The sequence below is a fragment of the Chroococcidiopsis cubana SAG 39.79 genome, from assembly GCF_003991895.1.
Taxonomy (GTDB): domain Bacteria; phylum Cyanobacteriota; class Cyanobacteriia; order Cyanobacteriales; family Chroococcidiopsidaceae; genus Chroococcidiopsis; species Chroococcidiopsis thermalis.
Genome location: NZ_RSCK01000057.1, coordinates 1 through 41833, shown reverse-complemented (window position 1 = coordinate 41833; position 41833 = coordinate 1). Strand labels below are relative to the sequence as shown.

Below are 41833 nucleotides of genomic sequence, written 5' to 3'. Positions count from 1 at the left end.
GGGAGACAAGGGAGAGGGGGGAGACAAGGAAGCAGTATTGCAGAGGTGCAGCGGTGCAGAGAAGATTAAACAACTCTTAACTCCTGACTTCTGACTCCTGTACGGGCGGGTGCGCGCAATATAGATGGAAAGCCTTAGCCAAAAATTTTCGGTCAAAACCCGTCCGTACGACTCCTGATAACTGAAAATAGAATCTTAAATTTTGATGAGATGTAACGCTTGAATTCAAAATGATTTTGTAGTCGAGCTAGCATTGCTTTCAAGTTAGTATTTGGTCGTAACTCAATCGGTAGATGACTGCTAGACTGAATGGGATAATATTGAAGGTGTCTGACGACTGATAAGCCGCAATTTTTTCAAGCTACATTCACAAAATTTAACTATGGAAGCCCAAATGCAGCAAATCGAAAATTCAAATCCCACTTCCCCAGAGGAATCAACTGCATTAAGCACTGTGTCATCAGAATCTCAGTTTTCACCTACTACCCAATCTATTAAGAAAGGCGAGTGGATCGTATCCCAAGTCTTGACATTTTTATCCAACATGTTTGGGATCTTAAAAGATTTCTTTAATAGATACAGACAGGCAATTATCAGCATTCTGATCATTGTAGGTGCAATTGTCTCTCTGCGCGTTGTACTGGCTGTTATGGATGCGTTGAATGATGTTCCTCTGTTGGAGCCGACTTTTCAGCTGATTGGGATTGGCTACTCAGCTTGGTTTGTCAGCCGCTACTTGCTCAAACCTTCTACGCGGCAAGAATTAGCGCAAAAATGGCAAGGGTTTTTGGGTGAACTAGAGAAATAGCGCGATAACAACGTTTGCGCTAAACGCTGCGCTACACTACTCCTTCGGAGAAGCAAGCTACGCGAACGCTAACGCCTTTAGATCTAAGGCAATTGAGTTGTCTTTAGCTACATTAGCCTTAAAAATTACTGAATTCACTCGATTTAAGCCTGCAAGCACAGTATTTTGTTTGCAGGCTTTAGACTTTTGTAGCAGTTAAGACAGACTCTTTTGAAACGATGGTGGAAACATACATCTTACTTCTTACCCATGCTTCAGCAACCAAATCAATTTAGCTTTGTTTCCGAAATCGCTACTCTTTGGCTTGAAGTCTTCAATAGCAATTTATTAAGCTTAATTGAGTCATAAAATATACTCAATATCGGGCGGTCGTTTTTTTAGAATGCATTAGCAAACCCTTTTGTTGTATGAATTGTATGAAGCGATCGCTTTTCAGTTCGTGTCACCGTAGCACGAAATAATACACAGATTATCTTCCGAACGTAGTTTTGCAGGCAAAAAAAGTTGGAGGTGCTTCATGAAAGTTTGGAATCCGCGATCGCTACTGTCCAAATCCGCTGGCGATGGTACAACACCATCGATTCTAGAAGATGCGGTTGAGTTTGCCGAAAATCCAGAACCCCGTTGTCCGTGCATTTTGCTGCTCGATACTTCTGGTTCTATGAAAGGGGAACCACTGGATGCTTTAAATGAAGGCTTACGAACTTTTCAACAAGAACTCGATCGCGATAGCTTAGCAAAAAAGCGAGTCGAAGTGGCGATCGTCACGTTTAATAGCGATGTTGAAATTGTTCAAGATTTTGTCACGGCTGACGATTTTCAACCACCCGTACTGAAAGCGAAAGGCTTAACACACATGGGTGAAGCAATTTTGCGGGGATTGGATATGCTTCAGATTCGCAAAGCATTGTACCGCGAACATGGAGTTTCCTACTATCGTCCGTGGCTATTTTTGATCACCGATGGCGAACCTCAAGGAGAAGCCGAGGAATTGATCGAGCAAGCCACCCAAAGGATTAGAGATGATGAAGCAAACAAGCACGTAGCCTTCTTTGCTGTTGGTGTAGAAGCGGCGGATCTGAGTCGCCTCAGTCAAATTTCCGTGCGCGATCCCCTCAAACTTAAAGGGCTAAACTTTAAAGAGTTGTTTGTTTGGCTCTCGGCAAGTATGCAACAAGTTTCTCAGTCAGCTCAGATGGACGAACAATTACCTTTACCTCCAGTGACTTGGACTGGAGCATAGTGTTCCTAAAAGCTTACCGTATTAAGTAGAGGCATGTTTTGTGCCTCTACTCATAATATTGCCTGTAAACGTTGCAGTAGATGCGCTGCTGGCAGTAAATCTTCTATCCTCTCTTCTTCAATTCTTCCTATTAACTGCCCGTTTTTAAAAATTAATAGCGTAGGCAATGCATGAACTTGATATCGATCGGACAAAGCTGAATTTTGTTCGCTGTCAATTCTGACAATTTGTGGCTTTTGCGGCAAATGAGAGATTGCATCTGCTAAAACAGCATCTAGCAATCGAGAGGGACCGCAGCCAGGAGCAGAAAATACAGCTAAAACTGGTGATTCTGAGCTAGAAATCAGCTCTTCTAATTTTATGTGTTGTTCTAGTATCATAAATAGCTTCTGCTCCGCATTTCTAGCTAACAATTGGTGGCGTAAAATACAAGCTCGCGATCGCCGATCGCAAAACGTAACATTATTTTGCTCCGTCTACATGATAGCGATGGTCTCTAATAAATCATCGCCCATAAGATAGATTCGATGCTACCTACTACTGCACGGGCGCACGGCTGTGCGCCCCTACTCAATACTTACTAATTTAAGAATTATTCAAAGCACTTCTGAGCAAAACAGTAATCCCATTGGCAATATACTGTACGGCTAAAGCTGCTAGTAAGACTCCCAAAACCCGCGTGATGACATTCACTCCCGTTTGTCCCAAAATTCGTGCTAAACGGGGCGACAGACAGAGAAAAATATAGGCAGTTAACAGTACAACTGCGGCGATCGCTAATACAATCACTAAACCGAGAGTATAGGAGCTAGCCTCATTCACCAAAATCAGTACGCTAGCCAAAGTACCGGGACCAGCAATGAGCGGAATTGCTAGGGGAAAAACGCTGATATCTTGTCTGAGCTGTGCCTCTTTTTCTTCTGCTTCTGTTTCCCGTTCCCGTTGCGCAAATACCATGTCTACCGCAATTTTAAATAGTAATACCCCAGCTGCAACCTGAAAAGCTTCAATACTGATGTGTAAGTAACTCAGTAATAGAGAACCTACTAAAGCAAAAGCTAATACAATTCCGCCAGCGACTAAAACTGCTTTTCGGGCGATCTTAATTTGCTCGTGAGAAGCACGATTTCCGGCTAATGTGACGAAAATCGGTGCTAAGCCGATGGGGTCGATGACGACAAATAAAGTCAAAAATGTTCTAATAATGAGGGAAGACACGGTTGATTTAGGATAAAAATCGTTATTTTTTATTCTCTCTTATGAGGACTTTTCCCCATTTAACAACTCCAAAAAATGCGATCGCCCTCACACAGAAATTAAGAAAATCTATTGCCCTACGCTCATAGAATCATCATCAGTATCCTACCCTTACCTAGTTTGACTCGCCGAGCGTTACTACACAGATAATTTTATTGTGCTAACGTAATAAGTCGCTTTCCTTTGCATTTTCATGGTTTGCTCTCTCATCCATGCCGATATCTGCTAACATCCAAAGCATCTATACAGATGGAGCCTGTACGGGCAATCCCGGTCCCGGTGGCTGGGCTGCTGTTGTCTATTTTACTGATGGTTCACTGCACGAAATCGGTGGTAGTGCCGCTCAAACGACTAACAACCGGATGGAAATGCAAGCGGCGATCGCAGCCCTTCAGCTCATTGCAGAATCCAGCCATCCATCCGCCGTTACTATCCATACAGACAGCGAATACTTAATCAACGGTGTCACCAAGTGGGTCAAAGGATGGAAAAAGAAAGGCTGGAAAACTGCCCAAGGCAAACCCGTCCTCAACCAAGACCTGTGGGAAACGCTAGATCGACTCAATCATCCGTCTATAGAGTGGCGACACGTTCGCGGTCATGCTGGTATCATCGGCAACGAGCGCTGTGACGCGATCGCCCGTGCTTTCGCTAGTGGGAAACCACCTCATTTGCAGCAGCAATCCGCCTCCAACTCCAAAGCTACCGACGCTCCAAATTTTCTCGCCCCTGTATCAGAAGTAGCTGATTTTTCCAGCAACGATCTGATAATTGACAAGTCAAATACAAATAGCCACCTTGCCTCAAACACTTCTATGATCGATTCGTCTACTCCTTCCTCTATCAGCAACGAAGAATTACCCCGCGAAGTCAGGGTGGCTCAACTCCGCAATCTATTAGAAACACTGCGGAGTGCCGATGAAATTGCCACTAAAGGCTATCTTATTACCAGTTCCGAACTAGCAGATTTGATGGATGTCCACGCTAGCGCCGTCACCAGCCGAGGTGAAGAATGGCGTTGGCGCAACTGGATTGTCTCTCGCGTGCGACGAGAAGGCAACCAAATTCTTTGGGAATTAGAACGCGCCGATGCAATTAATCCTGATGATAACTCCGACCACGCCACTGAGTAGGAGTGCGAAACGCCGAGAGGAAAATTCTCAACACCGCTAGCGGATCGGCTAAGGGAGACAGCCAAAATAACCAACCTCCCTTAGCTTGGCTGCGATCGTAGGAAGGGGCGATCGCAAACAAGAGGGCGAAGCGGATCGCCAGTAGGAAAGCATTGAGTCCCAATAAGAGGGAGGGAGTCGGTAGGGGTGCATAGCTGTGCGCCCGTACTAGGGAGTCGGGAATCGGGAGTAGGAAATAGCTCGATAGAACTAGCAAAGGCAGGGCTTGCACTGAAAACAGCAGCCACAGATCGCACCAGAGTTGAGCGGCGGGGGAAGCATCTTTAAGATCGAGCGATCGCCCCCACTCTTGCCAAGTTTCCCTGGCTCCCTCATACATGCGGACTTTGAATACCTTGGCACCATCGAGAAACCCTACCTTGAAGCCGCTAGCAGCAATATTTCTGGCTAAGGTAACATCATCGCAAAAAGAATTTCTCGCACTCGTATAGCCGCCTACAGTTGCCAGCACAGAACGACGACATAAAAAACATTGCCCGTTCGCCATCACTCGTTCTGCTACCTGAGCATCCACACCAGCAGAATCGAAGCGATATAACAGCGTCATTAACAATGCTGGTTGCAACCAACTTTCGCCGGGATACTTCAGAATGAACTGAGGCGAGAGTGACACCAGATCGTAACCCTCAGTTTCCGCTGTTTGGACTAAACTCGCAACTAAACCTGGTTGCGGTTGAGTATCTGCATCTACGCCCAAAAACCACTTGCTCTGTTCTGAAGTCTGCAAAAAACCGTTGTGTAACGCCCAAGGTCTACCCACCCAGTTTGGAGGGAGGGGGTCATCGGTCATCAGCTGAAATCGAGGGTCTTGCTGTTGGGCGGCTTTAACTAATTCCCTCGTCCCATCCTGAGAGTTACTATCGACGATCGCAATTTCTCGGACTTCGTAACTTTGCCGACTTAATCCTGCCAAACAGGGATTAATCCGTTCCGCTTCATTCAGCGTCGGCACGACTACACTGACGCTACCGAGCATATCTGGTGTAGGAGTGCGGGGGATCAGGGGAGGATGGCGACTGGGACCTTTCAGCAGGCGTGATAGTAAAATTGCCGCTGCTGGCACTTGCAGCAGCAACAGACCGAGAAATATTCCGTTGATTAAGTTCGACCAGTCAGCCACAGGATAAATTGCTCTCCAGATTGTCCAGCGAATAGCTATTCACGATAAATATTTAGCTAGTAGCCAGTTGTTTCTACTTCAGTGCCACTTCTACAGGAGCGACACTCATACCGTGGGTCTCTTCCATTGCAGGTTTTGTTACATTTGGTTGCGCCATCCACCATAGTAGTAGGGCGGGTATGACTCCAAAAATGATGCTTAAGGACACAGGTAGCCAGTATCCCCCTGCTAAGCTAATCCCTGCTGCGAAGGCAACATTACTAAGGTATACCACCAAAGGAATGTTCAATTGCGATCGCTTGAGTTGCAGCGACACTTTGCCCCACAGAAAGGCAGCGACTGCCATAAATAGGGCGCTCGTACCGAACCAACCAGCATAGTTTTGATACGGCGTGCCAAAGAAAGCCCCTGGTTGATGCCAATACCAGAAAGGGAAGCTCGTCTGACTCATGGCTGGTTCGAGGGCAAAATCCCATGAGGTAAATAGCATTGCGCCTAACAGCACAGCTCCCACATGACGCAGCCACATCGGTTTTACTGTTTGTAGGGCTACCCGCGCGATCAGGTAAGCCGAAAGCCCCATATAGAACCAAGATAAGGGAATGGTAAATGGCACTAACCCAGCAATTTTATAACCCAAGCCACTCAAGTAGCTGTAGTCTCCAAAGGGAAAGCCCGTACCCGTTCCCAGTAATTCACTGCTTAAAGAAATACACACTGCTGGCAGCATAAACGTCAACCACAGTTTTATTCCTAGCGTTCGATAGGCATAAATGGAGACGGCAATTAATCCAAACAGGATATCGATCACTCCACCCCCTGCCATCGATCGCTCTACGCTCCACTGGAAAACGTTTTGTCCTGAAGCGGCGATCGCGCTTAAAATCGCTTCAGCATGAGGCACGACTAGCAATAATCCTGCTAGTCCAAAGACTTTTGATGCAATATGACCAATTAAGCAGATGCGTTCAGCTCTAACAAGTTGGTTCATGAGAATTCCTTAATTCAACGGGACGCTGGGAGAGGTTTTTCTGACACAGTTCGGCAAGTCACAATTTGGCAAGTCACAATTTGGTCAGTCATAATCGGGAGCAATCGTAGGTACTGTTGCCCATAGCTCTAACTGTACTTTTGGGCTACACTTCTGGACTAGGCTTCTATATAGGCGCGAGTGGTTTTGCCACTGCCAGGTGATGATGTAGAAACAACAGATTTTGTTCTTGCACTGTAATCTTTGCTATTTGTCAATCAAATCTTATTAATTTTTGTAAATCATACCAAAAATTTGCTCGCTTGCATCACAATACCAGTAAAGATCGATCGCCCATAGCAGGAAACTAGGTGAGAAAATATATATCTGAGTAATTTTCCCTAAAATGAGACGTAATGCGATCGCAATTAAAAAGTTTCCCTGGATTTCTCTAGCTTTGCTGCTAGCCACTTATGGTATTATCGGTTGGCAGCTATCTGCGCTCGAAAGTCACTGGATATTATGGATACTCGCTGCTGTAGCAACTGTGCTACTGGCTGTTGCCGTGTCCTCCCCGTGGTCGAAAGTCAGAGACGGCTTTGCGAGTTGTTTTAAATCTGATAGCAAGGCTTTTTTAGTTGCTGTTGCGATCGCTTTTTTTAGCGTTGTCATCATTACCTGGCTGCATATTTTCGTTCATATCCTTGTCGTTTTGTCTGCGAGTATGCTAGTTAGGTTAGACGTTCAAGCCACGCGCTGGAGCAGTCGTCAGAGTTTTTGGTTGATTGCGATCGCTTCTCTGGTTAGCTTAGCACTGGGAGCGTTCGTGCATATAGGGGTTGAGCCACATTTGACAGTTATCAGTTATCAGTTGTCAGATATCAGTTGATAGTTGACAGTTATTCAGTTATCAGTTTCTGTTGCAGCATTTTGAACGCGATCGCTTTGTTAATTACCTTGAGCAAAATAGAACAAATGCTATCCTAGCTTTGAAATGCTATCCTAGCTTTGATTGTATGTCCTCAAAAACTCTTCGCGGGAAATACCGATTTGAGTACAGATAGCTCTCAAAGTACCGCTTTTAATTTGTGGCTGGTTTGGCATCACAAGTGGCGTTTGAGTTCCATCTGAATTATTTCTCGTCATGACAATATGTTCTCGTTCGCGAACTATACGAAAACCCAGTAATTCAAAAGCTCTAATTACTCGTCTTTTAGGAGCATCTACTGGGAATTTTGCCATTAAACAGCAACCTCTGCCTCAGTAACAAAAATTTCTACAGGAGCATCGTCTAGCATTGTCTCGCCAAAAATTTCAATATAACAAGTAATAGCTGACTTCACATCTGCTAAAGCTTCTTCATAAGTCTCTCCTTGTCCAACAATTGCACCTACAATCCCGATAGGATAGGCAACATATCCGTCAGAATGTTTTTCAATGACGATTTTAAACTGTTTTGCTGTCATCTGTTTAGTGTTTCCCTACTGCTATAATTTTTCCCAAACTATTGAATAACGCCAAAATAAGTGTACTTTAACATTTGCTCCCGTTAGCGAATTTTTATAAATATATTGTACTTGCGATCGCGTCAAATATTTATCTGTACGAAGATGTTCTTTCCAGACTGTTCTAGCTTCTATTGTTGGTTTATTGTTTCTGTTTTTGAAGGCATGAAATATCCAGTTTAGCGGAATGGCGATTGAATCGTTTAAAATGCCTTGTATGCCTTCATTGTCTAATAAATCTATAACAACTAACTTTCCACCAGATGTCAACGCTATCTTCAGCTTGGGTAGTAATCTTTCTATAGGCAAATGATGAAAGGTTGCAATGGAAACAATTGCATCAAATTGCTTAGCTGGAAACTCCCATGTCAAAATATCAGCTACCTGAAAATCTATATTTGCGTAATCTTGAGATTGCTGTTTTGCAATTTCTATCATTTTAGGAGATAGATCGATAGCAGTAACTCTATCAGCACGTTGAGCTAAAAGGCGAGATAAATTACCAGTACCGCAGCCAATTTCAAGAATATTGTCACAATGCGATGCTAATTGTTTTAACAAAAATCGGTGATAGTGGCTATTGTGATTCCACATTGGCTGCTCAAGCAACGCAATTCGGTCAAAGTCTTTCTGAATCTTTTGATTCATGGCTTCACTCATACTTCTTACCTAGATTTGAGCAGTAAAATCCGAATTGCCAACTACCAATTACCCATTACCACAGGCATCAATCTTTCTAACTCCAAATCTGAGGCAATTTGAGCTAATTTATCTAAATCTTTCGGCTCTTCTAAATAAGGTAAACAACCCAATATAGGAATACTTGTCAGAGATTGAATTAAATCAGTTGGTGTCAATTCAGCAATTTCTGTCTCAGAACGCGGCTGGGTACAATTAAGCACGATGCCGCGCAAATCGATCCGAGATAACTTTGCTAGAGCAACATTTGCCACAGATTGAGCGATCGCCCCTAATTTTACCGGAACTACTAGCACCGTTGGCAAGCGCCAGGAAGCAGCTAAATCGGCAACAGTTAGCTCCTGGGTTACAGGCGTACCCAAACCGCCTAACGCCTCAACAATCACCCAATCTTTTCTTGCTTGCAGACTTTGTAAGGCTTGCCAAACAACACCTAAATCGATATCTCTCCCTTCTTTCGCAGCGGCTACAGGTGGGGCGAGGGGTGCGTCAAAATAGAGCGGGGCAATTTCTTGGGGAGATTGGTCGAGGGAGAATAGACTAGTATACAACTCGCGATCGCCCACTCCTGCTTGCATCAACTTCATCATACCCACAGCACGCTGAGGTTGATATTTCTGCCCGTAGGCGGTCAAAGCCGTAGTCAGAACTGTTTTGCCAACTTCCGTATCAGTTCCCGCGATCAGAATTACCATTTTAGATTTTAGATTTTAGATTTTGGATTGTAGAGACATTTCGTGTAACATCTTTACATTCCTACGTTACCAGGCTCAGAACTTTTAACTTTTAACTTTTGACTTTTGACTTTGCCTACTTATACACGCCCACATTCACCCCAAACTCAACCTCATTATTAGCCAGTGGCACGACATCTATCTGATATTGTCCGCTACGCTTGACTCGCCCTTGCCAATGGAATTCATTTCTTCCCTTCAATACATTGCCATCGGGATCGCGCACGTCCAAGGTTACTGCTCCTCGCGTCACAATGACCGATAACTGCTGTCCTTCTTCCAAATTGACCAAATAGCGCTGAATTTGCTGTCTGCTGGTACGCCCTGACACCTGCGTTCTACTCTGTCCCTCGGCAAAGTTAATTGTTTCTGTTTCAGCCGTAGGAACCTCTACTGTAGGACTAGCCGGAGATGCGGCAGGTAGCGATGGTGTGGGTGAGGGTGTAACTGCACTTGCCAAACTCAAATTGAGTTGGTATTGACTTTCATCAACACCAGGCGCGGGAGTCAGTTGAACCGTGTAGATTCCGGTTGATGGTAGCGTACCTTGATAGCTCGTCACCTGGCTGGCATCGGCGATCGCTTGTTTATCTGGACCTAATACTGTAAGTAACACCCCTTCTTGTGCCAATGCCGCACTCAGTTGTTGCCCTCGTTCGGCAACAAACGTGTAGTTAACCGTAACGTTAGCTCTCAGGCTACCTGTAACGTCGCTGCTGCTACCAGGGACTAAATTAAGCGCCTGACTGTATATAACTGGCGATTGGTCGAGTGAGGGTGTTGGCGTAGCAAAGGGAGTAGGAGAATCGGGTGTGGGTGTCGGTTGGGCGCTGGGAACGACTGGCGAAGGAAAATTCTGCGGTGTGGGGGGTTGCGATCGCTGAGTATTGCGACCGAGCATAGCAGACATAATCGCCCAACCGCCAATTCCAGCTAAAACAGCGACGAGCATTAAGACTGGCACGATTAACCAAGTTTGATTCCAGCGATTTTTAGAGGTGGTAATAACTGGATTGGATTTGGTAGAGGATGCAACGAGATCGGGATTGCTAGCAACAGCCACAGTTTGTACTGTTGAAATCGGTGCGGCAGGCGACTGAGCAATTTGGGGTTCGATCGCTTGCAGCGCTTTAGCGACTTCGGCTACATTTTGGTAGCGATCGTTTGGCTTGTAACTTAACATTCGGTTTAATATCTGAGCAAATCCAGGCATAACTGTCGCCCATCGCTGCCAGTGCCAGACTAAAGTGAGATCGTCAAACAATTCCTGTGGCTCTCGACCTGTCAGCAGTACGACTACGGTTACGGCTAAGGCATAAAGGTCGCTGCTGGGATAAGCTCTGCCAGTTTGAATTTGTTCGCTGGGAGCATAACCTAGTTTACCTACTGTGGTTGCTTGAGCTGGAGTACTATTGGAGGACTGAAAGCGGGTCGCTAGCTCCTTAACGACACCAAAATCAATTAAAACGGGTTTAGCATCGCTTTCCCGTAAAATAATATTATCTGGAGAAATATCGCGATGGATAATACCACGCGCGTGAATGTGGGCGAGAACGGGTAGTAGTTGTTTGAGTAGATGGAAAACCTCTGCTTCGGAAAAAGTTTGCCCGTTAGCCTGATATTCGTCTAATAAAGTTCTATAGGTTTTCCCAGCCACATAATCCTGTACCAAAAATAAACGCCGATCTTCTTCAAAAGTGGCGCGAAACTGTGGGACTTGCGGATGTTGAATTTGATAGAGAATTGCTGCTTCACGTTGAAAGAGTTGCTGGGACTTTTCTAAGGTATAATTGTCCGCCTGCGCTGGAATTAATTCTTTTAAAGCACACAACTCGTTAAACCGCCCGAGATCTTCTGCCAAATAGGTTCGTCCAAACCCCCCCTGACCTAGAACCCGATCGACACGATAGCGATTTTGCAGAACAGTACCAAGCTGAAGCGGAGGTTGTAGGGGAGGTTGATTCATAGTCTCAAGCAGGATGTCTAAAGGCAGGAATTTGATTTTGGGTTAGCAAGCGAAGGTTTTCTGCATCGATTTTGCCATTTCATTAACTATATCTGCTGCTTCCACGTTGAAGGATTGCCGATCTCTCTCCTGTTATAGCTACTACCATCTCATTTTTGACACATAACACATTGACGCATAGCACATACAAATAGGTTTCTCGGCTGGGCAGAGCTACGTGCAGGGAATTTCAGTAGTTCTACTTAAGGTTTAGCGGTAAGTTTAATCCGATCGCCATAACAGCGATCGCGGTCTTCCCAATGTTTCACTAAATTTGACTAAAAAATTGTTAAATTTTTAACTAATTTCATATATGCTTAATAATTAAATTTCTAGACATTTTTCTAGGAAACACCTGATTCTCAAATGATAAGATGGAAGCGATCGCGCTTCGAGGATTACCGTGCTACGATCGGCAACTTTGAAATTGCAACCTGCTCCGATCGCAGTTGCAGATAACAACCGACTGAGATTATTTTCTGGCTCTGCCAACGTACCTTTAGCCCAGGAAGTTGCTCGTTACCTGGGCATGGATTTGGGTCCGATGATTCGCAAGCGATTTGCTGACGGCGAATTGTATATCCAAATTCAAGAATCGATTCGCGGTTGCGATGTTTATTTATTGCAACCAACGTGCAATCCCGTCAACGATCACTTCATGGAATTAGCAATCATGATTGATGCCTGTCGGCGAGCATCGGCAAGGCAAATTACAGCGGTACTGCCTTATTATGGCTATGCTAGAGCAGACCGCAAAACGGCAGGACGGGAATCAATTACAGCGAAGTTAGTAGCTAACTTAATCACCGAATCGGGAGCTAGCCGGGTTCTGGCAATGGATTTACATTCAGCGCAGATCCAAGGATATTTTGATATTCCCTTCGATCACGTTTATGGCTCTCCAGTCATTATTGATTATTTAGCAAGTAAGCAGCTAACTGATATCGTGGTTGTTTCCCCAGATGTTGGGGGTGTGGCAAGGGCGCGGGCATTTGCCAAAAAACTCGACGATGCACCACTGGCGATTATTGACAAACGCCGTCAGGCTCATAATGTCGCTGAGGTATTGAATGTGATTGGTGATGTGGCTGGTAAGACAGCCGTGCTAGTCGATGACATGATCGATACTGGCGGGACGATCTCGGAAGGAGCGCGGTTACTGCGTCAAGAAGGGGCGCGTCAGGTGTATGCTTGTGCTACCCATGCAGTGTTTTCACCTCCGGCGGTTGAACGGTTGTCTAGCGGATTGTTTGAAGAGGTGATCGTCACGAATACGATTCCCATTCCTCAAGAAGCGCGTTTTCAACAATTAACTGTGCTTTGCGTAGCTAATTTGTTAGGAGAAACTATCTGGCGGATTCACGAAGATAGTTCTGTTAGCAGTATGTTTCGCTAAATTAAGTTTCTTTTTTGGCTTTATTTGTAAGCGGATTTTTATAGATAAAACCTGCCAGTGCGGGTTTTATTTTTTATGTCACGCAAAGACGCAAAGACGCGAAGTGGCTTCTCGTAGGGTGAAGATCTTCTCGAAGAGTAGAGTAGAGGCAAAGAAAGCTACTAGACAAAACGAAAGCAGAAAGAGAATTAAACTTAAAAGTTTATGACAGATACTTGAAAAATTGCTCTGGCACAAGTCTTAATTCTCCCGATCTAAACCGATCGCATTCTACCCAAAGAGCGCGTTTTTTGCGTTTTTTCTCCATAAAGGTTATTTCTTCAATTTGATAAAACTTTGGATCGACGAAATCGCATTCATAAACAAATAAAATCTCATGACCTGGTTGTCCGTTAAAAGTAAATAAATTTTCTTGACAATTGAGGTATTTTATGTTTTTAATTTCTGCTTGAAGTTCCTCTTGAAATTCTCGTTGTAGAGCTTCAAGACTTGTCTCTCCAAACTCTACGCCACCACCCAAGGCGCGATAAAAAGTTTGTTGTTTTACCGGATCGTAACCTTCAGAAATAAAAACGCGATCGCCCTGACGGACAATTCCCAAAGCTAAAACTCGGATTTCTCCTGGTTTATGCATATGAAATTTTAATTCCCATCGTAAATAAATCTAGAACGATCTTCGTCATTATCTTCTACAGTCCAATCCTCATTTTCACCACCAATATATAGCCGTTCGATACTAACGTATTCTTGACTCAATTGCCGGAGAGAATTAATCAGAATATCGATCGCGATCGCGTCGCTCGTACCTAGATCGAACCAGCAGCGCGCCCAAGTTCCCTGATACTCAAATTCACCCATATTGTGCATCAGCGCCATCATGCTATCATCAGCCTGCTGCGTGTCATATTCCATGTAGCTGAGATCTAATCCTTCTTCTTGAACTTGCAAATTTTCGGCATTGAACCCACCTAATTTTCCTAAATAAAACCAGGACTGAAACACCTCCTCAACATACTGCTTTTCCATTGGGGCAGGTACGCTACTAAACTCGATCCAAAACCAGACATCAAAGGGATTAAATTCGCGAAATTGAACTTGCATTTTGATTGGGTAATGGGTAATGGGTAATGGGTAATCGGAAAGTCGTAAGTCGTAAGTGAAAAGACAATAGCCAACAACTACCAACTACCAACTACCATTATCTATTTTTGCTGCGCTACTACACTTAGTCGTTGAGCTGCCTTGCGTCTCTCTCGTTCGATTTGTTTGACTAAGTCGGGTGGGAGTTGGTCTTTTTTGGCGATCGCTAAATCGAAATTCTTCACCGATTCCTGTAACATGGCTGCACTCTTTTGCTGATTGCCATAAGTAGAAAGAATTTGTCCTTTAAGATAATACAACTCTGGGTTGCTATTACTTGCTTTCATCGCTCTATCCACAGCTTCTATGGCTTGGGGAAATTTTTTCAAATCTCGATAGCCAACCGCTACACCCCTTTCGGATAAATACTTAGGTCCGGCAAACCTTTGCAAGCGCCCTATTGCTTGTTCTGGGTTGGAAAAGGGCAGATTGACAGATACCATTAAGTCCATGTATCCCCGCAGCAAGTTTAATTCGGGGTCTGTAGAGGAGATCGCTTCAGCTTTGTCCATGTACTCGTAGACTTGCCTTAATTCTGCCAAAGCCTGCGGCGTTCCCTTCACTGTCCCTTCTCGAAACAAAGCAGATGCACCCAATAAAAAATGACCGACTGCTGAGTATAAGTTACCGCGCAACGGGTCTGTTGATGTTAGTTGGCGAGCCGTGTCTAATGTCTTTTTGCCATAGTTGCCTAAAGAATTGTAGTCCTCGTTGAGGACGTAAGCAAGGGAAGCTCTCATGGCATACGCTAAAGGCTCTTGCTGCTCGTTACCTGAAATTGCCTTGAGATAGCGATCTGCTGAAATGTAATCTCCCTGCTCGAACATGGCTCTGAAAGCGGCTTCAGTTTTTTCGCCAATCGGTCTTTGATTCGTAGCGCGAAAGGGATCTTGAGCCAGAGTCGGAGAAATGAGGTAAAGAGTGAGTGTAGTTGAAAGTGCGATCGCACTAAAGATTTGCCTGATCATAGGAGTTAGGGGCTGAGACAAGGAGGACAAGGAGGACAAGGGAGAAGTCACAAGTCGCTTTCTACTGATAACTGATAACTGATAACTGAAATAGACGAATCCCCGGTAGGGAAGTTGCAGCTATCGCTCGGTATTGACATCTGTTTGCCAGAATCTAGGCAGAATTATACTTGGTATATTTAGCGCTGCCGAATGTCCGTTAATGTTTGTTGGTATATTTAACTGATGCTTTATCTGAAAAATCTGACTTATCACCCCCCAGCTAGTTCAACAGCTATTTTAAAATCGATCGACCTAGAGTTAGCACCCCAGCAGTTGGGATTGATTATTGGTCCTAGTGGTTCTGGCAAGAGTACGTTATTAGAAATCTTATCGGGGTTGGTATCGCCAACTGCGGGTAACGTAAGTTGGGGAACGCAAGAATTACAACCGGAGAATTTACAAGAGTTAGCAGGATTGGTATTTCAGTTTCCAGAGCGTCATTTCTGCGGTGGTACAATTTTAGAAGAATTACGCTTGGGACATCCCGAATTAGGTTCGGAACGAGTCAAACAAGCTTTATCAGATGTCGGTTTGGAGAATTTGCCTCTACACACACCACCACAAGTTCTCAGCGGGGGACAGCAACGCCGCTTGGCTATGTCGGTTCAGTTAATTCGCAAACCCGCACTGCTGTTATTAGACGAGCCTACGGCTGGTTTAGATTGGTCGATGCGCAGGCAGCTAGTTCATTTATTATCCCAACTTAAGCAACAACGGACGCTGTTAGTTGTAACTCACGATGCAGGAGATTTATTAGCGATCGCCGATCGCTGTTGGTCAATTCAGCACGGTGAAATTTATCCTACAGCACCGTTGGCGATCGAACCGCATCAAATAGCATGAGAATTCGGAATTCGGAATACCCCTTTGGGGAAGCAAGCTACGGAATTCGGAATTATGAGGAATAAGTTATGAAAGAACGCAGTGTTGCTGTGTTGCCGGAAATGCATGAGATTTGGCAGCAAACTTTAAATTGGCAGCCTAGTATCGCACAACAAGCGCAATTTCAGCAGCTTTATGAAGCGATCGTTATTGGTAATCAAAAATTAAATTTGACTCGCATTACTGCACCAGAAGAGTTTTGGGAAAAGCATCTGTGGGACTCTTTGCGGGGGATTGTATCTTTATTGCCAACAAATTATGTAGGGGCGCACAGATGTCCGCCCCTACATAAGATAATTGATATTGGTACGGGGGCTGGTTTTCCTGGAATTCCTGTGGCGATCGCTTTACCTGATGCTGAGGTAACTTTACTCGATTCTACGCAGAAAAAAGTTGCTTTTCTGAATTCTTTAATGACTGAAATGAGCCTGCAAAATATTCAAACTTTAGTTGGTAGGGCTGAAAATATCAACAAGCAACCCCAACAATCTAACAATTATGACATAGCTTTAGTTAGAGCTGTGGCGGCGGCTGATGTTTGTGCAAATTACGCTTTACCTTTTCTCAAAGCAGAGGGATTAGCTGTTTTATATCGAGGTAATTGGACAAAAGAAGAACAAACAACTTTAGAGGATACTGTAAAAAAGTTGAGCGGAAAAATTGAAAAAATTGAAAACTTTACCACTCCTTTAAGCCACGGTATGCGTCATTGTATTTATTTGCGTAAAATTAATTCATAATCGTTAGAAACTATAGAAACACGCGAATATAGCGATTTCCATCTAGATGCAATACATCTATATGGGCGCACGGCTGTGCGCCCATACAAATACATCTACCTCATTCAAATTTTTATGCCTTCTGACTCCTGTTTTTTTGTACTGGTTGAATTGAAAGCTGCCGAAATCGGATCGATCGCTGCGATTTCCAGTTACCATACTGTGCTTCGAGTGGCAGCGGTTTAATTTCTAAATTTTCATGCTTCATGGCATATTGCAAGACATCAAAAAAGGAACTGCGATTTTGATATTTAAATGTAATAGTATTCTGTCCGGCAATTCCTTGAAACTTCAGTTGACGTTGAACGCGATCGCCAACTTGAATCGGCGCAATTCTTTCTATCTGTATGCCATCAATCTCTACAATTATATCTTGAGGGCTAATCGGATTGTCAAAACTATATGTCAACACTAAATCTTGAGGAACAGATAAATAGAAAGTCAGTTCTGTTTTTTCTCCTATTCCCCAACGAAATTTTTTCTGTTGTTCGTCTTTAGTAATTCCCTCTAATCCAGTTAAATTTAAACTATAGGGCGCACTATTTTGCAGTAAATTTGTTTCAGAGCTATCTAATAAAGGTTGGAATTTTAAGCTAGCACCTAAATCCGAGTTAACTTGAAGTCGCCAATTAGTAGATTTAGGAATAAATTCTATTCTTCCCCCCGTAGGTGCTTCTGTCACCATAGTTGGCACGCCAAAACGACCGTAAAATTCTTGAGTACAGTCTTTCGTGAGTAAATCTGTATATAAATTAATTCCAGCAAAATCGTTCAGTTTATAAAAATCTGTAAAAAATGACCACTCATCAGAACGGAAACATTTTACTTGTGGAATTGACGTTTTCTTTTGCGTGTCTGGTGCGAGTAATTTATCCCAGCCTGCTGCAATATAAGGTTCTGCTTGAGATGGGTGTAAGCGTCCGAAATACTGTCCCATCACTTTTTTCTTATGGAATCGTCTTAAGGTAAAAATGCCGCTGTTATAGACATAATAAGGACAAGGACCAATTCCATTTCCGCCATGAACGCAGAAGGGAAAATCTAACACTGCTTCCCCTGGCTGCTCCTTAATATAATTCATGTAAGCGTAAAAGTTCTCATTTAGTGAAGCGGGTTGGTAGTAAGCTTTATACGAATAGGCAGTGTAAAGTTCAGTACAAGCTAGTAGAACTAATGCAACCGCTAAAAACTTTTTGCCGAAGGAACGCCAATGTTCTAAATTAATTCCTAAAGCAAAAATGCAAAAAATTACGGCATAAACTAGCGTGCTACGTCCGCTAACGCGATTAAAGCTAAACCAAGGAAAGATTTTTAAAGTTGGTAGAAAAGTGGGATGGTAGAGCAGGCAGAGTAAGAGAATAATTAGTAAGGGGACAAAGATACCAATGTGTTTTCTAGCTTGCCACAATCCTACAGTTCCTACTATTAGTAAAAACCAACCAGGACTACCATCAAAAAAAGCTTCTGTTGAGTCTAAAAAGAAGTTGGCATAATTCTGTCCTGGGTTGAGAAAAGGAAAAAATGGTATTATTAGTCGCGCTGGATTCGTCCACCAAGCACCATAAAAATCTCCCGTATCGCTTAAACTTTTAGCCGCTTTGCCAATTTGGAGAACTAAAGGTAGATATATATAACTGGCGATCGCAGTTATAGCTAATAAGATTAAACTCGTTTTGGGATGAGTAAAGAAGTCTCTTTTGTAACTTAAAAGTTGTAGCCGCAGGATTTTTTTGATTTTGACTTCTTTTTTAATTAAATATCTCTGAATATTGAGGGCAATAATATAAAGTATAGAAACCGTAAAAGATGTTAATGCATAACCAGCAACATATCCCAAATCTTGACCGAGAGATAAGACGAGCAAACACACCCTAAGTAGAATCAATCTTAGAGATACGTGTTGCCTCATCACCACTCGTTTGACGATGAGAAAGTCAGCAAAAAAACTGAGAATTGTCCAGTGTAAGATTGCGTAACCGACGTGCTGAGGATATTTTGCGATCGCGTAAAAGTTAAAAAAAGCAGCAATAAAGCCAGCACCAGCAGCGCGATATAAGCCGTAGTCTTTTCGGAGTAGGAAAAAAGTAAAAACTACCGTAACTGCGATTGAAAGCAAATAATAAAACTGCAACCAAGGACCAGTTTGAAATAGAGAATAAAGTCCAGCGTAAAATAGATCTTTCTCAATTCCCCAAGGCTGAAACACGCTATTGGTTCCATAGGGATAGAAAGCTTGATTATTAGTTAAATTTAGGTGAGGTACGGGAAAAAAATTAAAATTTTTGGCAAAATAAAAACCTGTATATTCCCACAGGTCTACATATTCTTTATTGACAGTTGAATCTGGATAGCCTGGAAGTCCTGGACCAGTAAATCCGGTTAGCGGGTGGTAAAAATCTTTAATAACTAGAACGCTAAATGCTAGACAAAGGCAAATAAGAGTTACAATTTGAGTTGCGACGATCGCGAAGTGAATCGCCTTTGGCATCATTTTATTTTTTACTTTGAAGCTATTCATTTTCAACCCTTTGCTACCAGTCAAAATACCTCAGCGATTGGGAATCGCAGCTGCACAGACAAAGCCTACCTCCGTAAGCTGGAATAGTTAGCTCAGACAGACTTAGTAGGTGTAACCTCAGACTTGTAGTCTATCAGCTCTGTTTTTGCCATATTCCTAAAACAGATTTGCCTAAAGAATATTGCAAAATTGGATCGATGCTTTTAGATAAAGGTATCATGACTTTATCCCAAAGCTGTATCTGCTGTTTTGTCGGCGTTTTACTTTTCAACACGAAACGGTTGCCTAATGAGGCAAGTAATCCGATGGAGTCGAGATAAATCAGCTGAATACAATTCAGGCTTCTGGGGATCGTGGATGCTAAACTTTGCTTGTTATAGCGTCGATAGTGTCCTATAGCTCGATCGAATGGCGTGAATAGCCACTGATGTGCGGGAGCTAGTACGACTAAGTAACCGCCATCTGATAAATGCTGCGTCACGGTCTTCACTTCTGTGCGATCGTCTTCTATATGCTCCAAAACATCCATGTAAATAATGGTATCAAAGCGATCGTTTGAAGCTAAATCTGCTGAGGTTCCCACTCTCGATTTACAACACGCTGGCACTCTGCCAACAGAAATTTTTAAATCGATCTTTTCCGTTAGAATTGGGTCTGGTTCTAAGCAAAGCCACTCTTTTTGATGACCCTTGCAGAGAAATTCAGTGGTTGCGCCTATCCCTGCACCTACTTCCAATACTCTACCTTGTAAGTATTTTTGAACTAGATTTCCATAATAGTTTTTCCAGTTATAAGCTTGAGAAAATAATTCTAATTCCGCGCCAATATAGGAGTAATCTTGCATCGACTTATTTAGACAAAACTTCTCTAGAAAATACTTCTTTCAACTTAGAAACAAAGTAATAATAGTCTTGACCAAGCATAAATCCATAACTATTCCTAGTATTTAAAATCATTAATGCAAAAACAATCGACAACATGACTGCTTGCATGAGAATCGAGCAAAGAATTCCAACTGCGATCGATGTCCAACCAGGAATTGCTAAACTGGTGAAGAGTTTAATAGATACAATTCCACCTAGAGATATTAGAATTAATAAGACAACGATCGACACAGAAATAATCAGTCTCGTACCTACTATATCTGCATAGACAGAAATCGAACTGATTCCGTGAGTTACCAAGGAAACAAAGTTCATTTTAGAGCGTCCGAACAAACGGTTGCTGCGCTTGGTAGCAATTTCAGTATATGGTATTCTCGCCCGCATAATTCCAGCGGCATAGTGATTCCAAATCTCGGAGATGACCACAATTCTAGACAAAAGTTGATATGGAATTACGCTGAAGTTTCCTACTTGAATGTGATGTCCGGTTAAGAGTTTGTAGACGAGTTTATAAACTAGATAAAAAGCTTTGAAAAGATATGTTTCCGATCGCTTAGTTCTTTTAGCGAAAATAACTTTGGCATTGCTTTCTGCTTGGCAGCAATTAATTAGTCTAGGAACATCTTGCGGATTGTCTTCGCCATCTCCATCCATAACGACAACGACTTTACAATTTAAGTTTGCTGCGATGTAAGCTAAACCAATCGCGATCGCTCGTTGATGCCCTAAGTTTCTTTTTAGTTCTAAAATATTGACTCTCTCGATGGCTTTAAAATTAAAAAATTTCAGTTCCGTGGGGGCTGGAGCGATCGAAGCATCGTCTACAATCAAGATATCTACGCGAATATCTCGGTCTAGAAAAGTTTCATCCAAACTCCAGAGCAACCTTTCCAGTGCCTCCCAATCATTAAACACTGGAATTAGCACGATCGCAGATGGAGAACGATGGAGATCGCTATCGAGCAATGTCATTTTAGTCCGAATCCTAAGCTAGACATCTTAGATGAGTAGTTGGCGATCGCGAGTACGATAGATATCCACATCGCACTGAGTTGAGTATTTGCATCAACAGCAAATTTCTGCGTTCATCTTACCACCCCTCAATGACGCAAAACTATTTTTAGGGTTCCGCGTCAGAATGGGGAGTCGGGAACGGTTAGTGGCTAGTGTCTGGTGGCTAGTGGCTTAGAACTTCTCCCTTGTCCCCCTTGTCTCCCTTATCCCCGAGTTCCCCCTTGTCCCCCTGCTCCCTCTTCTACTGCTAATTATGCCGCTTTCACTGCCATTGCTAAGCGCTGATTAATTTCTTGCCAGTTGACGACATTCCACCAAGCCTTGAGATATTCGGCGCGGCGATTGCGATACTTGAGATAGTAGGCATGTTCCCACACATCATTTCCCATAATTGGATAGTTACCTTCCATTAGGGGGCTATCTTGATTTGCAGTACTGGTAACTTGAAATTTACCGTCAGGAGTGCGAACCAACCAAGCCCAACCGCTACCAAACTGTTTTTCTCCCGCTTGATTAAATTGCTGTTGAAAGTTGGCAAAGCTACCAAAGTTTTTCTTGATAACAGAGGCAATTTCTCCCGTTGGTTCTCCGCCACCTTTGGGACTCATAATTTCCCAAAACATACTATGATTGACGTGACCGCCGCCATTGTTGCGGATTGTCATGCGAATATCTTGTGGTAGGCTGTCAAGTTTTTGGATAAGTTGTTCGGCAGTTTGACCTTTTAGTTTGGGATATTTTGCGATCGCTGCATTTAAATTTTTTACATATGTTGCGTGATGTCTGTCATGGTGGATTCGCATTGTCTGCGCGTCTATATGCGGTTCTAATGCTTTGTAGTCGTAGGGCAAAGGTGGTAATTTAAAATCTCCACTAGCACTTGGAGTCTGCGCCCAAGCTAAATTGGACGAAGTATAAGTTTCTATAGCATAAGCACCAGCAGTTCCTCCTACTAAAAACAAGAAATTACGACGCTTGATAGACATAAGTACTTACCTTTGCTGAGCTAGTCAAATTTGTTACAGCAATTTTCTGGGAATTGGTAGTTGGTAATTGGTGGTTGGGATTACCTTAGTTTTTAACGTCTGAACAATAAATTTTTGCTGCAACAGTTTTCATATTCTCAGGTTTAAGGTCATTGTGCCTATATTATTTCGCTAACTCTTGTACGGGCGAGTTTAGCTGAAATATCTGTAAGTCGTAAAGTCTGCTGGGTGAAACCCGCCCCTACAATTCCATCACTCCTAATCTTGCGACAGACGCTTGACTTCTGCGCCGCTTAATAGTTTGTGTGCTTCGGCGAGGATAGCAGGAATTTTATCAGCGTGCGGGCTGTTAGCAAGGCACGATCGCAAATCTAACTGCTCGATCTGCTTGGCTTGATTGCCAGGAAACCAATGACCACCATTGCCAAGGAGATTATACCGCATTTTGGCATATTCTGTGAGGTCGTAAGCGATCGCTAAGTTTCTCAACCATAGGATCGTCGGAATATTGACGTTACCTGGCGTTTCGTCATATCTGGGTAAACCTATCTGCCAAGTTTTTACCCAATCTTCCCCTAAGCTGTCGCAAGCTGCTTGCTCTAATCGCGCCAAAATCGGTGGTAAAATCTCATCTGCCCGATCGAGATATTCTAGAGTTTTGAGGTGTTCGTCAAAATCCTGCGGTTTGGCAGCCCCTAAACTGAGAGTATGCACCTGAGAATGACTCAGACAAAATAAGTCGTTGAACACCATTGGACTGAGGGGAGAACAGAGTTCTACTAACTTTTGGGGTGGCTTGTAAAGCATTCCCCCCTTGTCGGAGGGGCTAATAATAAATACACCCATATCGTGACGATTGGCGGCTGCAACTGCCTCCCAGTTGACTTGGTTGATATAGTACCAATGGAGATTAACGTAGTCGAATTCGTTTGTGGCGATCGCCTGTGTAATAATTTCAGTTGCGCCGTGGGTAGAAAAGCCGATAAATCTTACCTTACCTTGAGCTTGCCACTGCCGTGCTAGTTCCAAACATCCACCAGGACGAATGGTCTGATGTAGGGTTTCAGCATCGTTAATGCCGTGGATACCTAGTAAATCGATGTAATCTAGGCGAAGATTGCGTAAGGACTGTTCAAATTTTTGGCGAAACTCGTTGGGATTTTGGCTGGGATTAACCTTCGTTTGGACGATTAAGCGATCGCGATCGCCTAATGGTAGAATGCGCCCTAGTTGCACTTCAGAAGTGCCGTAACCTCTGGCTGTCTCAATATGATTGATGCCTAGTTCAATTGCCCTCCGAATTGTGGCTTCTAAGTTACGCTGATTGTTCTGCGGAATCGTCCAAGCAGGGACATCTTGCCATTTAAACTGATAGCGCATACCACCACAGGAAAATACGGGCATGGGTATTTCTGTGCGTCCAAATCGTCGGTATTGCATAGACTTCCACGGGCGCACGCCTGTGCGCCCCACAAATTACATTTGTCTTACCACGGGTTGACCGTCTTGCACTTCGCCAATCAGGACGAGATCGGTACAGTTGACAAAGATGCCGTTTTCCAGTACGCCAGGAATGTTGTTGAGGGTTTTTTCTAATTCGGCGGGGTTATCGATCGCATCAAACCTCACATCAACCACCATGTTACCTTGGTCGGTGATTACGGGTCCGGCTTTTTTTACGCCCATCCGTAGTTCCGGTTTACCGCCTAGCTTTTCAATTGCCCGCATGACGGGTGAAATTGCCATTGGGATGACTTCTACTGGGACTGCAAATACTGAACCCAATCGGTCTACCAGCTTACCGCTATCGACAACGACGATAAATTGTTGTGCTAGGTAGTCTACAACCTTTTCACGGGTATGGGCAGCACCACCACCTTTAATTAAATTTTTCTGCGGATCGACTTCATCCGCACCATCAATTGCCAAGTCAATATGGTCTATAGCGTCTAGAGTAGTGAGAGGAATGCCATATTGTTTAGATAGGACTTCGGCTTGAAATGAAGTAGGAATACCAACAATATCTTTGAGGTCGCCAGACTTGAGGCGATCGCCGATATATTGAATTGCATAGGCTGTAGTAGAACCCGTCCCGAGTCCGACAATCGTACCAGACTTTACCAAGGCAGCGGCGGCTTTGCCGACTTCCTGTTTCATCGTTTTTACTGGATCTGCTGCTGCGGTCATGCTCAAAACTCAATTTCAAAACTCAATCTTCTGCCGCGATTAGTATATAGCGCTACGGGACGTTGAGAAAGAGGGAGCTTCTGAGCGATCGAGCAGGGAGTAGGGGGATAAGGGGGAACTCGGGGACCCCACGACCGAAGAGAGTGGGGATTAGGGGGCGAAGGGAGACAAGGGAGACAAGGGGGACAAGGGAGTGATAAGTGGGAAATCTGGAGGAATGAAATTTATATCTACACAAGCTAAGTTTATTAGTGTTGAGTTGAAACTTATGAGATGTTTGAGAACCTGTGTAGGCAGGTTTTGTCTGTGTAGCGGCAATTTTAACCGCCTGTTTAAGCAGGTGATTTTAATTAGCGCGATCGCATTTTTAAGTCTACTATCGTTCGCAACTCCAGCGTTAGCAGCAAAAGATCGATTGTTCCTCGACCTCTCGTTAGAATATTTAGGACAATATCAACTACCAACAAACCTTTCTAACGCACCAGTCACGGAATTTTCAGCAATTACTTATGACAAACGGCACGATCGCTTTTATGCTGTCTCTGGTAATGAAATCTTCACCCTCAAGTTGACTTTTAATAACGATTCTGAGGATATAAAAATTCAAGATATTGATATAGAGTCAGTACAGTCACTTATCGCTCGCGACGGCAAACTATACGAACCGAAAACCTTTGTTGCTAAGGGAATCGCTTTAACACCGCAACAAACCGTATATATTTCTGGTTCTCAGATAAGTGGCGATCGCGCGCTTCCTTTTATCCGAGAATTCGATCTAAAAACTGGGCAGTTGCTGCAAAGCCTGACTCTTCCTAAACGATATATTGCTGAAAGCATACAGGAAAAAGGGCAAAACCAGAATACTCAAATTACTCAAGACGATATAACATTTGCTGCTTTAGCTTTCAATGCGACTGGTACTGTTCCAACAAGTGGAGAACCAGTAAATTTATTTACTGCTACTGAGTCAACGCTAGTACAAGACCGAGATACGCCTAATTCTAGACCTAATTCTAAACAGGGAAAAGCTCGGTTACTACATTACTTAATTGGCTACGGGACACCAATGCTACTAGCAGAATATGCTTATCCTCTTGATGCCGAACTTGAGGAATTGTTATCTGTAGAAGGCGTTCATTTTCTCAGTTTAGAACTCCAGCCAGAGACAAAAACTGGAAAGATTTATCAGGTTGTGACAAGCGGCGCAACCGATACATCAAAAGTTGAGAGGCTTAAAGGTAAAATTAGAGGAGTTCGAGAAATTAAGAAAAAGCTAGTTTTAGACTTACAAGAGTTAGGAATTACTTTAGAAAATTTGTCAGGTATGACTTTCGGTTCTCGCTTATCTGATGGTACGAAAAGTTTGCTTGTCATGAGTCATGACCAACAGGTAACTAATTTTCTGCTTTTTCGCCTGCGTTATCAATGATTTGAAACTGTCTTCAATCCTATTTATTAACGATTCATCTAAAATCAACTTGATAGTGAACTGTCTTTTGAATTTGCTCTAAAGACAAACCAAGTTCGCGCGACAATGCGACTTCGATTTGGCTAACTTCTGTGAAAGGAAACTCAAACTCTAATTTTTTCAAGGCAGAATTAGCAGTTTTCACTTTAACTTTAGAAAAGCCCTGATGATACTTAATCTCAACTCCAATTGAGAGGATGACCTTAGTTGGTTGTTCTTGGACTTGAGCGTTGGCTTGGATCGGAGTTGTGACGTAATAAGAGCGTTGTAAAATTTTATCGGCGATCGCTGCTCCACCGCTCCAAAAAGCGATCGCCAAAATCGGTAGCGGCAACCAAAATTCTAATCCCAGGGATTTGAGAGGGTAAAGCGATCGCAGTCTGCGCATCAGTTAGTCAACACAGTTCGGCTACTATTATCCATATAAGTCTATCTCGATTTAGAAACATTAACTGTAATACCCCTCAATGAACAGCGATCGGCTACTAGTAACTTTTTTTGACTTCTGACTTTTGACTTTTGACTTCTGATTTCGTGTTAGCCTATGGTAATTTTACTTGTAGAAGACGATCCAGCACAGTTAGAACCCATACACGCTGCTCTTTCCCAAGCAGGACATACTGTAGATACTGCCAAAGATGGCGAGACGGCGCAATGGTTGATAACTCAGAAAGATTATGACTTGCTCATCGTAGACTGGATGTTGCCGAAAGTGAGCGGTGTAAGTTTGTGCCAGCAGTATCGGCAAACTGGTAAAACTGCCCTAGTGCTTCTCCTAACGGCAAAAGATACCATAGCAGATAAAGTCGTAGGCTTGGATGCGGGAGCAGATGATTATCTCGTTAAACCAATCGATCTGCTAGAGTTATTGGCAAGAGTCAGGGCATTAGGCAGGCGATCGCCCCAATGGCAAGGTGACACCACTATCGTTGGCGATCTTCAACTCCATCGTCCCACGCTTACCTTAGAAAGAGGAGAGGCGATCGCTCAACTTTCAGTGCGAGAATTTCAACTGATGGAATATTTCATGCGTCACCCCCGCCAAGTTCTCTCTCGCGAACAAATTGAAAGCACTTTATGGGAGTGGGGAACGGAACCAGAAAGTAATGCCGTGACTACACTAGTAAGAAGACTACGCCAGCGAATGCAAGCCGTCGGAGCCAAAGATTGGTTGGAAACTGTATATGGTATGGGATATCGATTGAATGCACCAGAATAGAGGGGTCATTTGTCATTTGTGAATGGGTAATTGGTAATTGGTAGTTAGGTGGCGAGTGGTGTGTGGTGTAGGGAATTGGTAGTTGCTAGTTGGTAGTTGGTATGCACCTGAACCCCTGCCCCTAAAGCTCCCCTGCTTCCTTGTCTCCCTTGTCTCCCTTGTCCCCTCACTCCTCACTCCTCACCCCTCATCATGTTCAGTCGCAGTCGCCGTAACATAGCTTGTTGGTTTGCTCTATCGATGGGAAGCATCCTCGTGGTTTTTGCGGGGGTAGTTTACTACTTGGAAGTGGAAGAACAATTGCGGAATTTCGATCGCAATTTGTATAAAAAGACTAAAGCGATCGCAACGGATGCAGAGTACCAATTTTATCAGGGTCGATGGCAGTTCGATCTGGAACAACTGCCGATGCTAAGCAATAATACATTACCAATAACAGGAGATATTGCTTACGCTCGCTGGTACAACTCTAAAGGGGAATTAGTCCAATTTGTTGGTTCTCCGCCTGCACCGAAGTATCTCAAGCTAGCTCCTGGTTTTGAGACAATTCAAACTCCCACACGCTCAAAACTGCTTAAACTTTCTAGCTCTAAAACGTGGTTGCGGCAGATTACACTACCAGTTTTAAAAGCGGATTTGCTCATCGGTTATTTACAAGTGGCAACTCCAATGACTTCTATGCGCCAGAGTCTAGAGCAAACGCGCTTGTATCTTTCGCTCGGCGTACCGCTAGCTCTTAGTACAATTGGGTTGACGGGTTGGTACTTGGCAGGGCTGGCGATGAAACCAATTCGCCGTGCTTACGAGCAATTACAGCGTTTTACTGCTGATGCTTCACACGAATTACGCGCCCCTCTCGCAGCAATTTTGAGTAATGCCCAAGTGGGCTTATTAGCACCAGCAGAGGATACAAATAGTCCGCGCCAGCGTTTAGAAAATATTGTCGATCTGTCAAAATCAATGAGTACGCTGATCGGTAATTTGCTATTTTTAGCACGTCATGAAGGAGCGTTGGCTACTGAAGCGCTCAAAAGTATCGATCTCGTCAGTTTGCTGCAACGGTTGGTGAGTGAATATCAAGCACAAGCAGCAGCACAGGGGTTAGATTTTGTTGTTCAACTGCCAGAACAACCAATAAAACTCGTTGCCGAACCTGATTTATTGCAACAAGCGGTGAGAAATTTGCTGAATAATGCTTTCAAGTACACCCCCTCTGAAGGTAGAGTTTGCTTGCGAATATTTACCCAATCTTATCGAGCGATCGTCCAAATTGAAGACAATGGCATCGGCATTCCATCTGAAGATGTACCCCATATTTTTGAGCGGTTCTATCGCGTAGACACCGTGCGATCGCGGCAAACAGGTGGATTTGGTCTAGGCTTAGCGATCGCCAAACAAATTGTCGAGGCACACAAAGGCAAGATCGCCGTCCAAAGCACCCTGGGACAAGGCGCAACTTTTAAAATCGAACTGCCTTTAAGGTAATTAAGTTGTCAGTTGTAAGTAAGAAACCTCTTGCCAATGACCAATGACCAATGACCAATGACCAATGACACATTCATGTCATATTTGTGCGGCAAACTCAATTTAAAGTAATATGCAGAAGTCGCTGACTTCTAGCAACTTTTACTTGTAAATACCCGTTGAGAAATTTAGTTATACAGCAATGAGCTGTGGCTAAAAATCGACGAACTTACCATCAAGTACCTTTTTAATACAAGTACCATTAGCCAGAAGCAGTAGATATGACTGAGCTTTCTAATTGACATTAAGTCTTCACCTAAAAAATTGACGATATGGCAAATAAAGTAGCATCACCAGCGCTGAAGCCAACCCTTTCAGTGGTGGACGCAAGCGCGATCGTCGTCGGTATGGTGATTGGCGCTGGAATTTTTGAGACTCCCACTCTGGTGGCTCAGAATGCTGGTAGTCAAAGCGTTATCTTATTCGCTTGGCTGCTAGGTGGGGTTGCCTCATTGATTGGCGCTCTCTGTTATGCCGAACTGACGACAGCATATCCTCACCCAGGCGGGGATTACCACTATTTCATGCGTGCCTTTGGCACGAACGTTGCTTTTCTCTTCGCCTGGGCGCGGATGACGGTGATTCAAACTGGTTCGATTACGCTGTTTGCTTATGCGTTTGGTGACTACGCATCCCAAATCTTGCCACTAGGGAGCTATTCTTCTGCGATCTATGCAGCCCTCTGCATTGCTATTCTGACCGGATTGCATATCATGGGCGTGCAGCAGGGAAAGTGGACGCAAAACTTACTGACACTATCAACGGTATTAGGTCTGGCATTGGTCATCATTGCTGGAATGATTACTGTAGCTGGTACTACTCCCGTACCTAACGGTACACCAACCAATAACGGTGGAGCTTTCGGACTGGCAATGGTCTTCGTACTTTTAACCTACGGTGGCTGGAACGAAGCAGCCTACATTTCGGCAGAAGTGCGGGATGCCAGACACAACATGGTTAAGACGTTGCTGTTGAGTATCGCTCTGATTGCTGGACTTTACATGTTAGTCAACTTTGCTTACATCCACGGACTGGGGATTGCTGGTGTAGCAAATTCCAAAGCGGTAGCAGCCGATCTGATGCGGCGGGTGTTTGGCGAAAGTGGGGCAAGATTAATTAGCTTTATCGTGGCTGTGACTGCACTGAGTTCGATCAACGCCACAATTTTTACAGGAGCGCGGACGAACTTTGCTTTAGGACAAGACTTTCGCTCTTTCTCTTTGTTGGGGCAATGGAGCGATCGCCGTCACACACCTACCAATGCTTTACTCATACAAGGGGCGATCGCATTAGGACTCGTTCTTCTAGGAACGATCACTCACGAAGGCGAGAAAGGCTTTGAAACGATGACAGCCTACACCTCACCCGTATTTTGGTGCTTTTTTCTACTGTCGGGAATAGCATTGTTCGTCCTCCGCCAACGGGAACCCAACACGCCTCGAACTTTTCAAGTCCCTGGCTACCCAATTACTCCCTTGATTTTTTGCGCCATTTGTGCTTATTTACTTTACTCCAGTATTACCTATGCTTCCAGTCAGGCATACAGTATTGGGGCGATCGTCGGTATTAGCATGATGGTTGTGGGCGTACCTGTACTGTTTTGGGTGCGTCGCAGGCACTAGATATAAGGCAATAGAGAAAAAAAAGAAGTCGTAAGTCGTAAGTCATTTTCCCTGCTCCCTTTCTTCACTAATAACTGACAACTGATAACTGACAAGAGGAAATACAGATGCAATTACCACTAATACTCAAACCGATCGCGGTAGGTGCGATCGCCGTTAGTATGGGCATTATCGGTTGTACGCAACAGACAGGGCTGAATGCCCAGGCAGAACCTAATATTGCTCAAACAACTCAAACAGCACCACCAGCAGGACAAACCGAACAACGGGAACCTGACGTACCTTACGTGCCTACACCTCAAGAAGTTGTGGATGAAATGCTCAAACTGGCAAAAGTTCAAAAAGGAGATGTCCTCTACGATCTGGGTAGCGGTGACGGACGCATTCCTATTACTGCCGTGAGAGAATATGGCGTAAAAAGGGCTGTAGGTATAGATATCAATCCCGAGCGAATTGAAGAAGCAAACGAAAATGCCAAAAAAGCAGGCGTGAGCGATCGCGTGCAATTTCTCAATCAAGATTTGTTTAAGTCCAATTTCAATGAAGCCTCTGTCGTGACGCTGTACCTACTACCAGATATTAATGTCAAACTGCGACCCCAGTTATTCAAACAATTGAAACCTGGTACTCGGATTGTTTCCCACGATTTTGACATGGGTGAATGGAAACCCGAGCGCACGGTACAAGTACAAGGACCAAACCGGACTCACACCCTTTATTACTGGGTCGTTCCTGAAAAACCACCAGCTAATTTACAGGGGTGAGGAGTGAGGGGAATTCGGAATTCGGAATTCGCAATTAATTGCGAATGGGCGACTTGCAACTTCTCCCTTGTCTCCCTTGTCCCCCTTGTCTCCTCTTGCCAACTCCCGGACGGGCGGGTTTGGAAACCCACCTCTACCGACTCCCGACTCCCTATGAAATACGCAATACTCATAACTACTTTAGTCGCCCTACCGACGGCGAGTTTGGCGCAGTCTGGACGAGCTGGGGCAGATGTGGAAGCCTTGGTAAAACTCGGTCCTAGAGTGGCTGGTACGCCAGTTATGGCAAAGGCAAGTGACTATCTAGAGGCGGAGTACCGCAAAGCTGGCTACACAACTCAAATTCAAACTTTTACCTACTCTCGATTTGAGGATTTAGGTTCGAGTCTGACGGCAGGAAAAAGCAAAATTACAGGTTTACCTCTAAGTGGATCGGTTGCAGGTAAAGTTGATGCGCCGTTGGTAGTTGTACCCAACGTCGGACGACCGGAAGATTTTGCTCGGGTTGATGTTAAAGGCGCGATCGCAGTTGTCCAAAGAGGAGAAATTCGGTTTTCCGAAAAGGTACAAAATGCCAGTACTGCGGGTGCGGTAGCCGTGGCGATCGTCAACGATCGATCGGGAAAACTCGCGGCTTCTCTTGGTGGTGGAGTCAGTAAAATTCCTGTCTTGGCTTTATCTAGAGAACAAGGCTCTGCTTTACTACAAAGTTCTCAAACACAACAGCCAGCCACTTTACACGTCAATACTCGGCAACGTCAAGTTACTGGACGTAATGTAGTAGCTCATCTACCTGGCATCGCTAGACCTCAAATACTCTTGGGCGCTCATTACGACTCCGTACCAGGTGCGCCAGGGGCGAATGACAATGCTTCTGGGACGGCTGTTGTTTTAGAAATTGCCCGCAGAATCTCTAAAACTCCCTTAGCAAACCAAACTTGGTTTGTGGCTTTTGATGGCGAAGAAGACGGGTTACATGGTTCTAAAGCTTTCGTACAAACCGCCCAATCACAGTTTATCTCTAGCCTTAAGGCAATGCTAAATTTTGATATGGTAGGCGTAAATTCTAGTCTTCGCGTGAGTGGTACACCTCAGCTCACAGCCCGAGCGAAAGCAGCGCAAAGTGGGTTGTCTACTTCTGAATCTTACAGTGGTAGCGACCATGCTTCTTTTGCAGCGGCAAAAGTTCCAGTTTTATTTTTTCACCGAGGGCGGGAGCCTAACTACCACACGCCAAACGACAAGCAAGTAGACTCAAATCTACTTGATGAAACTGTCAGCGTGGGACTAGAGATTGTCGAGCAATTGCTTTGAAGTGTGGGCTGTTAATAGTTAATGGTTAATGGCAAATAACCATTAACCAATGACAAAAGACCAATCACAAATGACCAACAACAAACCTACAATGTCTCAGAATTCTGTTGTGAAAAAGTCAGTCACTTATTTATCTTTAATCTTTATGGGGGCTGCGGGTAGTTTGTTAGGAACCCAGCTATTACCCAACCGACCGGAGTTAATCCCGCCATCAGTTGCTCAGCTCCCGGCTCAGGTTCCTAGCGGAAATATTAACTTTATTGCTAACGCTGTAGACCGTACTGGTGCAGCGGTCGTCCGTATTGATGCGGCACGGGCTACCCGCGCTAGACAACCTGGAGCTAGGGTAGTGCGGGGAACGGGTTCGGGCTTTATTATTGAGCCGGATGGTTTAATTTTGACAAACGCTCACGTTACTGGTGGAGCTGATACGGTCAATGTCACCCTGAAAGATGGACGCAAATTTACTGGTCGGGTCTTGGGTAGAGATGAATTGACAGATGTGGCTGTAGTGAGAATTCAAGCCAATGATTTACCTACGGTAACAGTAGGCAACTCTGACAACCTCCGACCTGGAGAGTGGGCGATCGCGATCGGCAATCCTTTAGGATTAGATAATACTGTTACTGCTGGTATCATCAGTGCTACAGGTCGTTCTAGCAGTGATGTAGGCGTTCCCGACAAGCGCGTCGGTTTCATTCAAACTGATGCAGCGATTAATCCCGGTAATTCTGGCGGACCCCTATTAAATCAACAAGGGCAAGTGGTGGGAATGAATACGGCAATTATCGGCGGCGCTCAAGGTTTGGGTTTTGCGATTCCTATCAATCGAGCGCAGCAAATCGCCGAGCAACTGGTTGCTAAAGGAAGGATCGATCGCGCCTATTTAGGGGTTCAAATGGCAACTCTCAACGATGAGATTCGAGAAACCCTAGCCCAAGAGTCAAATGGAGATGTCACTATCTCTGCCAATCAAGGGGTAGTCGTGTTAGGAGTCGAGCGCAATTCTCCTGCTGCTGCTGCGGGGATTCGTCCTGGCGACGTGATCCAGCAAATTAACGGGCAACAAGTAAAAACTGCCGATCAAGTGCAGCAAGCAGTAGAAAATAGCCAAATCGGTGTCAATATCCCGCTTGAAGTCAGTCGCAATGGCAGAAATATTCAGCTCTCGGTAAGAGCTGGTGAATTTCCTGCCAGCGCTAGCTAAAGGATGCATATTAGGTATGGGGAGCAGAGACGTTCATGCAACGTCTCTACACCTCCAAAATATTTTCCTGTCCCTTAAGTATGGATAATCTGCCCAATCCCAACTGGTGTTATCAAGTTTTAGAAATCTCCCCAACGGCGACGGCGCAAGAGATTAAAATGGCTTATCGCCAGCTGGCGCGGAAATATCACCCCGATCTCAATCCAGGCGATCGCACTGCGGAAGATCGGTTCAAACTCATCGTCCAAGCATACCGCACCTTACTCACCCTCCAATCGCAGCCATCTTCCAGCACTTCTACAAAAACTACACCACATCCAGACACCACTTCTACTTACAGTACAGGTGGCGTGCGCTTCCACGTTAAGCAACGCGACTGCACGCCTTCCTCTCCTCCCCTCTCTTCAGAAGAAAAGTTACTCAAATTGAGTACGCTCAACCAAGTCTACACTTTACTCAAGCGTCAGAATTTTCAGCAAGCAGTAGACATAGCAGAAAAGCTAGCTATCCGCTTTCCCAAAGATTCAGACGTGCAACCGTGGCTAGCTGTAGCTTACCATCGTTGGGCAAAACAGCTGATCTCGCGACAACAGTGCGATCGCGCTAGAATTTACCTCAAAAAAGCTTTGCAAGCCGATCCTCATAACCAGAAGTTATGGCGAGAAATCGATCGCGATTACAAAGCTATAGAACGCCAGTTAATGTTTTGATCCGCAAAAGCTATTGACCGGATCGATATTGGTGACTTCATTTTGTAGCCAAATTAATATCTAACTGTCACAGTCATGTCACATTCATTCACTATCTTATAAATGGCTGCAACGAGTAAATGAGTTACTCCTCACCCTATCCTCAATTCAGCGAGTAAATAGCCTCTCCATATTTTGGAGAGCTTTTTTTATGTAACTCGCACTAAGCGGTCTTCCTCTACACATCCTGTCCCAAATTTCCGCTAAGTTAGCTTTTGGGGTAAAAATTGGGGTAATTGGGGTAACAGTACTGAGGAGCCAGCTACATGCAGGGGTTTTCTCCGTTCAGCGGACTGGCGTTACTAATTTGGGTTTGTATTTTTCTAATATCTGGTCGAATAGATTTGCCTCTCTTATTGGTGGTTTTAATAAAGCAAGTTTTTGTTTATTGTTTAAACTATATTTTTCTAAAGTTGGATCGAAACAACCATTGAGTGCATTATTGTGCATTACCCAGCATTTAGCCTCTAATGCACTCCAATTTTGCGGAGTGTCTATCAAGTTCACTCGCTTACGCACTGCGTAGCCAGAAGGCTTGCCAAACAAGGGAGCTTATTTGGTGCTAAAGGATAAGCGCAAATTACCATCTTTCCATCGTTCTATACGACAAGTAGTTTCGTAGCCTTGTTTTGCAGAATTGACCATTGCGTACACTCCGTAGAAAAAACGTACAAAAAATAAAGCTAGAAGCTGTAACAACCTCTAGCTTTAGATGATATGAGAGAGCAGGACATAAGCTGGATTCTGTTTTCTGCTGCATCAACGCGATCGCATCTCTACATACAGAAGGCAGTTATCTATCTGGGATGCCTGTTACCAGACACCTCTAGCGGTACACCAATAGCGGAACTGGTAAAAGACCAACCGTAGTTCCTCCGACCTTGCTCCCAACCGGGGTTTACCGAGCCAGCACCTCTCGATGCTGCTGGTGCGCTCTTACCGCACCTTTGCACCCTTACCCTTTTCAGTTGTCAGTTATCAGTTATCAGTTATCATTTGGTCACTGGTCACTGTTCGCCGATCGCTGAAAAAGGCGGTATCTTTCTGTGGCACTATCCTCACGATCGCTCGCACTGGGCGTTACCCAGCAAGTTTGGTCTTTCGGGAGTCCAGACTTTCCTCAGACCAGCTGTAAAAGCTGGCTGCAACTGCCTGCGCCTACTCTCTCTAGATCTAGTGTAATGGTAATGGGTAATGGGTAATGGGTAATTGGTTGTTAGTTGTTGGTTGTTGGTTGTTGGTAACTGACAACTGATAACTGACAACTGATAACTGACAACTGGTAACTGACACTTAGCCTCTCTTTCTTGACGTTCTATCCTGGACATCGGAGAAGTTTTCAAACCAACCCCGTCGCCAGAAGAAATAGATGAGTCCAGCAGCGGTTGCTACCATAGCTGCCAAGCATAAGGGATATCCCCAGTACCAATTTAATTCCGGCATATTCCAGGGAGATTTTTCCGTGTTAAAGTTCATACCGTAGACCCCAGCAATGAAAGTTAAAGGAATAAATATAGAAGAAACTACCGTCAGCAACTTCATGATTTCATTCATTTTGTTACTCACGGCTGATAGGTAGACATCCATTAGACCAGAAGTTAATTCGCGATAGGTTTCTACCATGTCTAAAATTTGTACGGCATGGTCGTAACAGTCGCGTAAATAGACTTGGACGCGATCGCTAATTAAACTGTCATTATCATCGCGGATCAGCATGGCGATCGCATCTCGCTGAGGCCAAATTGCTCGCCGCAGGTTGAGCAACTCTCGCCGGACGCGATAAATTTTGTTTAAAGTTTGCCGCGTTGGTTTAGTAATAACTTCGTCTTCTAAATCTTCCATCTGTTCTCCGTATGCTTCCAGTACGGGAAAAAAGCCATCAATAATCGAATCTATCAACGTATAGGCTAAATAATCTGCTCCTAGCTTGCGGACGCTACCTTTGTTGTAACGAATTCGCTGGCGTACCTGTTCAAAGCAGTCGTGTTCTGGTTCTTCTTGGACTGTAAGTAGGTAGTGTTTTCCTAAAATAAAACTGACTTGTTCGCTATGAAAACCACCACTTTCTTTTGGTATCACCATCCGTGCGATCATGACTAAATGGTCTTCGTAATCATCTTCTACTTTGGGACGCTGCGGTACGTTGACGATATCTTCTAAAACCAATGGATGCAGATTAAAAACTTGTCCCAATCTTTGTAAGATATCTTCGCTACCTAAGCCTTGTACGTCAACCCAAGAGACAGATTCGGTGTCCAGATAGGGAAGACATTCTTCTGGCGTGGCTAAGGTTTGGCGTGTTGCGTCTGCTTCGTTGTAGTCAATTAAAACGATAACTGGTGGTTGAGCATCAACCCCAATATTCAAAGTTCCTGGTAGACTACCTGGTTTGTCGTAAAAGTAGTCAAAGTGAGGCTGTGTGTCTGGTTTAGCAGCACGAATACGAGATTTTGTCATGAACGAGATGCGCGCGGGACTCCATCGCGATCTTAATCCTTATGATGCGTTTAGGTTGTGTTACGATCGTGCTTTCTTATCACGGGAACAGTATAAACTGGAGCGATCGCGCTGCTCAATCTATGGAAAACTCATCCTTATTTACTCAAGTCGTACAATCTTTAGAGCAAAATGAAGACTCAGCTCGAATTAAAAAACTTGCTTTTTACGTAGCAAAACAATTTTGGGCTAGAGACCAAAACCAGTTAAATAGTATTAGTTTACTCGATTTAATCCAAGATTTGCTTATTAAATATTCAGATATAGAAAGCTTGAAAAAAAATGTTTATAGAATGGCACAAACTCTAAACAAGCCGGAGCAGTACTTAAGTGTTGCTAGTACAATTATTGGAGAAGCAGAAATTCTATATAATTTTCAATCAGACAAACTTCAAGAAAGCAGAATAAGTTCTGATTCCGATCTGATTACCGTTCCTTTAGTCCCGGCAATTCGACAAGAAGCTGTGGTTATTCCCGATTCCCCTCCACCAGCGTCCGTACAAATTAAGAAAAAAATCGAGCCATTTGAGATCCGTCACAAGATAATGCTTCAAATCAATCCCTTGCAAGCAAAAATCTTACTATTTTCCGCGACCGAACATCAATTTGATTGGACTCAACAAGATTGGGCGGCTTTACGCAGTACGGAGCTATACGAATTAATTCGGAATATAACTTATACTTGTCAATCTTTTGAAGCTTTAGTTGATACTCTCGATATAACAGCCCGAAAGCTGGACAAGCCGCACGAGTACCTAGCGATCGCTAATATTATCAGTCAAGCACTTAAACCCATGTTTTGAAGTTTGTATTTTAACTTTTAGCTTTTAGTTTTTGACTTCAGTTGCAATATTTACCGCGCATAATTTATGGATGCTAACGAACTCATACAACGATATGCAAAGGGAGAAATTAATTTTAGTGGTTTGGAATTAAAAGGAATTAATTTATTTGGTGCAGATCTCGTTAGTATTAATTTAACTCAAACCGATTTACGTAGTGCTAATTTAATTTTTGCTTATTTAAATAGAGCGCAGTTACACAAGGCTAATTTAAGTAGCACAAAATTAAGTGGCGCTAACTTAACACAAGCCGATTTACGTGAAATTAAGCTAAACGATGCCGATTTACACGGAGCAATTTTGCAAGGTGCAGATCTGCGCAGTGCCGATCTGAGGCTAGCTAATCTACTCGATGCAAATTTGATTGATGCAGATTTACGTAATGCTAATTTGAGCGGTGCTAACTTAACAGGTGTCTGTCTTCGCGGTGCTAACCTCAGACAAGAACAGAAAGAATACGCTGCTAATTTGCGCAGTACAAGACTGTTTCAAGCCGATTTGCGGGGGGCAAATATGGCAGGTGTAGATTTGTCTGGAGCTGACCTGCGCTGTGCTAATTTAGTTGAAGTCAATTTGCGAGGTGCTAACCTATACGGCGCTAATTTAAGTGAGGCAAATTTAGCCGATGCATTTCTCAGCGATGCTAATTTGGATCGGGCAATTTTGAGAGAAGCAAACTTAAGTAATACTAAACTAGAACGAGTGTTAATGAATGAAGCAGATCTAACCCGTGCTAATTTAAGCCATGCGATCGCACCTGATAGTAAACTGACTAAAACCAATTTGAGTTATGCTAACTTGACCAAAGCTAGAATGAATCGAGTCGATTTCAGTCGCGCTAACTTACTAGCAGAAATTTTAATTGATAGCTCGTTAATTGAAGGCTTTTTGGCACGAACAAACTTAACCGATGCAAACTTAGATAACGCTAACTTATTTAAAGCCGAAATCAGTAGCGCCAACCTCACGGGTGCAACCTTACGCGGTGCGACAATGCCAGATGGTAGTATTAATAGTTAATTTCAAAATGAAATTGTCATAGTGAGGTGAGCAATGCCCACCCTACAATTTTGACTTTTAACTTTTCACTTTTGACTTACCTATGACTGCATTTCGAGTTGGGGTAGCTGGTCCTGTCGGTTCGGGAAAAACGGCTTTAGTCGAGGCGCTATGCAAGCATCTACGTCAGCAATATAACATTGCGGTAGTGACAAACGATATCTATACTCAAGAAGACGCTCAGTTTTTGGTACGCGCTCAAGCACTCTCAAGCGATCGCATTTTGGGTGTAGAGACTGGCGGTTGTCCGCACACAGCGATTCGCGAAGATGCTTCAATGAATATAGCCGCGATCGAACAGTTAGAACAAAAATTTCTCAATCTGGACTTAGTATTTCTAGAAAGTGGTGGTGATAACCTCGCAGCTACTTTTAGTCCTGAGTTAGTAGACCTGACAATTTACGTGATTGATGTTGCAGCAGGTGATAAAATTCCCCGTAAAGGTGGACCAGGGATTACCAAATCAGATTTGTTAGTGATTAATAAAACCGACCTCGCTCCTTATGTTGGAGCCGATTTAAGCGTCATGGAACGGGATGCGAAGAAAATGCGCGGCGATAAACCGTTTATTTTTACAAATCTGAAAACTCAGGCTGGATTAACAGAGGCGATCGCATTTATCGAGAGTTATATCTAAATATAAACGTTAGGGGCGCAAATCTAGCGTTTTCCGTGTAGGTGTCATACATGCGTAGGGGCGCACAGCCGTGCGCCCCTACAAATTTATTCGATGCGGCAAATCTTATACCAGTTTCAGATCTGCATATTCTGCTAGAACATCATCAGAACTGAGCGTGTCACCTTCAGCTTGAGGTGTCCATAACACTTCAATCGCCAAGAGTTTATCGCTAGGAATACTACCAAACTGACGTAGAGCTTGACGCAGATCGTCAGTACTATTGATTGCTGGTATTTGCAATTTACCCAAAGTCGCTGCAATCAGAGTGACGACGATGTATTCACCAGGATCTTTCACGGCTAAATCGCTACTACCAGAGCCGTCACCTGCTGGTAATTCTGCTTTAGGCGTTGCAGCCTTGAGCTGATTGTTGACGTTGGAAAGAGTTTCTTCGCTAAACTTGCTGCGTTCTGCCAAGGATAAACGGTTAAATTCAGCTTCTGCACCCGTCAAGCGAGATTGCTGAGTATTACCACCAGCATAGACCCAATATTCGGGGTGGCGTAACAGCGCTAAAGAAGCTTCTTGCAATACCTGTACTCTACCTTCGGGAGAGTTAGTATCGGCGAGTTCGGCAATCCGGTTGAGTTCAGCCTGTAAGCCTCTTGCTTCAGCCAACAAACCGACTTGTACGCGAGTGACACTGACAGTAGGATTGCTGTCGTATTCTAATTCCTCTACGCTACCACCACTACTAGCACGTCGGAAGGCTTGTAACATAAAGTTGGCGATCGCAAAAAAGATCAGGATCGTGAACAAGCCACCAAAGCCGCCGCCGATGCCAAAGAAGGGAAACAAGAAAGGAAATCCAAATCCGCCACCAGGATAGGGTGCGTAGTAGCCACCACCACCAGGAGCGTAGGTTCTAGGAGTAGAGTAGCCACGGCTAGGCGCTCTAAAAGAGCCACCACCAATCCGACCGCCACTAGCTGCTAACGCACTATCCACATGACCAAACGCTAAAGTAGCGATTAGACCGAATACGAACAAAGATTTTATCAACGGTTTCATGACTGAAAGCAGTTTATTACGCATATCTCACTGCCCGAAAAACAATATTGACTTTGGTTTATTTCCTTTAGGGTAATACGATTTGCCCTTAGTAATAACTCCAAATGATTTGCAGTTGCTTATAGCGTTTAATTCTGACACCGTGCTAGCTATTTGCTTTGCACCAACTACATTTACTAATTTATCGCTTCTAACCCAGCCCTAACCTGTCACTGAGGTAGGATTACCGTACCTTAGAGGATGAAAGAACTATGGCTGCGCCATAGTTCTTTCATTTTTACTGTCCTCGAAACTCGTTCCACAAGGCTACCCAGTCATCGTAATTAGGTACGGTTTCCCAGAAGTGGATTTGGCTGTAGTAGTTTTCGATGTCTTCTAGATGGGAGTCACGACGCTGTTCGGCGGTGAGTAGCGGTAAAACTTGCTTAGAAACAGCCCAGTAGCCAGTAACCTCTGTCATGGGTTTCTGAGCTTCTCCCGTCAGCATATAATCCATCCAAGCATGGGCGATTTCTTTGTTGGGAGAGCCTTTGAGTAACATCCAAGAATCGCTCCATCCAGTAGTTCCTTCTTGAGGAATAGTCGCTCCTACAGGAAAGTTAGCGCGTTTTAGTTCTTCAATTGCTACGGGCCAACCCCACGCGAGAGCAATTTCTTTATTTAAAAAGAGTTGGGCTAACTCTCCTTGGCTGTTCCAAAATTTTCTGACCTGTGGACGCAAGCGGAAAAGATCGGGTTTAATGTCTGTTGCTAGCCGTTCTTTACTAATGTCGTAGATATTAGAGCTACCTTTCCACAACGCCACATCAGCATTGAAGATGGGATAGTCAGGTAGAGATACTTTACCTTGATATTCTGGTTGATAGAGGACATCCCAGCTTTGCGGTTCAGATTTGACGACGGATTTGTCATAAATCAAAAAATCTGGTCCCCAAGCAATCGAAACACCATAGGCTTGACCGTCAAAGGTGTTATACGCTGGTTGCTGAAAAATTGGGAATAGATCTTTGTAGTTGGGGACTAAACTTAAATCGATCGCCTCTACTAAATTGGCATCATATAAGCGTTTGGTTAAGTCTCCCGAAGCAGTGACGAGATCGTATGACTTGCCTTTACTGGCTTTAATCTTGGCATACATCTCATCTGAGGAGCCTGCATAAGTTGGAATGACTTTACAACCATATTTTTGCTCGAATGGTTTGGCAAAAGAGGCATCCATATATCCCTCCCAGCCAATTATTCGTAAAGTGCAGCTTTTGGCTTGGGCGATTTCAGGAAAGGACAGACACGCTACCAGTACGAAACAAATGCTAACGATACTTGCTATCAGTCGCTTCATCATAACTGTCTTTGATTCTGAGTGAGTCACGCGATCGCATTCCACCACAAAATTCAGTGGTAGGGTTTGTAATACGATAAGCTCCGCATTCAGTTAAGGTGATAGTTTTTTCGATTTTCTTATCATCTGGGCACCCCAACGGCAAACTCAAGGAATTTGCGGTGGAGTCATGCAGATATGGTTGGAAAGGTGGTCTGGTCAAGAGGCGAT

General features: G+C 44.0%; 44 protein-coding genes and 1 other RNA gene. 18 read left to right on the top strand and 27 right to left on the bottom strand.

The features are described 5' to 3' along the window. Positions 1-382: 382 nt before the first annotated feature. Together DSM107010_RS25315 and DSM107010_RS25310 are read left to right on the top strand one after the other, a co-directional pair. On the top strand, positions 383-808 hold the full coding sequence (locus DSM107010_RS25315; RefSeq protein WP_039715111.1) for a CAAD domain-containing protein: 426 nt from the start codon (positions 383-385) through the stop codon (positions 806-808). Between the two features lie 517 nt (positions 809-1325). Beyond that, complete coding sequence (locus tag DSM107010_RS25310) at positions 1326-2051, top strand: vWA domain-containing protein (protein ID WP_106167813.1); 726 nt, start codon at positions 1326-1328, stop codon at positions 2049-2051. A 50-nt stretch (positions 2052-2101) separates the two neighbouring features. Here DSM107010_RS25310 and DSM107010_RS25305 read toward each other — a convergent pair whose 3' ends face one another. Both DSM107010_RS25305 and DSM107010_RS25300 read right to left on the bottom strand, forming a co-directional pair. After that, entirely contained in the window at positions 2102-2464 is a 363-nt protein-coding gene (locus tag DSM107010_RS25305) for a thioredoxin family protein (protein ID WP_255409910.1), read from the bottom strand. 172 nt (positions 2465-2636) lie between these two features. Continuing rightward, positions 2637-3269, bottom strand: a complete 633-nt coding sequence (locus DSM107010_RS25300) for a MarC family protein (RefSeq protein ID WP_015152595.1) — start codon at positions 3267-3269, stop codon at positions 2637-2639. 251 nt (positions 3270-3520) lie between these two features. On the opposite strand from DSM107010_RS25300, the gene rnhA reads away from it, so the two are divergent. Then, positions 3521-4441: a ribonuclease HI gene (gene rnhA / locus DSM107010_RS25295; protein ID WP_106167812.1), complete on the top strand. Its 921-nt coding sequence runs from the start codon at positions 3521-3523 to the stop codon at positions 4439-4441. Here rnhA and cruG read toward each other — a convergent pair. Both cruG and cruF read right to left on the bottom strand, forming a co-directional pair. Further along, positions 4404-5621: a 2'-O-glycosyltransferase CruG gene (gene cruG / locus DSM107010_RS25290; RefSeq protein ID WP_106167811.1), complete on the bottom strand. Its 1218-nt coding sequence runs from the start codon at positions 5619-5621 to the stop codon at positions 4404-4406. The two genes, rnhA and cruG, sit on opposite strands and share 38 nt — an antisense overlap. A gap of 73 nt (positions 5622-5694) precedes the next feature. Further along, on the bottom strand, positions 5695-6612 hold the full coding sequence (gene cruF, locus DSM107010_RS25285) for a gamma-carotene 1'-hydroxylase CruF (protein WP_106167810.1): 918 nt from the start codon (positions 6610-6612) through the stop codon (positions 5695-5697). A 385-nt stretch (positions 6613-6997) separates the two neighbouring features. Here cruF and DSM107010_RS25280 point away from each other — a divergent pair, with 385 nt between their 5' ends. After that, positions 6998-7480 (top strand): hypothetical protein, encoded by a 483-nt coding sequence (locus DSM107010_RS25280; protein WP_106167809.1) that lies wholly within the window; start codon positions 6998-7000, stop codon positions 7478-7480. Between the two features lie 113 nt (positions 7481-7593). Here the strand turns inward: DSM107010_RS25280 and DSM107010_RS25275 are convergent, their stop codons facing one another. The 5 genes from DSM107010_RS25275 to DSM107010_RS25255 form a co-directional block, all read right to left on the bottom strand. Beyond that, complete coding sequence (locus tag DSM107010_RS25275) at positions 7594-7833, bottom strand: type II toxin-antitoxin system HicA family toxin (protein ID WP_015152600.1); 240 nt, start codon at positions 7831-7833, stop codon at positions 7594-7596. Then, positions 7833-8057: a type II toxin-antitoxin system HicB family antitoxin gene (locus DSM107010_RS25270; protein ID WP_015152601.1), complete on the bottom strand. Its 225-nt coding sequence runs from the start codon at positions 8055-8057 to the stop codon at positions 7833-7835. Before DSM107010_RS25270 ends, DSM107010_RS25275 begins: the two co-directional genes overlap by 1 nt. 21 nt (positions 8058-8078) lie before the next feature. Continuing rightward, positions 8079-8756, bottom strand: coding sequence for a class I SAM-dependent methyltransferase (locus tag DSM107010_RS25265; protein ID WP_106167808.1), 678 nt, complete (start codon positions 8754-8756; stop codon positions 8079-8081). A gap of 41 nt (positions 8757-8797) precedes the next feature. Then, positions 8798-9490 carry a dethiobiotin synthase gene (gene bioD, locus DSM107010_RS25260; protein WP_106167807.1) on the bottom strand — a complete coding sequence of 231 codons (693 nt, stop codon included), beginning with the start codon at positions 9488-9490 and terminating at the stop codon, positions 8798-8800. 115 nt (positions 9491-9605) lie between these two features. Next, positions 9606-11495 (bottom strand): serine/threonine-protein kinase, encoded by a 1890-nt coding sequence (locus DSM107010_RS25255; protein WP_106167806.1) that lies wholly within the window; start codon positions 11493-11495, stop codon positions 9606-9608. Between the two features lie 442 nt (positions 11496-11937). On the opposite strand from DSM107010_RS25255, the gene DSM107010_RS25250 reads away from it, so the two are divergent. After that, entirely contained in the window at positions 11938-12930 is a 993-nt protein-coding gene (locus tag DSM107010_RS25250) for a ribose-phosphate pyrophosphokinase (RefSeq protein ID WP_015152605.1), read from the top strand. Positions 12931-13132: 202 nt separating this feature from the next. Here the strand turns inward: DSM107010_RS25250 and DSM107010_RS25245 are convergent, their stop codons facing one another. The 3 genes from DSM107010_RS25245 to DSM107010_RS25235 form a co-directional block, all read right to left on the bottom strand. Further along, entirely contained in the window at positions 13133-13564 is a 432-nt protein-coding gene (locus DSM107010_RS25245) for an NUDIX hydrolase (protein WP_015152606.1), read from the bottom strand. Positions 13565-13572: 8 nt separating this feature from the next. After that, positions 13573-14031 carry a DUF3531 family protein gene (locus tag DSM107010_RS25240; protein ID WP_106169054.1) on the bottom strand — a complete coding sequence of 153 codons (459 nt, stop codon included), beginning with the start codon at positions 14029-14031 and terminating at the stop codon, positions 13573-13575. 101 nt (positions 14032-14132) lie between these two features. Continuing rightward, positions 14133-15038 carry a Sll0314/Alr1548 family TPR repeat-containing protein gene (locus DSM107010_RS25235; protein WP_015152608.1) on the bottom strand — a complete coding sequence of 302 codons (906 nt, stop codon included), beginning with the start codon at positions 15036-15038 and terminating at the stop codon, positions 14133-14135. Between the two features lie 225 nt (positions 15039-15263). Here DSM107010_RS25235 and DSM107010_RS25230 point away from each other — a divergent pair, with 225 nt between their 5' ends. Both DSM107010_RS25230 and rsmG read left to right on the top strand, forming a co-directional pair. Continuing rightward, a complete protein-coding gene (locus DSM107010_RS25230; protein ID WP_015152609.1) occupies positions 15264-15923 on the top strand; it encodes an ABC transporter ATP-binding protein in 660 nt (219 codons plus the stop codon). A 68-nt stretch (positions 15924-15991) separates the two neighbouring features. After that, on the top strand, positions 15992-16702 hold the full coding sequence (gene rsmG / locus DSM107010_RS25225) for a 16S rRNA (guanine(527)-N(7))-methyltransferase RsmG (protein WP_106169053.1): 711 nt from the start codon (positions 15992-15994) through the stop codon (positions 16700-16702). Between the two features lie 112 nt (positions 16703-16814). Here rsmG and DSM107010_RS25220 read toward each other — a convergent pair whose 3' ends face one another. The 6 genes from DSM107010_RS25220 to rpiA all read right to left on the bottom strand — a co-directional run bounded on the left by DSM107010_RS25220 (position 16815) and on the right by rpiA (position 24330). Next, positions 16815-19259, bottom strand: a complete 2445-nt coding sequence (locus DSM107010_RS25220; protein ID WP_241994343.1) for a hypothetical protein — start codon at positions 19257-19259, stop codon at positions 16815-16817. 133 nt (positions 19260-19392) lie between these two features. Beyond that, positions 19393-20103 (bottom strand): class I SAM-dependent methyltransferase, encoded by a 711-nt coding sequence (locus DSM107010_RS25215; RefSeq protein ID WP_127024189.1) that lies wholly within the window; start codon positions 20101-20103, stop codon positions 19393-19395. A gap of 4 nt (positions 20104-20107) precedes the next feature. After that, entirely contained in the window at positions 20108-21115 is a 1008-nt protein-coding gene (locus DSM107010_RS25210) for a glycosyltransferase (protein ID WP_106170166.1), read from the bottom strand. A gap of 293 nt (positions 21116-21408) precedes the next feature. Further along, positions 21409-22143 (bottom strand): superoxide dismutase, encoded by a 735-nt coding sequence (locus DSM107010_RS25205; RefSeq protein ID WP_106170168.1) that lies wholly within the window; start codon positions 22141-22143, stop codon positions 21409-21411. A gap of 258 nt (positions 22144-22401) precedes the next feature. Next, positions 22402-23583, bottom strand: a complete 1182-nt coding sequence (locus DSM107010_RS25200) for an aldo/keto reductase (protein WP_106170170.1) — start codon at positions 23581-23583, stop codon at positions 22402-22404. A gap of 36 nt (positions 23584-23619) precedes the next feature. After that, a complete protein-coding gene (rpiA, locus tag DSM107010_RS25195; RefSeq protein ID WP_015152617.1) occupies positions 23620-24330 on the bottom strand; it encodes a ribose-5-phosphate isomerase RpiA in 711 nt (236 codons plus the stop codon). A gap of 217 nt (positions 24331-24547) precedes the next feature. On the opposite strand from rpiA, the gene DSM107010_RS25185 reads away from it, so the two are divergent. Continuing rightward, complete coding sequence (locus DSM107010_RS25185) at positions 24548-25759, top strand: esterase-like activity of phytase family protein (RefSeq protein WP_106170952.1); 1212 nt, start codon at positions 24548-24550, stop codon at positions 25757-25759. 34 nt (positions 25760-25793) lie between these two features. Here the strand turns inward: DSM107010_RS25185 and DSM107010_RS25180 are convergent, their stop codons facing one another. Continuing rightward, the gene (locus DSM107010_RS25180; RefSeq protein ID WP_015152619.1) at positions 25794-26186 is read right to left on the bottom strand and encodes a hypothetical protein; all 393 of its coding nucleotides are present in this window, start codon (positions 26184-26186) and stop codon (positions 25794-25796) included. Positions 26187-26342: 156 nt separating this feature from the next. On the opposite strand from DSM107010_RS25180, the gene rppA reads away from it, so the two are divergent. Then, entirely contained in the window at positions 26343-27017 is a 675-nt protein-coding gene (gene rppA / locus DSM107010_RS25175; protein ID WP_106170954.1) for a two-component system response regulator RppA, read from the top strand. Positions 27018-27061: 44 nt separating this feature from the next. On the opposite strand, the gene DSM107010_RS42420 is transcribed toward rppA, so the two are convergent. After that, complete coding sequence (locus DSM107010_RS42420) at positions 27062-27187, bottom strand: hypothetical protein (RefSeq protein ID WP_258184111.1); 126 nt, start codon at positions 27185-27187, stop codon at positions 27062-27064. 22 nt (positions 27188-27209) lie between these two features. Between DSM107010_RS42420 and DSM107010_RS25170 the strand changes: the two genes are divergently transcribed. The 3 genes from DSM107010_RS25170 to DSM107010_RS25160 all read left to right on the top strand — a co-directional run bounded on the left by DSM107010_RS25170 (position 27210) and on the right by DSM107010_RS25160 (position 30927). After that, the gene (locus DSM107010_RS25170) at positions 27210-28502 is read left to right on the top strand and encodes a sensor histidine kinase (RefSeq protein WP_015152621.1); all 1293 of its coding nucleotides are present in this window, start codon (positions 27210-27212) and stop codon (positions 28500-28502) included. 311 nt (positions 28503-28813) lie between these two features. After that, entirely contained in the window at positions 28814-30163 is a 1350-nt protein-coding gene (locus tag DSM107010_RS25165) for an APC family permease (RefSeq protein WP_015152622.1), read from the top strand. Positions 30164-30270: 107 nt separating this feature from the next. After that, positions 30271-30927: an SAM-dependent methyltransferase gene (locus tag DSM107010_RS25160; RefSeq protein ID WP_015152623.1), complete on the top strand. Its 657-nt coding sequence runs from the start codon at positions 30271-30273 to the stop codon at positions 30925-30927. Here DSM107010_RS25160 and DSM107010_RS25155 read toward each other — a convergent pair. Further along, positions 30882-31100: a hypothetical protein gene (locus tag DSM107010_RS25155; RefSeq protein ID WP_127024186.1), complete on the bottom strand. Its 219-nt coding sequence runs from the start codon at positions 31098-31100 to the stop codon at positions 30882-30884. The genes DSM107010_RS25160 and DSM107010_RS25155 overlap by 46 nt on opposite strands. Here DSM107010_RS25155 and DSM107010_RS25150 point away from each other — a divergent pair. From DSM107010_RS25150 to DSM107010_RS25140, 3 genes are read left to right on the top strand one after another with little or no spacing between them, the layout of a single operon-like run. Further along, positions 31081-32241 carry a M20/M25/M40 family metallo-hydrolase gene (locus tag DSM107010_RS25150; protein WP_106167537.1) on the top strand — a complete coding sequence of 387 codons (1161 nt, stop codon included), beginning with the start codon at positions 31081-31083 and terminating at the stop codon, positions 32239-32241. The genes DSM107010_RS25155 and DSM107010_RS25150 overlap by 20 nt on opposite strands. 49 nt (positions 32242-32290) lie before the next feature. Beyond that, positions 32291-33448, top strand: coding sequence for an HhoA/HhoB/HtrA family serine endopeptidase (locus DSM107010_RS25145; protein ID WP_015152625.1), 1158 nt, complete (start codon positions 32291-32293; stop codon positions 33446-33448). Positions 33449-33483: 35 nt separating this feature from the next. Next, on the top strand, positions 33484-34158 hold the full coding sequence (locus tag DSM107010_RS25140; protein ID WP_015152626.1) for a J domain-containing protein: 675 nt from the start codon (positions 33484-33486) through the stop codon (positions 34156-34158). Between the two features lie 324 nt (positions 34159-34482). On the opposite strand, the gene DSM107010_RS25135 is transcribed toward DSM107010_RS25140, so the two are convergent. The 3 genes from DSM107010_RS25135 to corA form a co-directional block, all read right to left on the bottom strand. Next, positions 34483-34704, bottom strand: coding sequence for a hypothetical protein (locus DSM107010_RS25135; RefSeq protein WP_127024183.1), 222 nt, complete (start codon positions 34702-34704; stop codon positions 34483-34485). A 211-nt stretch (positions 34705-34915) separates the two neighbouring features. Continuing rightward, positions 34916-35362, bottom strand: an RNA gene (gene rnpB / locus DSM107010_RS25130) — RNase P RNA component class A. A gap of 128 nt (positions 35363-35490) precedes the next feature. Next, positions 35491-36654, bottom strand: a complete 1164-nt coding sequence (gene corA, locus DSM107010_RS25120; RefSeq protein WP_106167535.1) for a magnesium/cobalt transporter CorA — start codon at positions 36652-36654, stop codon at positions 35491-35493. 41 nt (positions 36655-36695) lie between these two features. On the opposite strand from corA, the gene DSM107010_RS25115 reads away from it, so the two are divergent. From DSM107010_RS25115 to ureG, 3 genes are all read left to right on the top strand, one after another. Next, positions 36696-37496 carry a hypothetical protein gene (locus DSM107010_RS25115; RefSeq protein WP_106167534.1) on the top strand — a complete coding sequence of 267 codons (801 nt, stop codon included), beginning with the start codon at positions 36696-36698 and terminating at the stop codon, positions 37494-37496. A 66-nt stretch (positions 37497-37562) separates the two neighbouring features. Further along, positions 37563-38555, top strand: coding sequence for a pentapeptide repeat-containing protein (locus DSM107010_RS25110; RefSeq protein ID WP_106167533.1), 993 nt, complete (start codon positions 37563-37565; stop codon positions 38553-38555). A gap of 82 nt (positions 38556-38637) precedes the next feature. Next, on the top strand, positions 38638-39231 hold the full coding sequence (gene ureG, locus DSM107010_RS25105) for an urease accessory protein UreG (RefSeq protein ID WP_015152631.1): 594 nt from the start codon (positions 38638-38640) through the stop codon (positions 39229-39231). A 105-nt stretch (positions 39232-39336) separates the two neighbouring features. Here ureG and DSM107010_RS25100 read toward each other — a convergent pair whose 3' ends face one another. The 3 genes from DSM107010_RS25100 to DSM107010_RS40925 form a co-directional block, all read right to left on the bottom strand. Next, positions 39337-40308 (bottom strand): DUF1517 domain-containing protein, encoded by a 972-nt coding sequence (locus DSM107010_RS25100; protein ID WP_106167531.1) that lies wholly within the window; start codon positions 40306-40308, stop codon positions 39337-39339. A gap of 253 nt (positions 40309-40561) precedes the next feature. Then, a complete protein-coding gene (locus tag DSM107010_RS25095; RefSeq protein WP_241994342.1) occupies positions 40562-41626 on the bottom strand; it encodes an ABC transporter substrate-binding protein in 1065 nt (354 codons plus the stop codon). Further along, a partial coding sequence (locus DSM107010_RS40925) for a hypothetical protein (RefSeq protein ID WP_206751838.1) occupies positions 41595-41833 on the bottom strand: 239 nt, incomplete at its 5' end. The genes DSM107010_RS25095 and DSM107010_RS40925, both read right to left, overlap by 32 nt.

What these genes read in the sequence shown, in the direction of transcription:
- DSM107010_RS25230 (WP_015152609.1), top strand. Translation starts at nt 15,264, where the DNA reads ATGCTTTATCTGAAAAATCTGACTTATCACCCCCCAGCTAGTTCAACA.
- DSM107010_RS25255 (WP_106167806.1), bottom strand. Translation starts at nt 11,495, where the DNA reads ATGAATCAACCTCCCCTACAACCTCCGCTTCAGCTTGGTACTGTTCTG.
- DSM107010_RS25315 (WP_039715111.1), top strand. Translation starts at nt 383, where the DNA reads ATGGAAGCCCAAATGCAGCAAATCGAAAATTCAAATCCCACTTCCCCA.
- DSM107010_RS25100 (WP_106167531.1), bottom strand. Translation starts at nt 40,308, where the DNA reads ATGCGTAATAAACTGCTTTCAGTCATGAAACCGTTGATAAAATCTTTG.
- DSM107010_RS25180 (WP_015152619.1), bottom strand. Translation starts at nt 26,186, where the DNA reads ATGCGCAGACTGCGATCGCTTTACCCTCTCAAATCCCTGGGATTAGAA.
- DSM107010_RS25310 (WP_106167813.1), top strand. Translation starts at nt 1,326, where the DNA reads ATGAAAGTTTGGAATCCGCGATCGCTACTGTCCAAATCCGCTGGCGAT.
- DSM107010_RS25220 (WP_241994343.1), bottom strand. Translation starts at nt 19,259, where the DNA reads ATGAATAGCTTCAAAGTAAAAAATAAAATGATGCCAAAGGCGATTCAC.
- DSM107010_RS25095 (WP_241994342.1), bottom strand. Translation starts at nt 41,626, where the DNA reads ATGATGAAGCGACTGATAGCAAGTATCGTTAGCATTTGTTTCGTACTG.
- DSM107010_RS25235 (WP_015152608.1), bottom strand. Translation starts at nt 15,038, where the DNA reads ATGATCAGGCAAATCTTTAGTGCGATCGCACTTTCAACTACACTCACT.
- DSM107010_RS25150 (WP_106167537.1), top strand. Translation starts at nt 31,081, where the DNA reads ATGAAATACGCAATACTCATAACTACTTTAGTCGCCCTACCGACGGCG.
- cruF (WP_106167810.1), bottom strand. Translation starts at nt 6,612, where the DNA reads ATGAACCAACTTGTTAGAGCTGAACGCATCTGCTTAATTGGTCATATT.
- rnhA (WP_106167812.1), top strand. Translation starts at nt 3,521, where the DNA reads ATGCCGATATCTGCTAACATCCAAAGCATCTATACAGATGGAGCCTGT.
- DSM107010_RS25240 (WP_106169054.1), bottom strand. Translation starts at nt 14,031, where the DNA reads ATGCAAGTTCAATTTCGCGAATTTAATCCCTTTGATGTCTGGTTTTGG.
- bioD (WP_106167807.1), bottom strand. Translation starts at nt 9,490, where the DNA reads ATGGTAATTCTGATCGCGGGAACTGATACGGAAGTTGGCAAAACAGTT.
- corA (WP_106167535.1), bottom strand. Translation starts at nt 36,654, where the DNA reads ATGACAAAATCTCGTATTCGTGCTGCTAAACCAGACACACAGCCTCAC.
- DSM107010_RS25140 (WP_015152626.1), top strand. Translation starts at nt 33,484, where the DNA reads ATGCAACGTCTCTACACCTCCAAAATATTTTCCTGTCCCTTAAGTATG.
- DSM107010_RS25110 (WP_106167533.1), top strand. Translation starts at nt 37,563, where the DNA reads ATGGATGCTAACGAACTCATACAACGATATGCAAAGGGAGAAATTAAT.
- DSM107010_RS25165 (WP_015152622.1), top strand. Translation starts at nt 28,814, where the DNA reads ATGGCAAATAAAGTAGCATCACCAGCGCTGAAGCCAACCCTTTCAGTG.
- DSM107010_RS25115 (WP_106167534.1), top strand. Translation starts at nt 36,696, where the DNA reads ATGATGCGTTTAGGTTGTGTTACGATCGTGCTTTCTTATCACGGGAAC.
- DSM107010_RS25145 (WP_015152625.1), top strand. Translation starts at nt 32,291, where the DNA reads ATGACAAAAGACCAATCACAAATGACCAACAACAAACCTACAATGTCT.
- rpiA (WP_015152617.1), bottom strand. Translation starts at nt 24,330, where the DNA reads ATGACCGCAGCAGCAGATCCAGTAAAAACGATGAAACAGGAAGTCGGC.
- rppA (WP_106170954.1), top strand. Translation starts at nt 26,343, where the DNA reads ATGGTAATTTTACTTGTAGAAGACGATCCAGCACAGTTAGAACCCATA.
- DSM107010_RS25200 (WP_106170170.1), bottom strand. Translation starts at nt 23,583, where the DNA reads ATGCAATACCGACGATTTGGACGCACAGAAATACCCATGCCCGTATTT.
- DSM107010_RS25210 (WP_106170166.1), bottom strand. Translation starts at nt 21,115, where the DNA reads ATGACATTGCTCGATAGCGATCTCCATCGTTCTCCATCTGCGATCGTG.
- DSM107010_RS25245 (WP_015152606.1), bottom strand. Translation starts at nt 13,564, where the DNA reads ATGCATAAACCAGGAGAAATCCGAGTTTTAGCTTTGGGAATTGTCCGT.
- DSM107010_RS25185 (WP_106170952.1), top strand. Translation starts at nt 24,548, where the DNA reads ATGAAATTTATATCTACACAAGCTAAGTTTATTAGTGTTGAGTTGAAA.
- DSM107010_RS25155 (WP_127024186.1), bottom strand. Translation starts at nt 31,100, where the DNA reads ATGAGTATTGCGTATTTCATAGGGAGTCGGGAGTCGGTAGAGGTGGGT.
- DSM107010_RS25265 (WP_106167808.1), bottom strand. Translation starts at nt 8,756, where the DNA reads ATGAGTGAAGCCATGAATCAAAAGATTCAGAAAGACTTTGACCGAATT.
- DSM107010_RS25275 (WP_015152600.1), bottom strand. Translation starts at nt 7,833, where the DNA reads ATGGCAAAATTCCCAGTAGATGCTCCTAAAAGACGAGTAATTAGAGCT.
- ureG (WP_015152631.1), top strand. Translation starts at nt 38,638, where the DNA reads ATGACTGCATTTCGAGTTGGGGTAGCTGGTCCTGTCGGTTCGGGAAAA.
- rsmG (WP_106169053.1), top strand. Translation starts at nt 15,992, where the DNA reads ATGAAAGAACGCAGTGTTGCTGTGTTGCCGGAAATGCATGAGATTTGG.
- DSM107010_RS25170 (WP_015152621.1), top strand. Translation starts at nt 27,210, where the DNA reads ATGTTCAGTCGCAGTCGCCGTAACATAGCTTGTTGGTTTGCTCTATCG.
- DSM107010_RS25205 (WP_106170168.1), bottom strand. Translation starts at nt 22,143, where the DNA reads ATGTCTATCAAGCGTCGTAATTTCTTGTTTTTAGTAGGAGGAACTGCT.
- DSM107010_RS25160 (WP_015152623.1), top strand. Translation starts at nt 30,271, where the DNA reads ATGCAATTACCACTAATACTCAAACCGATCGCGGTAGGTGCGATCGCC.
- DSM107010_RS25280 (WP_106167809.1), top strand. Translation starts at nt 6,998, where the DNA reads ATGAGACGTAATGCGATCGCAATTAAAAAGTTTCCCTGGATTTCTCTA.
- DSM107010_RS25270 (WP_015152601.1), bottom strand. Translation starts at nt 8,057, where the DNA reads ATGACAGCAAAACAGTTTAAAATCGTCATTGAAAAACATTCTGACGGA.
- DSM107010_RS25215 (WP_127024189.1), bottom strand. Translation starts at nt 20,103, where the DNA reads ATGCAAGATTACTCCTATATTGGCGCGGAATTAGAATTATTTTCTCAA.